The organism is Novosphingobium sp. FSW06-99 (assembly GCF_001519065.1).
Classification (GTDB): Bacteria; Pseudomonadota; Alphaproteobacteria; order Sphingomonadales; family Sphingomonadaceae; genus Novosphingobium.
The window spans coordinates 56,585-111,908 of record NZ_KQ954264.1 but is presented as its reverse complement, the minus strand read 5'-3'; the positions used below and the strand labels follow the sequence as shown (position 1 = coordinate 111,908).

The 55,324-nt window shown below is 65.3% G+C and carries 56 protein-coding genes and 1 tRNA gene (2 of these 57 cut by a window edge); 29 read left to right on the top strand and 28 right to left on the bottom strand.

The window, feature by feature from the left end; translation table 11 throughout:
* Positions 1–58: the 3' end of a MarC family protein gene (locus AQZ49_RS19445; RefSeq protein WP_197411138.1), read on the top strand. It extends 629 nt beyond the left edge of the window; 58 of the gene's 687 nt are visible here — the last part of the coding sequence; its start codon lies beyond the left edge, outside the window; the stop codon is at positions 56–58.
* Here AQZ49_RS19445 and AQZ49_RS19440 read toward each other — a convergent pair.
* Positions 52–654: a DUF938 domain-containing protein gene (locus tag AQZ49_RS19440; protein ID WP_067619803.1), complete on the bottom strand. Its 603-nt coding sequence runs from the start codon at positions 652–654 to the stop codon at positions 52–54. The two genes, AQZ49_RS19445 and AQZ49_RS19440, sit on opposite strands and share 7 nt — an antisense overlap.
* A gap of 25 nt (positions 655–679) precedes the next feature.
* Positions 680–1,540, bottom strand: a complete 861-nt coding sequence (locus tag AQZ49_RS19435) for a Rossmann-like and DUF2520 domain-containing protein (RefSeq protein WP_067619800.1) — start codon at positions 1,538–1,540, stop codon at positions 680–682.
* A gap of 139 nt (positions 1,541–1,679) precedes the next feature.
* On the opposite strand from AQZ49_RS19435, the gene rsgA reads away from it, so the two are divergent.
* The 6 genes from rsgA (at position 1,680) to adhP (ending at position 7,636) form a co-directional block, all read left to right on the top strand.
* Complete coding sequence (gene rsgA / locus AQZ49_RS19430) at positions 1,680–2,681, top strand: ribosome small subunit-dependent GTPase A (protein WP_197411137.1); 1,002 nt, start codon at positions 1,680–1,682, stop codon at positions 2,679–2,681.
* 3 nt (positions 2,682–2,684) lie between these two features.
* The gene (locus AQZ49_RS22660) at positions 2,685–2,840 is read left to right on the top strand and encodes a hypothetical protein (RefSeq protein ID WP_197411136.1); all 156 of its coding nucleotides are present in this window, start codon (positions 2,685–2,687) and stop codon (positions 2,838–2,840) included.
* Positions 2,841–2,957: 117 nt separating this feature from the next.
* Entirely contained in the window at positions 2,958–3,083 is a 126-nt protein-coding gene (locus AQZ49_RS22915; protein ID WP_255355433.1) for a hypothetical protein, read from the top strand.
* Between the two features lie 56 nt (positions 3,084–3,139).
* A complete protein-coding gene (locus AQZ49_RS19425; protein WP_067619797.1) occupies positions 3,140–3,766 on the top strand; it encodes a glutathione S-transferase family protein in 627 nt (208 codons plus the stop codon).
* A 103-nt stretch (positions 3,767–3,869) separates the two neighbouring features.
* Positions 3,870–6,512 (top strand): alanine--tRNA ligase, encoded by a 2,643-nt coding sequence (alaS, locus tag AQZ49_RS19420; RefSeq protein ID WP_067619794.1) that lies wholly within the window; start codon positions 3,870–3,872, stop codon positions 6,510–6,512.
* Between the two features lie 92 nt (positions 6,513–6,604).
* Positions 6,605–7,636 carry an alcohol dehydrogenase AdhP gene (gene adhP / locus AQZ49_RS19415; protein ID WP_067619792.1) on the top strand — a complete coding sequence of 344 codons (1,032 nt, stop codon included), beginning with the start codon at positions 6,605–6,607 and terminating at the stop codon, positions 7,634–7,636.
* A 61-nt stretch (positions 7,637–7,697) separates the two neighbouring features.
* Here the strand turns inward: adhP and AQZ49_RS19410 are convergent, their stop codons facing one another.
* Positions 7,698–8,915, bottom strand: coding sequence for an NADP-dependent isocitrate dehydrogenase (locus AQZ49_RS19410; protein WP_067619790.1), 1,218 nt, complete (start codon positions 8,913–8,915; stop codon positions 7,698–7,700).
* Positions 8,916–9,145: 230 nt separating this feature from the next.
* On the opposite strand from AQZ49_RS19410, the gene AQZ49_RS19405 reads away from it, so the two are divergent.
* Positions 9,146–9,919 carry a crotonase/enoyl-CoA hydratase family protein gene (locus AQZ49_RS19405; RefSeq protein WP_067619787.1) on the top strand — a complete coding sequence of 258 codons (774 nt, stop codon included), beginning with the start codon at positions 9,146–9,148 and terminating at the stop codon, positions 9,917–9,919.
* A 69-nt stretch (positions 9,920–9,988) separates the two neighbouring features.
* Here the strand turns inward: AQZ49_RS19405 and AQZ49_RS19400 are convergent.
* Together AQZ49_RS19400 and cpdR are read right to left on the bottom strand one after the other, a co-directional pair.
* A tRNA-Val gene (locus AQZ49_RS19400) sits at positions 9,989–10,063 on the bottom strand.
* Between the two features lie 96 nt (positions 10,064–10,159).
* A complete protein-coding gene (gene cpdR / locus AQZ49_RS19395) occupies positions 10,160–10,549 on the bottom strand; it encodes a cell cycle two-component system response regulator CpdR (protein WP_067619870.1) in 390 nt (129 codons plus the stop codon).
* Between the two features lie 198 nt (positions 10,550–10,747).
* On the opposite strand from cpdR, the gene AQZ49_RS19390 reads away from it, so the two are divergent.
* Positions 10,748–11,737, top strand: coding sequence for an N-formylglutamate amidohydrolase (locus AQZ49_RS19390; protein ID WP_067619784.1), 990 nt, complete (start codon positions 10,748–10,750; stop codon positions 11,735–11,737).
* A gap of 369 nt (positions 11,738–12,106) precedes the next feature.
* Here AQZ49_RS19390 and AQZ49_RS19385 read toward each other — a convergent pair whose 3' ends face one another.
* Both AQZ49_RS19385 and AQZ49_RS19380 read right to left on the bottom strand, forming a co-directional pair.
* Complete coding sequence (locus tag AQZ49_RS19385) at positions 12,107–12,886, bottom strand: SapC family protein (RefSeq protein ID WP_067619781.1); 780 nt, start codon at positions 12,884–12,886, stop codon at positions 12,107–12,109.
* A 159-nt stretch (positions 12,887–13,045) separates the two neighbouring features.
* Positions 13,046–14,494 carry an FAD-binding oxidoreductase gene (locus AQZ49_RS19380; RefSeq protein ID WP_067619778.1) on the bottom strand — a complete coding sequence of 483 codons (1,449 nt, stop codon included), beginning with the start codon at positions 14,492–14,494 and terminating at the stop codon, positions 13,046–13,048.
* Positions 14,495–14,778: 284 nt separating this feature from the next.
* On the opposite strand from AQZ49_RS19380, the gene AQZ49_RS19375 reads away from it, so the two are divergent.
* From AQZ49_RS19375 to AQZ49_RS19360, 4 genes are all read left to right on the top strand, one after another.
* A complete protein-coding gene (locus AQZ49_RS19375) occupies positions 14,779–15,306 on the top strand; it encodes a hypothetical protein (RefSeq protein WP_067619776.1) in 528 nt (175 codons plus the stop codon).
* Between the two features lie 254 nt (positions 15,307–15,560).
* A complete protein-coding gene (locus AQZ49_RS19370) occupies positions 15,561–16,979 on the top strand; it encodes a DEAD/DEAH box helicase (protein ID WP_067619773.1) in 1,419 nt (472 codons plus the stop codon).
* 125 nt (positions 16,980–17,104) lie between these two features.
* Positions 17,105–17,299 (top strand): Flp family type IVb pilin, encoded by a 195-nt coding sequence (locus tag AQZ49_RS19365; protein ID WP_067619770.1) that lies wholly within the window; start codon positions 17,105–17,107, stop codon positions 17,297–17,299.
* A gap of 189 nt (positions 17,300–17,488) precedes the next feature.
* A complete protein-coding gene (locus AQZ49_RS19360) occupies positions 17,489–17,680 on the top strand; it encodes a Flp family type IVb pilin (RefSeq protein WP_067619767.1) in 192 nt (63 codons plus the stop codon).
* A 10-nt stretch (positions 17,681–17,690) separates the two neighbouring features.
* On the opposite strand, the gene AQZ49_RS19355 is transcribed toward AQZ49_RS19360, so the two are convergent.
* Positions 17,691–19,994 carry an ATP-dependent helicase gene (locus AQZ49_RS19355; protein WP_067619764.1) on the bottom strand — a complete coding sequence of 768 codons (2,304 nt, stop codon included), beginning with the start codon at positions 19,992–19,994 and terminating at the stop codon, positions 17,691–17,693.
* Between the two features lie 38 nt (positions 19,995–20,032).
* Positions 20,033–21,439: a methyl-accepting chemotaxis protein gene (locus tag AQZ49_RS19350; protein WP_067619761.1), complete on the bottom strand. Its 1,407-nt coding sequence runs from the start codon at positions 21,437–21,439 to the stop codon at positions 20,033–20,035.
* Positions 21,440–21,597: 158 nt separating this feature from the next.
* Here AQZ49_RS19350 and AQZ49_RS19345 point away from each other — a divergent pair, with 158 nt between their 5' ends.
* The gene (locus tag AQZ49_RS19345; protein WP_067619758.1) at positions 21,598–22,878 is read left to right on the top strand and encodes an MFS transporter; all 1,281 of its coding nucleotides are present in this window, start codon (positions 21,598–21,600) and stop codon (positions 22,876–22,878) included.
* Here the strand turns inward: AQZ49_RS19345 and rsmD are convergent.
* Both rsmD and AQZ49_RS19335 read right to left on the bottom strand, forming a co-directional pair.
* Complete coding sequence (rsmD, locus tag AQZ49_RS19340; RefSeq protein WP_067619755.1) at positions 22,829–23,398, bottom strand: 16S rRNA (guanine(966)-N(2))-methyltransferase RsmD; 570 nt, start codon at positions 23,396–23,398, stop codon at positions 22,829–22,831. The genes AQZ49_RS19345 and rsmD overlap by 50 nt on opposite strands.
* Complete coding sequence (locus AQZ49_RS19335) at positions 23,395–24,249, bottom strand: pseudouridine synthase (RefSeq protein ID WP_082701921.1); 855 nt, start codon at positions 24,247–24,249, stop codon at positions 23,395–23,397. Before AQZ49_RS19335 ends, rsmD begins: the two co-directional genes overlap by 4 nt.
* An 89-nt stretch (positions 24,250–24,338) precedes the next feature.
* Here AQZ49_RS19335 and AQZ49_RS19330 point away from each other — a divergent pair, with 89 nt between their 5' ends.
* Positions 24,339–25,967 carry an AmpG family muropeptide MFS transporter gene (locus AQZ49_RS19330; RefSeq protein ID WP_067619749.1) on the top strand — a complete coding sequence of 543 codons (1,629 nt, stop codon included), beginning with the start codon at positions 24,339–24,341 and terminating at the stop codon, positions 25,965–25,967.
* On the opposite strand, the gene AQZ49_RS19325 is transcribed toward AQZ49_RS19330, so the two are convergent.
* The 4 genes from AQZ49_RS19325 to trpB are packed head-to-tail and all read right to left on the bottom strand — an operon-like array spanning position 25,964 to position 30,135.
* Positions 25,964–27,262: a bifunctional folylpolyglutamate synthase/dihydrofolate synthase gene (locus AQZ49_RS19325; RefSeq protein ID WP_067619746.1), complete on the bottom strand. Its 1,299-nt coding sequence runs from the start codon at positions 27,260–27,262 to the stop codon at positions 25,964–25,966. The genes AQZ49_RS19330 and AQZ49_RS19325 overlap by 4 nt on opposite strands.
* Positions 27,263–27,275: 13 nt before the next feature.
* On the bottom strand, positions 27,276–28,124 hold the full coding sequence (gene accD / locus AQZ49_RS19320) for an acetyl-CoA carboxylase, carboxyltransferase subunit beta (protein ID WP_067619743.1): 849 nt from the start codon (positions 28,122–28,124) through the stop codon (positions 27,276–27,278).
* Positions 28,121–28,924 (bottom strand): tryptophan synthase subunit alpha, encoded by an 804-nt coding sequence (trpA, locus tag AQZ49_RS19315; protein ID WP_067619740.1) that lies wholly within the window; start codon positions 28,922–28,924, stop codon positions 28,121–28,123. The genes accD and trpA overlap by 4 nt, the downstream gene beginning before the upstream one ends.
* Entirely contained in the window at positions 28,921–30,135 is a 1,215-nt protein-coding gene (gene trpB, locus AQZ49_RS19310) for a tryptophan synthase subunit beta (RefSeq protein ID WP_067619737.1), read from the bottom strand. The genes trpA and trpB overlap by 4 nt, the downstream gene beginning before the upstream one ends.
* A 267-nt stretch (positions 30,136–30,402) precedes the next feature.
* Between trpB and AQZ49_RS19305 the strand changes: the two genes are divergently transcribed.
* Positions 30,403–30,885: an outer membrane beta-barrel protein gene (locus tag AQZ49_RS19305; protein WP_067619867.1), complete on the top strand. Its 483-nt coding sequence runs from the start codon at positions 30,403–30,405 to the stop codon at positions 30,883–30,885.
* Between the two features lie 105 nt (positions 30,886–30,990).
* On the opposite strand, the gene AQZ49_RS19300 is transcribed toward AQZ49_RS19305, so the two are convergent.
* From AQZ49_RS19300 to radC, 6 genes are all read right to left on the bottom strand, one after another.
* Complete coding sequence (locus AQZ49_RS19300; protein ID WP_067619734.1) at positions 30,991–31,632, bottom strand: phosphoribosylanthranilate isomerase; 642 nt, start codon at positions 31,630–31,632, stop codon at positions 30,991–30,993.
* Positions 31,633–31,634: 2 nt separating this feature from the next.
* The gene (locus tag AQZ49_RS19295) at positions 31,635–32,159 is read right to left on the bottom strand and encodes a GNAT family N-acetyltransferase (protein ID WP_067619731.1); all 525 of its coding nucleotides are present in this window, start codon (positions 32,157–32,159) and stop codon (positions 31,635–31,637) included.
* Between the two features lie 10 nt (positions 32,160–32,169).
* The gene (pyrF, locus tag AQZ49_RS19290; protein ID WP_067619729.1) at positions 32,170–32,847 is read right to left on the bottom strand and encodes an orotidine-5'-phosphate decarboxylase; all 678 of its coding nucleotides are present in this window, start codon (positions 32,845–32,847) and stop codon (positions 32,170–32,172) included.
* 22 nt (positions 32,848–32,869) lie between these two features.
* A complete protein-coding gene (locus AQZ49_RS19285; protein WP_067619727.1) occupies positions 32,870–33,166 on the bottom strand; it encodes a LapA family protein in 297 nt (98 codons plus the stop codon).
* Between the two features lie 72 nt (positions 33,167–33,238).
* The gene (purB, locus tag AQZ49_RS19280; RefSeq protein WP_067619725.1) at positions 33,239–34,564 is read right to left on the bottom strand and encodes an adenylosuccinate lyase; all 1,326 of its coding nucleotides are present in this window, start codon (positions 34,562–34,564) and stop codon (positions 33,239–33,241) included.
* Positions 34,565–34,632: 68 nt separating this feature from the next.
* Entirely contained in the window at positions 34,633–35,406 is a 774-nt protein-coding gene (gene radC / locus AQZ49_RS19275) for a RadC family protein (RefSeq protein ID WP_067619864.1), read from the bottom strand.
* Positions 35,407–35,723: 317 nt separating this feature from the next.
* Between radC and AQZ49_RS19270 the strand changes: the two genes are divergently transcribed.
* The 5 genes from AQZ49_RS19270 to AQZ49_RS19250 all read left to right on the top strand — a co-directional run bounded on the left by AQZ49_RS19270 (position 35,724) and on the right by AQZ49_RS19250 (position 38,310).
* Positions 35,724–36,044: an AtpZ/AtpI family protein gene (locus AQZ49_RS19270; protein ID WP_067619723.1), complete on the top strand. Its 321-nt coding sequence runs from the start codon at positions 35,724–35,726 to the stop codon at positions 36,042–36,044.
* 78 nt (positions 36,045–36,122) lie between these two features.
* Positions 36,123–36,908 (top strand): F0F1 ATP synthase subunit A, encoded by a 786-nt coding sequence (locus AQZ49_RS19265; RefSeq protein WP_067619721.1) that lies wholly within the window; start codon positions 36,123–36,125, stop codon positions 36,906–36,908.
* 37 nt (positions 36,909–36,945) lie between these two features.
* The gene (locus AQZ49_RS19260; protein ID WP_067619719.1) at positions 36,946–37,170 is read left to right on the top strand and encodes a F0F1 ATP synthase subunit C; all 225 of its coding nucleotides are present in this window, start codon (positions 36,946–36,948) and stop codon (positions 37,168–37,170) included.
* Between the two features lie 137 nt (positions 37,171–37,307).
* A complete protein-coding gene (locus AQZ49_RS19255; RefSeq protein ID WP_067619717.1) occupies positions 37,308–37,802 on the top strand; it encodes a F0F1 ATP synthase subunit B family protein in 495 nt (164 codons plus the stop codon).
* Entirely contained in the window at positions 37,795–38,310 is a 516-nt protein-coding gene (locus AQZ49_RS19250; RefSeq protein ID WP_067619715.1) for a F0F1 ATP synthase subunit B family protein, read from the top strand. The genes AQZ49_RS19255 and AQZ49_RS19250 overlap by 8 nt, the downstream gene beginning before the upstream one ends.
* Before the next feature lie 66 nt (positions 38,311–38,376).
* Here AQZ49_RS19250 and AQZ49_RS19245 read toward each other — a convergent pair whose 3' ends face one another.
* From AQZ49_RS19245 to rpsA, 4 genes are all read right to left on the bottom strand, one after another.
* Positions 38,377–38,841: a GNAT family N-acetyltransferase gene (locus tag AQZ49_RS19245; protein ID WP_067619713.1), complete on the bottom strand. Its 465-nt coding sequence runs from the start codon at positions 38,839–38,841 to the stop codon at positions 38,377–38,379.
* Positions 38,838–39,863, bottom strand: a complete 1,026-nt coding sequence (locus tag AQZ49_RS19240; RefSeq protein ID WP_231739325.1) for a LacI family DNA-binding transcriptional regulator — start codon at positions 39,861–39,863, stop codon at positions 38,838–38,840. The genes AQZ49_RS19245 and AQZ49_RS19240 overlap by 4 nt, the downstream gene beginning before the upstream one ends.
* A gap of 23 nt (positions 39,864–39,886) precedes the next feature.
* Positions 39,887–40,651, bottom strand: a complete 765-nt coding sequence (gloB, locus tag AQZ49_RS19235) for a hydroxyacylglutathione hydrolase (RefSeq protein WP_067619711.1) — start codon at positions 40,649–40,651, stop codon at positions 39,887–39,889.
* Positions 40,652–40,758: 107 nt separating this feature from the next.
* Positions 40,759–42,474, bottom strand: a complete 1,716-nt coding sequence (gene rpsA, locus AQZ49_RS19230; RefSeq protein WP_067619709.1) for a 30S ribosomal protein S1 — start codon at positions 42,472–42,474, stop codon at positions 40,759–40,761.
* Positions 42,475–42,841: 367 nt separating this feature from the next.
* Here rpsA and AQZ49_RS19225 point away from each other — a divergent pair, with 367 nt between their 5' ends.
* Both AQZ49_RS19225 and AQZ49_RS19220 read left to right on the top strand, forming a co-directional pair.
* Positions 42,842–43,378, top strand: coding sequence for a GNAT family N-acetyltransferase (locus AQZ49_RS19225; protein WP_067619707.1), 537 nt, complete (start codon positions 42,842–42,844; stop codon positions 43,376–43,378).
* A 137-nt stretch (positions 43,379–43,515) separates the two neighbouring features.
* The gene (locus tag AQZ49_RS19220; RefSeq protein ID WP_369819156.1) at positions 43,516–45,219 is read left to right on the top strand and encodes a DUF885 domain-containing protein; all 1,704 of its coding nucleotides are present in this window, start codon (positions 43,516–43,518) and stop codon (positions 45,217–45,219) included.
* Between the two features lie 10 nt (positions 45,220–45,229).
* Here AQZ49_RS19220 and AQZ49_RS19215 read toward each other — a convergent pair whose 3' ends face one another.
* Positions 45,230–46,672 (bottom strand): glutamate ligase domain-containing protein, encoded by a 1,443-nt coding sequence (locus AQZ49_RS19215; RefSeq protein ID WP_082701920.1) that lies wholly within the window; start codon positions 46,670–46,672, stop codon positions 45,230–45,232.
* Between the two features lie 77 nt (positions 46,673–46,749).
* Here AQZ49_RS19215 and AQZ49_RS19210 point away from each other — a divergent pair, with 77 nt between their 5' ends.
* The 6 genes from AQZ49_RS19210 (at position 46,750) to AQZ49_RS19185 (ending at position 52,712) form a co-directional block, all read left to right on the top strand.
* On the top strand, positions 46,750–47,577 hold the full coding sequence (locus tag AQZ49_RS19210; protein ID WP_067619705.1) for an LD-carboxypeptidase: 828 nt from the start codon (positions 46,750–46,752) through the stop codon (positions 47,575–47,577).
* A gap of 34 nt (positions 47,578–47,611) precedes the next feature.
* Complete coding sequence (gene fabD / locus AQZ49_RS19205) at positions 47,612–48,547, top strand: ACP S-malonyltransferase (RefSeq protein WP_067619703.1); 936 nt, start codon at positions 47,612–47,614, stop codon at positions 48,545–48,547.
* Positions 48,548–48,551: 4 nt separating this feature from the next.
* On the top strand, positions 48,552–49,316 hold the full coding sequence (gene fabG / locus AQZ49_RS19200) for a 3-oxoacyl-[acyl-carrier-protein] reductase (protein ID WP_067619701.1): 765 nt from the start codon (positions 48,552–48,554) through the stop codon (positions 49,314–49,316).
* Positions 49,316–49,834 (top strand): hypothetical protein, encoded by a 519-nt coding sequence (locus AQZ49_RS19195; protein WP_067619698.1) that lies wholly within the window; start codon positions 49,316–49,318, stop codon positions 49,832–49,834. Before fabG ends, AQZ49_RS19195 begins: the two co-directional genes overlap by 1 nt.
* A gap of 241 nt (positions 49,835–50,075) precedes the next feature.
* The gene (gene dnaN / locus AQZ49_RS19190; RefSeq protein ID WP_067619695.1) at positions 50,076–51,194 is read left to right on the top strand and encodes a DNA polymerase III subunit beta; all 1,119 of its coding nucleotides are present in this window, start codon (positions 50,076–50,078) and stop codon (positions 51,192–51,194) included.
* Positions 51,195–51,290: 96 nt separating this feature from the next.
* Positions 51,291–52,712, top strand: a complete 1,422-nt coding sequence (locus AQZ49_RS19185) for a globin-coupled sensor protein (protein ID WP_067619692.1) — start codon at positions 51,291–51,293, stop codon at positions 52,710–52,712.
* Positions 52,713–52,714: 2 nt separating this feature from the next.
* Here the strand turns inward: AQZ49_RS19185 and AQZ49_RS19180 are convergent, their stop codons facing one another.
* Positions 52,715–54,463: an N-acyl-D-amino-acid deacylase family protein gene (locus tag AQZ49_RS19180; RefSeq protein WP_067619690.1), complete on the bottom strand. Its 1,749-nt coding sequence runs from the start codon at positions 54,461–54,463 to the stop codon at positions 52,715–52,717.
* Positions 54,464–54,559: 96 nt separating this feature from the next.
* Positions 54,560–55,324, bottom strand: partial view of an alpha/beta fold hydrolase gene (locus tag AQZ49_RS19175; protein WP_231739324.1) — the 3' portion only. The gene runs 57 nt beyond the window's last position; the window shows 765 of its 822 coding nt (coding positions 58–822); its start codon lies off the right edge, out of view; it ends in the stop codon at positions 54,560–54,562.

Genomic DNA, 55,324 nt, shown 5'->3' with positions numbered 1-55,324 from the left:
GATCATCGTGACCGGCGTGCTGGGCGTCGCCGGGCTGATGCAGGCCGTGCATCACTGACGTCGCAGGATTACCGACAGATTGTTGGCGGGCATGTCGATGCTGCGTTCGAAGATCAGGCCCTGTTCGGCGGCGCAGGCAATTACGCTGTCGAGTTCGCGCAAGCCCCAGGCCGGATTGCGCGCCTGCAGATCGGCATCGAACGCGGCATTACCCGGTTCGAGCGGGCGATCGGCGCGGCGATAGGGGCCATAGAGATAGAGCACGCCGCCCGGCGGCAGCATCTGCCCCGCGGCGCGCATCAGGCCGGTGGTGGCCGCCCACGGGCTGATATGGATCATGTTGATGCACACAATCGCCGCCACTTGCTCCACCGGCCAGGGCCACAGCGCGGCATCGATGGGCAGCGGATCGCGCACATTGTCCCGATGGTCGGCCCGCAGCCGCGCGGCGATCGCCTGACGCGCATCGGCAGAAGGGTCGCTGGGCTGCCACACCAGATCGGGCAGCGCTTGCGCAAAATGCAGGACATGTTCGCCCGTGCCGCTAGCCAGTTCAAGCACCAGCCCGCGCACGGGCAGGACATCGCGCAACACGGCGGCAATCGGCGCGCGATTGCGCAAGGCGGCGGGCGATGAGGGGAAGTGCTGGTCCATGGTCCGAACCCCTAGCAAACAGTGCTCACTGCGCCTGCAATTTTTCGCGCAAGCCTGTCTTTGGCGTCAGCCCGGCACGTTCCATTTCGTCGAGCGTGGCCAGTGCCATGGCGCGATAGGCGGGCAGCAAGTCGGGATCATCGTGGGCCAGCGCAGCCAGGTGCCCTGCGATGGTGTCGTCATCGCCGCGCAGCAACGGCCCCGACAGCGCGGCAAACCCGTGTGTCAGACTGTTGTCGAGCGCCGCGCGCACCAGCGGCGCCAGCAGTGCTGAGGGATCGGCAATTCCTGCACTGGCCAGCGCGCGCGTCGATCCGGCCAGCAATGTCACCAGATGGTTGGCCGCGTGACACAGCGCGGCATGGTACAGCGCGCGATGGTGTTCGGCGACGATCACCGGCACCGAGCCCAGGCAGGCAACCATCTGCCGCGCCACCGCTTCGCCAGCGGCATCCCCACCGGTGATCGCACATCGTGCCCCGCGCAGTCGCGCGGCCTCGCTCCCGGCATCGCCGGTAAAGGTCATCACCGGATGGATTGCCGCCACGGTTGCGCCATGCGCCGCGATCGGTGCAAGCACAGCCACGCCGCTGCGCCCGCTGACATGAAAGACAAACCCCGCCGGGCGCGCTTTGGCCAGATCCGCCACCACGTTCGCCAGCGAATCGTCGGCCACAGCAATCGCAATGGCATCGCACCGTGCCGCCAGATCGGCGGTGTCGCGGGCAGCAGCCGTGCCCGGCGTGCGGTCGATCAGCGCCTGCCGCCGTGATGCGGAGCGGCCGAGGATCAGCAAGGGATGGCGCGAATGGGGCGCCAGCGCCAGCGCCAGCGCGGCTGCCACGCGGCCGGTGCCGACAAGACCGATCTGGCGAAACGCGTGCATGCAACGGGTCTAGGCGCGCAAGGGCGTGCCGATCAAGCCGCACCTGCGCCGCATAGGCAAACCGGCCCATCCGCTGTATGGGCTGGCGATCACCCCAAGGTTCCGGCGCCTGTTTTTCCGGGATTGAGCCAGGACACCGATGCAACCGACCGACCCCCGACTTGCCGAGCTTGGCTGGCGCCCGTTCTTCGCCGCGCAAGTCGCTGCCGCCGAGGCACCGGCCTGTGTGCCGGTGCGCGTGATGGCGGTGCACCGGGGCGAAATTGCGGTGGCGGGGGCAGGGTTCGAGCGGCAGATATCGTCGCACCTGCCGCACTCTGCGGGCGAGGAGGATCGCGCGACGGTGGGCGACTGGCTGCTGGTTGATCGCACCAGTCTGGCCCCGGTGCGCCTGCTTGACCGCGCCAGCCTGTTCCGGCGGCGCGCGCCGGGCGGGGATCACCGGCTGCAACTGGTGGCGGCCAATATCGACACGCTGCTGATCGTCGCCTCGTGCAATCAGGATTTCAACGTGGCGCGGCTGGAACGCTATCTGGTGCTGGCGCGCGAAGTCGGGGTGCGGCCGGTCGTGGTGTTGACGAAGATCGACCTGGCCGACAGCGTCGAACCTTTTGTGCAGGCGGCGCGCGCGTTGCAGCCGGGGTTGCAGGTTGAACCGGTCAACGCGCGTGACCCCGCCAATGTCGCGCGGCTGGCAACATTGTGCGGCCCGGGCGAGACGGTGGCGTTGCTCGGTTCGTCGGGGGTGGGCAAATCGACGCTGGTCAATTCGCTGCGCGGGGGGGATGCGATCGCCACCGGGGCAGTGCGGGAAAACGACGGCAAGGGCCGCCATACCACCACCGTGCGCGCGATGTATCGGCTGGAAGGCGGCGGCTGGCTGCTCGATACGCCGGGCATGCGCGAATTCCAGATCACCGATGCGGCCGATGGTCTGGCCGAAGTGTTTGATGATCTGGTCGCGCTGTCGCTCGAATGCCGGTTTACCAATTGCGCGCACGGCACCGAGCCGGGATGTGCAATTCGGGCCGCGGTGTTAGAGGGCGCGCTCGAACCCGAGCGGCTGGCGCGCTGGCGCAAGCTGGCCGCCGAAGACCAAGTGAACACCACCGCGCTGGCGCGGCGGCGAAAAAGGACCTGACCGATGGCCGATCTTTATCTCAAGGCGCTTGAAGCCGAACGCAAGAGCCTGTGGGCGGCGTGCCGTCTGAAGGGCCTTGCCAAAGGCACACCCGAACGCATCCGCATCGACGAGCTGGACGAGCTGCTGGCCGCGCACAAGGCGAAAAAGGCCGGTTGACGCCGATCATCGCTTGTCAGCGGCCCCGGACTATGACCAAGGGGCTGCACACACCCGCCTTGTTGCCAGCCACACGGGCCCAACGTCGCGCTTGATGATCTGCAGACAGGACCCACGATGCCCAACATTCGCACCGCCAACAAGAATCACAAGCGCACGCTCGCCGCGCAGATCGCCCGCGAAAAGGCCGTGCGCGTTGCCGCCGCCGCTGCCAAGCCGGAAACTGCCCCCGCGCAGGCTTGACCGCGCGGCGCAAGCCGTCTCTCTTGCGATCAGATCGCAAGGGAGAGCATTGCGCCATGGGTATAATCGTTCATCACCTTAACAACAGCCGGTCGCAGCGTGTCGTGTGGCTGCTCGAAGAGCTGGGCGTGCCCTACGAGATCCGGTCCTACAGCCGCGATCCCGTCACCAATCTGGCTCCACCCGAACTCAAGGCAGTGCACCCGCTCGGCAAATCGCCGCTGCTGGACATCGATGGCCGGGTGATCGAGGAATCGGGCGCGATCGTGCAAGTGCTGTGCGAACGCTACGGCAACGGTGCGTGGTTGCCCGCAGCGGGCACCGATGATGCGCTGCGCCATCTCGAACTGATGCATTTCGCCGAAGGTTCGGCGATGACGCCGATCCTGCTGAACCTCTATGTCGGTCGGCTGGGTGATGCGGGCGCGCCGCTGCAACCGCGCATTCGCGAACAACTGGCATCGCATCTGGGCTATCTCGAATCGATTCTACGACCCTCGGGCCACTTTGTCGGTGATGACTGGACCGGCGCCGATGTCATGCTGAGTTTTCCCGCCGAAATCGCGGTGATGCAGGGCGGCGGGCCGACCTGGCCCAAACTGGCCGCGTTTGTCGCCAGCATCCACGCGCGCCCCGCCTGGCAACGCGCCCGCGCCAAAACGGGGCCGTACTACGGAACGTGACGCAGTGAATGCAGCGAACGCCGGGCCTCAGAGAAACTTCCAAACACTCTGATCATGCAAATCGGCTTGTTTGGCCCGGCGTGCTCGCCTAATCGACCAGACCATGACATCGACGAACGAAATCCGCCGGTCCTTTCTCGACTATTTCGGCCAGCATGGTCACGACGTGGTGCCGTCGGCACCGCTGGTGCCGTACAACGACCCGACCCTGATGTTCACCAATGCGGGCATGGTCCCGTTCAAGAACGTCTTTACCGGGTTGGAAACGCGCACCACGCCGCGCGCGACCTCATCGCAGAAATGTGTGCGCGCCGGGGGCAAGCACAACGATCTCGACAATGTCGGCTATACCGCGCGGCATCACACGTTTTTTGAAATGCTGGGGAATTTCTCGTTCGGCGACTATTTCAAGGAACAGGCGATCACCCACGCCTGGACTTTGCTGACCCGCGAATGGGGGCTGGACAAGGACAAGCTGCTGGTCACGGTGTACCACACCGACGACGAAGCGTTCGGCCTGTGGCAGAAAATCGCCGGGCTGTCCGAAGACCGCATCATCCGCATCGCCACCAAGGACAATTTCTGGGCGATGGGCGATGATGGCCCGTGCGGGCCCTGTTCGGAAGTGTTCTACGATCATGGCGATCACATCTGGGGCGGCCCGCCGGGATCGCCCGACGAGGATGGCGACCGCTTCATCGAGATATGGAACCTGGTGTTCATGCAGTTTGAACAGACTGCGGGTGAAATCACCGGCAGTCTGCCCAGGCCCAGCATCGACACCGGCATGGGGCTGGAACGCATCGCCGCCGTGATGCAGGGCCAGCATGACAATTACGACATCGACACCTTTCGCGCGCTGATCGCCGCGAGCGAAAACCTGACCGGGGTAAAGGCCGAGGGCGACCATCGCGCCAGCCACCGCGTGATTGCCGACCATCTGCGCTCGTCAAGCTTTCTGCTGGCCGATGGCGTGCTGCCATCGAACGAAGGGCGCGGCTATGTGTTGCGCCGGATCATGCGCCGCGCGATGCGCCATGCGCACTTGCTTGGCGCGAAGGAACCGCTGGTCCACCGTCTGGTGCCCGCGCTGATCACCGAAATGGGCGCTGCCTATCCCGAACTGGGCCGGGCGCGCGCGCTGATCGAGGAAGTGCTGGAGCGTGAGGAAACCCGGTTCCGCCAGACGCTGGCCAACGGGCTGAAACTGCTCGACGAAGCCACCCGCACGCTGGGGCAGGGCGATGCCTTGCCGGGCGAGACCGCGTTCCGGCTGTATGACACGTTCGGGTTTCCCTATGACCTGACCGAAGACGCGTTGCGCGCTCGCGGTATCGCGGTCGATCGCGCCGGATTCGATGCGGCGATGGCGCAGCAAAAGGCCGCCGCGCGCGCCGCGTGGAAGGGGTCGGGCCAGACTGCCGACAGCGAAGTGTGGTTCGACATCGCCGAACGTGCGGGCGCCACCGAATTTACCGGCTATACCGCCACCACGGGCGAGGCGCAGGTTGTCGCGCTGGTCGTCGGCGGGCGCGAAGCGACCGAGGCGCAGGCCGGCGAAACGGTGACGGTGATCACCAACCAGACGCCGTTCTATGGCGAATCCGGCGGGCAGCAGGGCGATGCGGGCACGATTGTCGGCAATGGCCTGGCGATCACCGTGACCGACACGCAAAAGCCGCTGGGCAAGTTGCACGCGCATATCGGCATCATCGAGACGGGCACCATCCGTGTTGGCGACGTGGTGCGGCTGGCGATCGACGTGGCGCGCCGCGACGCGTTGCGCGCCAACCATTCGGCGACGCACTTGCTGCATCAGGCGCTGCGCAACCGGCTGGGCGGGCATGTCACACAAAAGGGATCGCTGGTGGCGGCCGAGCGGCTGCGCTTCGACTTTTCGCAGCCGGTCGCGCTCACGCCTGACGATATCGCAGCGGTCGAGGCAGAGGTGAACGCGCAAGTGCGGGCCAACGCGCCGGTGATCACTCGACTGATGACCCCCGACGAAGCGATCGAGGCGGGCGCGATGGCGCTGTTCGGTGAAAAGTACGGCGATGAAGTGCGCGTGCTGAGCATGGGCGGCGATGACGAAGATCGCTATTCGGTCGAACTGTGCGGCGGCACCCATGTGCGCGCGCTGGGCGATATCGGGGTGTTCCGGGTGGTGTCGGAATCGGCGGTCTCGTCGGGCATCCGCCGCGTCGAGGCGCTGACCGGCGAAGGCGCGCGCCAATGGCTGGTCGCGCGCGAGGAAGCGCTGAAAGCAACCGCCGGGCTGTTGCGCACGACGCCCGACGATGTCGAAACGCGCGTTGCCGCACTGCTCGACGAACGGCGCAAGCTGGAACGCGAACTGGCCGACGCCAAGAAGGCGCTCGCGCTCGGCGGCGGCAGTGCCGCGGCCACCAGCGCCGATGAGGATGTCGGCGGCATCAAGTTCGCCGGGCAGGTTCTCGACGGGCTCGATCCCAAGGAACTGCGCGGCGTGCTCGATCAGGCCAAGGCGCGGCTGGGCTCGGGCGTGGCGGTGATCGTGGCGGTCAACGAGGGCAAGGCGAGCATCGCCGCCGCCGTAACCGACGACCTGACCGGGCGGATCAGCGCGGTCGATCTGGTGCGTGCAGGCGTTGCCGCGCTGGGCGGCAAAGGCGGGGGCGGACGGCCCGACATGGCGCAGGGTGGCGGCCCGGATGGTGACAAGGCCGCAGCGGCGATCGATGCGGTGCGCGCGGTGATCGTGGGCTGATGCGCGCTTGATGCAGCGCAAAGAGGCCGGGATGCATTCTGGCTAGATCATCTCCGGGCGGCGGCTGGTGCGCGCCCGACAGGAGATGTTCCATGGCCCGGACTATGAAGGCAGCCGTCGTACGCGCGTTCGGCGCGCCGCTGGTGATAGAGGACGTGCCGGTGCCCGAACCGGGGCCGGGCCAGATTCAGGTCGCCATTCAGGCATCGGGTGTGTGCCATACCGATCTGCACGCCGCCAACGGTGACTGGCCGGTAAAGCCCGCCCCACCGTTCATTCCCGGCCACGAAGGTGTCGGTTTTGTGTCGGGCGTCGGGGCGGGTGTAAAACACGTCAAGGAAGGCGACCGGGTCGGCGTGCCGTGGCTCTATTCGGCCTGCGGGCATTGCCGCCATTGCCTCGGCGGGTGGGAAACGCTGTGCGAAAGCCAGCTCAACACCGGCTATTCGGTCAACGGCGGCTTTGCCGAATATGTGGTGGCAGATCCTGACTATGTCGGGCACCTGCCGGCCAATATTTCGTTTCAGCAGATCGCGCCGATCCTGTGCGCCGGGGTGACGGTCTACAAGGGCCTGAAAGTCACCGATACAAAACCGGGCGACTGGGTGGTGATTTCCGGGATTGGCGGGCTTGGCCACCTGGCCGTGCAATATGCGCTGGCGATGGGGCTGAATGTCGCGGCGGTCGATATCGACGATGCCAAGCTCGATCTCGCGCGCAAGCTGGGCGCGGCGTTCACGGTCAATGCGCTGCACGAAGATCCTGGCCAGGCCATTCGCCGCGCGCTGGGCGGGGGCGCGCAGGGCGTGCTGGTGACGGCGGTGGGCACATCGGCGTTTCGGCAGGCCATCGACATGGTTGCGCGCGGCGGCACGGTGTCGCTCAACGGCCTTCCGCCGGGCGAATTCGGGTTGCCAATCTTCGATGTCGTGCTCGAAGGGATCACGGTGCGCGGCTCGATCGTCGGCACCCGGCTCGATCTGCAGGAATCGATCGATTTTGCGGCGGCCGGCAAAGTGCGCGCTACGGTCGAAACCGCTGTACTCGACGATATCAACGCGGTGTTCGATCGCATGCGCAACGGCCGGATCGAGGGCCGTGTGGTGCTCGACATGGCGGGCTGACCGCACAAAAAAGGCCCCGGCATCGCTGCCGGGGCCTGTTTGTCCGGTCAGGGACGACCGATCAGGCGGCCATCGCCTTTTCCAGGTTTTCGACGATCGCTTCGAAGAACTTCTCGGTGGTCATCCACGGCTGGTCGGGGCCGATCAGGATGGCAAGGTCCTTGGTCATCTTGCCGCTTTCGACGGTTTCGATGCACACGCGTTCCAGCGTTTCGGCAAAGGCCACCACTTCGGGGGTTTCGTCGAACTTGCCGCGATAGATCAGCCCGCGCGTCCATGCGAAGATCGAGGCGATCGGGTTGGTCGAAGTCGCCTTGCCCTGCTGGTGCTGGCGATAGTGGCGCGTCACGGTGCCGTGCGCGGCTTCGGCCTCGATGGTCTTGCCGTCGGGGCTCATCAGCACGCTGGTCATCAGACCAAGCGAGCCGAACCCTTGCGCGACGGTGTCCGACTGCACGTCGCCGTCATAGTTCTTGCACGCCCAGACGAACTTGCCCGACCATTTCAGCGCCGAGGCCACCATGTCGTCGATCAGGCGGTGCTGATATTCGATGCCGGCCGCGGCGAACTTTTCCTTGAAGCCTTCGGTTTCGAACACTTCCTGGAACAAGTCCTTGAAGCGCCCGTCATAGGCCTTGAGGATGGTGTTCTTGGTCGACAGATACACCGGCCAGCCCAGGTTGAGGCCATAGTTGAGGCTGGCGCGCGCGAAATCGCGGATCGAATCGTCGAGGTTGTACATCGCCATGGCGACACCCGCGCTCGGGAAATCGAACACGTCGAGATCGATCTTCTCGCCATTTTCGCCGTCCCACACCAGGCGCAGCTTGCCGGGGCCGGGGATCAGCGTGTCGGTCGCCTTGTACTGGTCGCCAAAGGCATGGCGGCCGACCACGATCGGGTCGGTCCAGCCCGGCACCAGCCGGGGCACGTTCTTGATCACGATCGGTTCGCGAAACACCACGCCGCCCAGAATGTTGCGGATCGTGCCGTTGGGCGACTTCCACATCTTCTTCAGGCCGAATTCCTCGACGCGGGCTTCGTCGGGGGTGATCGTCGCGCACTTCACGCCGACGCCATACTGCTTGATCGCGTTGGCCGAATCGATGGTGATCTGGTCACCGGTTTCGTCCCGCTTTTCAACCGACAGGTCGTAATACTTCAGATCGATGTCGAGATACGGCAGAATGAGGCGCTCGCGGATCCATTGCCAGATGATGCGCGTCATTTCATCGCCGTCGAGTTCGACGACCGGGTTTTTCACCTTGATCTTCGCCATGTCGGTGCTCTTGCCTTCCGGGGGTAGGAGATGGGGCAGGCGCCAGCCGCGTCGTGTGCCGCAAGGGCGCCCGGAACAGCCAGAGTCTCGCCCCGTCCCTTAGCAGGTGCGGCGTGGTGCGCAAGACGGGGGCGGGCGGGGTTTCTTGCGACTTTATGCGCAAGGGCTGGACATCGCGCGGCAGGCCCGTCAAAAGCTTAATCGAACGATTAAGTCCGTGGGAGAGTACCATGAGCGATACGCAAACCGCCGAAGTCCTGACTGAAGTTGACGGCAATGTCCTGATTGTCACGATCAACCGTCCCGAAGCCAAGAATGCGATGAACAAGGCCGCGGCCGAAGGTATTTCGGCGGCAATGGACCGGCTTGATGCCGAAGACGACTTGCGTTGCGCGATCCTGACCGGGGCCGGCGGCACGTTCTGTTCGGGCATGGACCTCAAGGGGTTTCTGCGCGGCGAATCGCCTTCTATTCCGGGGCGCGGGTTTGGCGGTCTGTCGCAGTGGACGCCCAAAAAGCCGGTGATTGCGGCGGTCGACGGCTATGCGCTGGCAGGCGGCATGGAACTGGCGTTGTCGTGCGATCTGATCGTGGCCAGCGCGGCCTCGAAATTCGGCATTCCCGAGGCCAAGCGCGGACTGGCAGCGGCGGCGGGCGGGCTGATCAAGCTGCCGCGCCAGATTCCGCCGCGCATCGCCATGGAACTGGCATTGACCGGCGATTTCATCACCGCGCAGCGCGCCTATGAACTCGGCTTCATCAACCAGATCAGCGAAGGCCCGTCGCTGGCCGCCGCCAAGGCACTGGCCGCGCGGGTTGCCGAAAACGGCCCGCTCGCGCTGATCGCATCAAAGGCGATCGTGCGCGATTCGCACGAATGGACCGAGGCCGACATGTGGGACAAACAGGCCGCCTATATCGCGCCGGTGTTCACGTCGTCCGACGCACGCGAAGGCGCCGCCGCCTTCGCCGAAAAGCGCAAGCCCAACTGGCAGGGCAAATAACGTTAGCCGCCTGGACAAGCGGACAAGAAAAAACCCGCCGGAGCACTGCTCCCGGCGGGTTTTTTGCGATGGTGGGCGTAGCAAGGATTGAACTTGCGACCCCTACGATGTCAACATAGTGCTCTACCACTGAGCTATACGCCCGACACCATCGGTAAGATCCGGCACCTTGCGGCGACCGGGACCGGTCCATTACCCATGCCGCCGGTTGCTGGCAAGGGGGATTCTATGAGACTTTCTTCAGAGTGGCGGGCGCCCGTTACCCGCCAACGGGTGATCTTCGAACAAGCGCTCAACTTCGAGCACCAGATCCTTGAGATGAAACGGTTTTGACAGCACACGCGCTTGCGGTGCCTCGCGATTGGCCTTGAGCGTGACGGCGGCAAAGCCGGTGATGAACATGACTTTGGTGCCCGGGCTGATCTCGGCACAGCGCTGCGCGAGCTCGATTCCATCCATTTCGGGCATGACGATGTCGGACAGCAACAGGTCAAAGCGCTGGCGTTCGAGCAGGGGCACGGCGGCGGTGCCCCGGTCGACCGCGCTAACTTCGAATCCGGCGTTTTCCAGCGCGCGCGACAGATAGGCGCGCATTGCTTCGTCGTCTTCGGCCAGCAGGATACGGATCATGATCACCTTCTTGATTCGCGCGACGTTTGTATCGCCGGTTGGGGCTTTCTCGTTGGTTACCGCGGCGCCCGGTGGTTGCCCCTGGCATGATCGCGGCACCGATCGCATGGTGTATAGGCTGGCCCGGTTAAAAAGTTGCCGCAAAATACGTGCATGCTCACTTTGACTCCGCCGCCGTTCGGTTGCAGCTTTTGCATCATGTCAGATCGCGGCGATCCTGTTGCCGATTCGCAAGGCGGAATTGGTTTGCGTGGCGGGGCGATTCCCGGCCTGCCGGGGCTCGCCGCGTTTCGCGGTTCTGCGTCGGATCCCGCGTCGATCCCGATCGTGCTGGCCGCGCCGCACGGCGGGCGGTGCTACCCCTCGGCGGTGCTGTCGGCGCTACGTGCACCCGACAGCGTGCTGTTGCGGCTGGAAGACCGGCTGGTCGATCACCTGGCCGAGGCCGTCGCGCTGGAGACCGGTGCGCCGTTTCTGGTCGCCCAGGCGCCGCGCGCGATGATCGATCTCAACCGTGCGGTCGAAGATCTTGACTGGGACATGCTGGCCAACGCGCCGCGCGGCGCGGCCCATCGTGGCCATCACTTTCGCCCCGGGTCGGGAATGCCGGCGCATGCGGGGCATCGCGCGCGTAGCGGGCTGGGCCTGGTGCCGCGCCGCTTGCCGGGCGTGGGCGAGTTGTGGAAGGGGCGGCTGGACTATGCCGAACTGGAGCGCCGCATTGCGGTGATCCATCAGCCCTATCACGCGGCGGTCGAGGCGCTGGTCGAACGCGTGGCGGCGCAATGGGGGGCGGTGCTGCTGATCGATCTCCATTCGATGCCGCCGTTGCCAACCATTGGCGGCGCGGCGGCGCAATTCGTGATCGGCGACCGGTTCGGCACGGCCTGCGACGGCGAACTGGTGGCCTCGCTGTTTTCGCATCTGGCGGCGGCGCGGCGGCTGGTGGCGCACAATCGGCCGTATGCCGGGGGATTCGTGCTCGATCGCCATGCGCGGCGCAGCAGCGGCATTCACGCGGTGCAGATCGAGATCGACCGCACCGCCTATCTCGACAGCGCGATGGCCGAACGTGGACCCGGGTTTGACAGCGTAGTGGCGCTACTGGTGGCGATGGTGCGGCAACTGGCCGACGATGTCGCCGCGCTCGGACGCGACCGGCTGCGCTGGCGGGCTGCGGCAGAATAAGCGTCTTGCCCGGGGGACCGGCTTTTGACGCAAAGTTTGCGGCAAACAAAAATGCCACACTTGAACATAAAAAAACCACCTGGAGCAAAGCTCCAGGTGGCCAAGGTTCAGGGAGGAGGTGCACCCGAGGGCGCACCAGTCACGCTGGGCCATGAGGGGAGCGCCAGCGTAACGTCGTGAAGAATACGCAAGTCCGTGCCACAGCGCAAGAATTTTTGCGTGAACGCGCCAAAACGCATCATTCATCGCCGCGCAAGGGTTGTCGCGCGGGTGATGCAGACCTGATGCAACCGGGTGACACTCCAAGAAAAAAGGGGCCACCGACATGGTCGGCAGCCCCTTGAACTGTTTGGTCCCTTTTGGTGGGGATCAGAACGTCGGCAGCGGGGGAAGCGTCGGCTGGGGGCCTTTGCCCTGCGCAACCTGCATCGAAAACACCGTGCTGATCAGTTCCAGTGAGAACATGTGGGCATAGATCAGCGGCAGCAGCCCGCTCTGCGCCCAACCGCGCAGCACATCACCACGCACATTGCGCAGCTTTTCCTGGTCGACCATCTGGAACCCGCGATAGACAAACGGCTGTCCGCCTTCCTGGCGCTGGATCGACACTTCGCCTTCCATCAGCAACTGGTGCTTCTTCAGCTCTTCGACAAAGGCCTGCGTGCGCTGACCGGCTTGTTCGAACTGTTCGCAGAACTGCAGGACGCTCTTGGTGGTTTCGCTGGGCTCGGTGCCGTCGAACAGCGGCTGGCCGTCCTCGAATTCACCGACCAGGCCCGAATGGGGGTCAAAGCACAGCGACAGGTCTTCCGACGTCGGCTGCAGCTTGGCCAGCATGAACGGATAGCGACGGGCATAGGCCGGCAGATAGACCGAGTTGGTGACGGTGCCATCGGCTTCGACGAACACGTTCACGCCCTCGTTCAGCCCCAGCAGCGCCAGGGGAACGGTGTTTTCGCCGCTGGCGAACACGATCGGGAAATGACGGCCCGCTTGCGGGAATTCCTCCACCGTCAACGGCACGGCGTGCTGGTTGGCCAGCCAGGGCGCCTTGTCCACGCTGCGTGCGCGCCAGGTGGCATGGTCGCGCGTGTTGAGCGGAACCAGATCGTTGTAGAACAAGGGCAGGTTTGAAGGCGCGCTGGCCATCGGTCACTCTCCGTACAGAGCATCGCGCAAACGCCGATGCGATAAAAAACCAATTTACTGGAAAGGCAACCGCCCCCCGGCAGGAACGCGGCGTTTAGGGGAGGCGCGAAAGCCGCGCAAGACCGCCTGCAACGCCGTTGTCACGCGGATGCCCGGTTTTCACACAAGTTTGCCTGGGTTGAGCAGGCCTTGCGGGTCGAGCGCGGCCTTGACCGCGCGCAGGATATGCAGCGCCGCCGGATCGCCCAGCCGCGCCAGCTCGTCGCGCTTCAACTGGCCGATGCCATGTTCGGCCGAGATCGAGCCGCCCCATTGGGTGACCAGATCATGCACCTTGCGGCTGATCGCCTTGCCGTCACCGTGTTCCCAGGCGCCTGCTTCGGTCCCGGCAGGGGCAAGAATGTGGAAATGGATATTGCCGTCGCCCAGGTGGCCAAAACCAACCGCCGTGGTGCCGGGAAATTCGCTTTCGAACAGCGGCGCGGCAAAATCGATGAAATCGGCCATACGCTCGACCGGCACGCTGATATCGTGCTGCATCGCCGGGCCGATGGCGCGTTCGGCCGGCGCCACCGAATCGCGCAGCCACCAGAACGCTTCGGCCTGCGCCTCGTTGGCGGCAATCGTCGCATCGGCCACCAGCCCGGCCTCGAACGCGCTGACCAGCAGGCTTTCGGCAAGATCGGGCAAGGCGGCGGCGCTGCCCGCATCGGCCACCAATTCGATCAGCACGTGCCAGGCATGATCGCCTTCAAGCGGCGCGCGCGCGGTCGGCAGATAGTCGAGCACGGCGTGGAGCGAATGGCGCGGCATCACCTCAAATCCTTCGAGCGCGCGCTCGGCGTGGTGCTGGGCGTGGAGCAGCAACGCTCGGGCGGTCTGGATCGAATCCACCCCGGCCCACAGCACGGCGCGCGCGGCGACCGCCGGTTCCAGCCGCAGCGTGGCCGCCGTGACGATCCCCAGCGTGCCTTCAGACCCGATCAGCAATTGTTTCAGATCGAACCCGCGATTGTCTTTCTTCAACGGTATCAACTGGTTCAGCACCGAGCCATCGGGCAGAACCGCTTCCAGCCCAAGCACTTGTGCACGCATCGAGCCATGACGCAGAACTTGCGTGCCCCCGGCATTGGTCGAAATCAGCCCGCCGACCGTCGCCGATCCCTTGCCGCCCAGGGTGAGGGGAAAGCGCAAGCCTTCGCGTTCAACCGCTTCGTGCAGGGTCTGCAGGATCACCCCGGCTTCGCATTCGACCTGCCGCGTGGCGCGGTCGATGCTGCGGATCGCGTCCATCCGGCGGGTGTTGATCAGCACGGCATGCCCGCTGTCATCGGGGGTGGCGCCGCCGCACATGCCGCTGTTGCCGCCCTGTGGCACGATCGGCACGCCATATTCGCCACACAGTCGCACCAGCGCGGCGACTTGCGCGGTGTCGGCTGGCGTTGCCAGCCCCAGCGTGCGGCCGACATAGCGGCCGCGCCAGTCGGTCAGCCAGGGCGCGACGATATCGGGATCGGTGGTGAACCCCTTGGCACCGAGCAAGTTGATCGCGGCGGCGACAAATGCGGCGGCGGTGGAGTCGGGGGACAGTGTGGCTTGGGTGGTCATGACGGCCGGGCTACTGCTGCGCCGGGGCGGGGGCAATTATTTTTTGCGCAAGCGGTCCCGCGCGGGTTAAGCGGCGGTTCAAGCATGCGGGGGCATGCCGGAGGGCACGAATGGGGTGCCGGGGAGCGCCATCCGGTACGGACATGGGAAAATGGACCACTGATGAAGGGCCGACCAGACCAGACAGGCGATCGCCGGCGCAGCCGCGGCGGCATTGGGCCCGTGGTGCACGGCGACGTCTACTGTTTGGCGCATGGCGCCGGGCCAGGGCGATCGGCTGGCTCATGACCTTGCGGGCCCGGTTCATGATTGCGGTGGTGCTGGGACTGGCCGCACTGCCGGTCGGGGCGACCGCGCTGGGCGGATGGTTTGTGCCGGTGGTCGAACCGGTGCCCACCGCACAGGCGCTTGGCCACGATCTGGCCGACGATGACTGGTACCAGGTGCAGATCGAACAGCATCTGATCATCCGCATCACGCCGGGCAATCCGGCGCTGTTGCGCGCCTCGCCGCCCGTGCCCCGCCCGCTGCCCGAACATTTGCGCCAGCGTCGGACCGGGCAGTGCCTGCCGGTGGCGGGCATCGCGGGGGTGCGGCCGCTGGCCAACAACCGATTGCTGCTGTTCATGCGCGACCGTCGCCTGATCGGAGCCGACCTGTCGCGCAATTGCACCGCGCGCGACTTTTACCTGGGGTTTTACGTCACCTCGACCGACGACGGGCAATTGTGCGCGGGCCGCGACACCATCCATTCGCGTGCGGGCACGACCTGCACGATCAGCGAAGTGCACGAATTGGTGCCGACCAATTGATTGTGGCCCGATGGCGATGCGGGATTTGTTGACTTTCGCGTGATTATCGGCATAGCGCGGGCAGGTTACGGCAGGCGTGATCCCCGGTGTTTGCACCAGGTTCAATCCGGCCGGACTGCGGGAGCGGCGAAAGTCGCAAGCGGACCTCGTTTTTCCCGGATTTCCCGGGGGCCTGTGCCGCCATCCCCCAAACATTCCAGTCCGTCTTTACCGCACCGTTCTTGCCTTTCTCCGCTACAGGAAAACCATTCCGCATGAAATTCGCCGATCTCGGCCTGTCTGACCAGTTGCTCCAGTCGGTCATCGATGCCGGCTATGACGAGCCGACTCCGATCCAGGCCCAGGCCATTCCGTCGGTGCTGATGATGCGTGACATCATCGGGATTGCGCAGACCGGGACTGGCAAGACCGCCGGGTTTGTCCTGCCGATGATCGATATTCTGGCGCATGGCCGCCGCCGGGCGCTGATGCCGCGGTCGCTGATCCTCGAACCGACCCGCGAACTGGCTGCGCAAGTGGCCGAAAATTTCGAAAAGTACGGCAAGAACCACGATCTGCGCATGGCGTTGCTGATCGGTGGGGTGCAGATGGGCGATCAGGTCAAGGCGCTGTCCGACGGGGTCGACGTGCTGATCGCCACGCCGGGCCGCCTGATGGACTTGTTCGAACGCGGCAAGATCTTGTTGACCGGGTGCGAACTGCTGGTGATCGACGAGGCCGATCGCATGCTCGACATGGGGTTCATTCCCGATATCGAAACGATCTGCAGCAAGTTGCCGACCACGCGCCAGACGCTGCTGTTTTCGGCAACGATGCCGCCGCCGATCAAGAAACTGGCCGACCGGTTCCTGTCGAACCCCAAATATATCGAAGTGGCCCGTCCGGCGAGCGCCAACATCAACATTGCCCAGTTCAAGCTGCGCGTGCCTGCCCGTGCCAAGCGCGATGCACTGCGCCAGATCCTGCGCAAGGATGACGTGACCACCGCGATCATCTTTGCCAACCGCAAGACCACCGTGCGCGATCTGGCCAAGAGCCTGAAGCAAAGCGGGTTTTCGGCGGGCGAAATCCACGGTGACATGGACCAGTCGGCCCGCAACGCCGAATTGCAGCGGTTCAAGGATGGGCAGATCAACATTCTGTGTGCGTCCGACGTGGCGGCGCGCGGGCTCGACATCAAGGGTGTCAGCCATGTGATCAATTTCGACACGCCCTGGCATCCCGACGACTATATCCACCGCATCGGCCGCACCGGTCGCGGCGGCGCAACCGGCCAGGCGTTCACGCTGGTGTCCGATGAAGACGCCGAAGCGATCGCGAATGTCGAAAAGCTGACCGGCATGGCAATCCCCGAGATTACGCTGGCCACTGGCGAAGGCGATGCCGAAGCCCCGCCGCGCGAACGTGCGGTGCGCAAACGCGGCAAGGATGCCGAGCGCGAGGCGCCGCGCCCCGCGCGCAAGGCCGAACCGCGAGCCGAGCCTGTCGCGGCCGAGCCAAAACCCGCTGTCCGGCGGACCGAGCCGAAACCGGCCCCCGCCGAACGACGCGAACGCCAGCCGGCGGTCGTGGCGCCGCGCCAACCGCAGGTCGAGCCGGCGGATGCGCTGGGCGCATGGAACGGTCCGATCCCCGGATTTCTGCACGTTTCGGCACTATCCGAAGCCGCCTGAGGCGGCGTGGCGGCCCAGCCTGCGGCTTTGCCGCCAGACTTCGGGCCGATGTTAAGCAGTTTTTGGTATGTAAAACCTATAGTGCCTGCAACCCGCCTCGTTTGGGGGCGTGCGGGGAGCACTATATGACTGGTTTTCATGAAATCCTGGGGCAGATTGCCCGCGATGATGCGGGCGCGACGGCAATCGAATACGGCCTGATTGCCGCATTGGTATCGATTGCCGCGCTTACCGCCATGGGGGCGTTGGGCAACACGCTCGTCAACACCTATTCGCTGATGGCGAACGACATGGCCAACGCTTCATCCGGGCAGATCTGACGCCCCTGTGGCTGGTTGGTGTGACGGTCAGGCGGGGTTTGGCGAAACTGTCGATCACCCGCTTGTTGCCCTCGTGTTCGGCACGCGCACATATTCAAACTTTGGTCGGCGCTGGTAAGCAATTGTCCATATAATTTGCATATAGTTTTTGCGACCCGCCTCGTTTTCGGGGCGTGCGGGGAGCGCATCATGACTGTATTCCGTGAAGTAATGGCCAAACTTGCGCGCGATGAAGCGGGCGCTACGGCCATCGAATATGGCCTGATCGCCGCACTCGTATCGGTTGCCGCGATCACCGCCATGGGTGGCCTGGGCAACACGTTGAGCAACACGTTCAGCTATGTGTCCAACCAGATGGCAAGCGCGCAAACCGGCATCTAGAGCCGACGCGTCAGGCGGGTTTGACAAAACTGTCGAGCACCCGCTTGCGCCCTGCACTGTCGAAATCGATTTCCAGCTTGTTGCCGTCCTGTTCGGCCACCGCGCCATAGCCGAACTTGTCGTGGAACACGCGGGTGCCCACGGCAAGGTCGCTACGTGCCTTGGCGGCAAAGCTGGCGGCGCTGCGCGAGGATTCGGCCACGCGTTTGGGGATCATGTCGATCGGCGCGGCCGCCGCGCGCTGCCAGCCGGGTCCACGGCTGGCGACGCGCGAGGGATTGGTGCGCGCGGCATCGGCAAACGGGTCGCCGTGTTCGGACCAGTGCGCGCGCCATAGCGAGGCGCCGCCGCTGAGCGTGGTTTCGTCCTCGACATGGTCGTGGGGCAATTCGCCGACAAACCGCGACGGGATCGAACTGGTCCACTGGCCATAGATGCGCCGGTTGGCCGCATGCAGCACAGTGCAACGCCGCCGCGCGCGGGTGATCGCGACATAGGCCAGGCGGCGCTCCTCTTCCAGACTGGCCAGGCCCCCTTCGTCCATCGCGCGCTGCGACGGGAACACCCCTTCTTCCCAGCCGGGCAGGAACACCTGGTCGAATTCCAGGCCCTTGGCCGCGTGCATCGTCATCAGCGTGACTTTGGCATCGTCGGTGTTGGCTTCGTTGTCCATCACCAGGCTGACATGTTCGAGAAAGTCGGACAGCGTCTCGTACTCTTCGAGTGCGCGCACCAGTTCCGACAGGTTTTCCAGCCGCCCGGTCGCCTCGGTGCTGCGTTCGGCCTGCAGCGCGGCGGTATAACCGCTTTCATCGAGCACGGTGCGCGCCAGTTCCGCCGGGGAAAGTGTCGCCGCGCTGTCGCGCCAGCGCGCGAAATCGCGCACCAGCGCGATCAGCGTGGTGCGCGCGCGGGCCGGCAATTCGTCGGTATCGGCGATGTCGTGGCTGGCGCGCAGCATTGGCAGGGCCTGTGCGCGGGCAAACCGGTGCAGTTTTTCCAAAGTCTTGTCGCCCAGTCCGCGCTTGGGCGTGTTCCAGATCCGCTCGAACGCCAGATCGTCGCTGGGCGAGGCGATCAGTCGCAGATAGGCCAGCGCATCGCGAATTTCGGCCCGTTCGTAAAAGCGAAAACCCCCGACAATGCGATAGGCCAGCCCGATCTGCAAAAAGCGGTCTTCGAATTCGCGCGTCTGGAACTGCGCGCGCACCAGAATGGCAATGGCATCGAGCGTACAACCTTCGCGTTCCAGCCGCTCGATCTCTTCGCCCACGCGTCGTGCCTCTTCGGGGCCATCCCACACGCCGATCACGCGCACGCGGTCGCCGCCGTTCGCCTCAGTCCACAAAGTCTTGCCCAGCCGCTGCGAATTTTCCGCGATCAGCCCCGATGCGGCGCCCAGGATATGCGGGGTGGAGCGGTAATTCTGTTCCAGCTTGATCACCCGCGCGCCGGGAAAATCCTTTTCAAACCGTAGGATATTGGCGACTTCTGCGCCACGCCAGGAATAGATCGACTGGTCATCGTCGCCCACCACGCAGATGTTGCGGCGATGCTGGGCGAGCAGGCGCAGCCACATGTACTGCACTGCGTTGGTGTCCTGATATTCGTCCACCATGATATATTTGAACCGCTGCTGCCAGGATTCCAGCACCCCGCGCTCGCGCCGGAAGATGTTGAGCATATGCAGCAGGAGATCGCCGAAATCGCAGGCGTTGAGCGCGCGCAGGCGGTCCTGATAAAGCGTGTAGAACCGCTGCCCCTTGCCATTGGCCCAGGCCTCGTTTTCCAGCGCGTCGAGTTCGGCCGGATTGAGCCCGCGATTTTTCCACTTGTCGATCAGCCCGGCCAATTGCCGCGCGGGCCAGCGTTTGTCGTCGAGCCCTTCGGCCTGGATCAACTGTTTGAGCAGCCGCAACTGGTCATCGGTGTCGATGATCGTGAAGGTCGCGGTCAACCCGACCAGCTCGGCATGGCGGCGCAGCATCCGCGCCGCGATCGCATGGAATGTGCCGAGCCATGGCATGCCCTCGACCGCCGGGCCGATCAGCGTGCCGACACGTTCGCGCATTTCGCGCGCGGCACGGTTGGTAAAGGTAACGCACAGGATCTCGCTGGGCCAGGCCAGGCGCTGGCGCAACAGCCAGCCAAGCCGCGCGGTCAGCGCAGCGGTCTTGCCGGTGCCCGCGCCCGCCAGCATCAGCACCGGGCCCTCGGTGGTCAGCACTGCCTCGCGTTGCGGCGGGTTGAGCCGGTCGAGCCAGTCGGGAGGCGGGGCGGAGTCGCGCGAAGGGGGGGCAGGGGTGGTCGTCACCCGGAACAAGTAGGGAACTTGGGCGCGCTAGGCAACCGTTAGAACTCGCTCCAGTCGTCCCCCGGGGCCGATTTGATGGCCAGATTGCCGTGCGACACCGGCGCAGGCCGCGCGCGCTGCACCGGTGGGCTGTAGGCAGGGGCACTGCGTGTCGGCACAGACCGGCCCCTGCTGTCATGCATCTGGAACCGCGACACATTGCCCGCCATCCGTCCGGCTTCGTCGGCCAGGCTTTGCGCGGCGGCGTTGCTCTGTTCCACCATGGCCGCGTTCTGCTGGGTCATGCGGTCCATCTGCCCGACGGTGTTCGACACCCCGGCCAGCATTTCGACCTGGGTTCGCGCCGAATCGGCAATACCTTGCACCAGCACCGAAACTTCGCCGACCCGCGTGACGATCTGGCCCAGCGCCTTGCCAGTGTTGCCGACCAGATCGACACCCTGGTCGACATGCTGGCTGCTGGTGTTGATCAGATCCTTGATCTCGCGCGCGGCGTCGGCGCTGCGCTGGGCGAGGGCGCGCACTTCGTTGGCGACGACCGCAAATCCGCGCCCGGCATCGCCGGCCCGCGCGGCCTCGACCCCGGCATTGAGCGCCAGGAGGTTGGTCTGAAACGCGATCGCATCGATCACGTTGATGATCTGGCCGATTTCCTGCGACGAATTCTGGATCTTGGTCATTGCCGCGACCGCCTGTTCGACGATGTGGCCGCCCTGGCTGGCTTCGCGATGCGCATCGGCGATCGACTGGTTGACCTCGATCACGCTGGCGGTGTTGCGTTCGACCAGCGCGGTGACATCGGTCATCGCGCGGTTGGCATCCTGGATCGATGCGGCCTGCTGTTCGGTGCGATTGGCCAGATCGGACGAGGCGGCGCGGATTTCGCCCGAGGCATTGGCGATCGATTGCGACGATTGCGACACGACCGTCATGGTCTGTTCGAGCGCGGTCACCGCATTGTTGAAATGGGTGCGCAAGGCTTCGCCGGCGCCGGGCAAAGGCTTGTCACAGCGGATGGTCAGATCGGCATCGGACAGATGTTTGAGGGCATCGGCCAGCGTGGTGACGACTTGATCCTGTTCGTGGCCGATCTTGGCGACGGCGATTGCGTTGGCGCGGAACACGTCCATCGCCTTGGTCATCCTGCCGACGCAATCGCCGTGTTCGGTAAAGCGGATCGGACTGTCGAGGTCGCCCCGCGCCAGCGCCTCCATGCGCTCGACCGTGGTGACATAGGGGTCACAGATTATGCTGCCGCTGATGCTGACCGTCGCCAGCGCGCCGATCGCGGCAACGCCTGCGATCAGCGCGGGGATGATCAGCCCGCCGCCAAGTCCTGCCCACACCGTGGCGCCCAGCGCAACCGCTGCCCACAGGCCGTGAACAAGCAACAGGCTGCGGAATTTTTCGCGGATCGGCGCGCTCTTGGCAAACCATTCGAACATAGTCGGGCCCCTGGAGAGCCGGGACGACACCCGGCCCTTTTGTTCGGGTCAGACCTAGCCGCTGGCAGGTTGGCATCCGCTGAAGGCCCCCTTGCGCAGTTTTCCTGATGGCGTATCGGAATTTGCGCAAAAGCCGTGGCCCGATTACGGGGGAAAGCATGATCGAACACGACATCCACCCGGTGCGCCGCCACGCGCGCATCCTGATCGCCAGCCTGGTCGGCACGGCGGTCGAATTCTATGATTTCTATATCTATGCGACTGCCTCGGCGCTGGTGATCGGTCCGCTGTTCTTTCCCAAGCAGTCGTTGGCGGCGCAGACGCTGCTGGCGTTCATGACTTTCGGGCTGGCGTTTGTGGCACGCCCGGTGGGCGCGGTGGCGTTCGGGCATTTTGGTGATCGGGTGGGGCGCAAATCGACGCTGGTGGCTTCGTTGCTGTTGATGGGCGCATCGACGCTGGGCATCGCGTTTTTGCCGACATATGCGATGGCCGGGCCGATCGCGCCCGCCCTGCTGTGCCTGATGCGGTTTGGCCAGGGCTTTGGGCTGGGCGGCGAATGGGGCGGGGCCAGCCTGCTGGCGGTGGAAAACGCGCCCAAGGGGTGGGAAGGCCGGTTTGGCGCAGCACCGCAACTGGGCGCACCGCTGGGCTTTCTGGTGGCCAACGGCCTGTTCCTGATCCTGTCGCTGACGCTGCCGCACGACGCCTTTGCCGCGTGGGGTTGGCGCATACCCTTTCTGGCCAGCGCGGTGCTGGTCGCGCTGGGGTTGTGGGTGCGGCTGAAGATCACCGAAACCGCGGCGTTTCGCGCCGCGCGCGAGGCTGCGCCGCCGCCGCGCGTGCCGGTCGGGCTGTTGCTGCGTCGCTATCCCGGTGCGGTGGTGGCTGGCACGGCGGGGGTGGTGGCCTGTTTCGCCATTTTCTACCTGGGCACGACGTTCGCGCTGTCGTTTGCGACCACGCATCTGGGCTATGCGATGCAGCGGTTTCTGGCGCTGCAACTGATTGCCAACTGCGCGCTGGCGGTGGGTATCGTCACCGCCGGATACTGGTCGGACCATGCCAATCCGGCGCGCGTGCTGACCATCGGCGCCGCGCTGACGATGGCGGTCGGGCTGGTCTATGGCAGCGGGCTTGCCTCTGGCGCCTTGCCGGTGGTGCTGATCACGCTGGCGACCGCGCTGTTCGTGATGGGGTTGGTCTATGGCCCGCTCGGCGCCTGGCTGCCGGCGCTGTTTCCGACATCGGTGCGCTATACCGGGATATCCATCGCGTTCAATTGCGGCGGGATCATCGGTGGCGCGCTGGCGCCGTTTGCGGCAAGCTGGCTGGCGCTGAACGGGGGGGTGGCCTTTGTCGGCTTGTTCCTGACGCTGGCCGGGTCGGTCACTCTGGCGGGGGTTCGGCTGGCGCCGCGTCAAGCCGAAGCAGCGTGATCCGCGCCTTGCCGACTTTGCGATCGGCATCGATCACGCAGCCCTTGATTGCGACATCTTCATTGCCTGCGGTTTCCAGGCTGATCCAGGTGGCAGGTCCGATCCAGCCCAGCCGGGTCAGCTTGTCGATCGCCACCACGCCCGCGCCGGTGCGATAGGGCGGATCGATCAGCACCACGTCGAGCGCCGCGCGCGCGGGGCCCAGCGCCAGCACCGATCCGGCGCGCACGGTGGCGCGCGCATCGGCGCCCAGGCTGCGCACATTGGCGCGGATGGCATCGAGCGCGCGCGCATCCTGTTCGACAAACAGTGCCGAAGCGGCGCCGCGCGACAGCGCCTCCAGCCCCAATGCGCCAGAGCCGGCAAACAAGTCGGCCACGGCCAGTCCGTCAAAGCTGCCCAAACGGCTGGTCAGCATCGAAAACAGCGTTTCGCGCGTACGGTCGGCAGTCGGCCGGGTGGTATCGCCCACCGGCGCGACCAGTTTGCGGCCGCGCCAGTCGCCGGCAATGATCCTCATTTCATCAGCGCCTTGCGGAATGTTTCGACATCGGCCTGGCGCACTTCAATTACCGCGCCGCGCGGGATGTCACCCAGCGGGAACGGGCCATAGGCAGTGCGGATCAGGCGCGAGGTCTGCAGGCCCAGATGTTCGAGCACGCGACGCACTTCGCGGTTCTTGCCCTCGGTCAGGGTCAGTTCGATCCACTGGTTGCGCCCGGTGCGGCGTTCCATGTTGGCATTGATCGGGCCATAGCGCAGGCCATCGATCTCGATCCCGTTCATCAATTCTTCCAGCCGTGGCTGGCTGATAGCGCCGAAAGTGCGCGCGCGATAGGTGCGCGGGATGCCGCTGGCGGGCAATTCCATGGCGCGTTTCAATTCGCCATCGTTGGTCAGCAGCAACAGCCCTTCGGTGTTGAGATCGAGTCGCCCGATCGGCATGACGCGGGGCGTGCCTGCGGGCAGCGCATTGACCAGCGCGTTGTAGATGGTCGGGCGCCCGGCGGGATCGCGCTCGGCGGTGATCAGGCCGTCGGGTTTGTGAAATCGGAACAGGCGCGGCGGCGCGGCAATCGCCACCGGTTTGCCATCGACGGTCAGACCTTTGAGGTTTTTCAGCACCGTGGCGGGCGTGGTGATCACTTCGCCGTTCAGGCTGACGCGGCCCTCGCTGATGATCCGTTCAACCTCGCGGCGGCTGGCCACGCCTGCGCGGGCGAGCAGCTTGGCAATGCGTTCGCCTTCACGCGGGGGCGCATCGGGGTTGGGGGCTGCGGGCACGCGGGCGCGTGGGGCGTGGTGAGCGGCGGGCCGTCGCGGGGGGCTGCTACCGGGTTTCAGGGGACGAGACATCGCGCGCCCATACATGCACAGTGCCTTCGCGTCACCCCTGTTGCTAAGGCCGCGTTCCCCGCTAGGGTTGTATATCGGCACAACGCGGCAAAAACAGGGTGGCAATGGCGGAACGATTGAAGGGCTGGCGGCTGTTGCGGATGGCGTTGGTCAGCCGCAAGGCGGGGATCATGCTGGCGCTCGGATTTTCCTCGGGGCTGCCTTATGCGCTGTTGCTGGGCACGCTCAACGCCTGGCTGGGCGATGTGCACGTGGCGATGGCCACGATCGGCGTGCTGGCGTGGATCGGCCTGGCATATTCGTTCAAGTTCCTGTGGTCGCCGGTGGTCGATCGGTCCAGCTTGCCGCTGATCGGCGCGCTGGGGCGGCGCAAGGGGTGGATTCTGGGCTGCCAGGCGGTCCTGGTGGTGGCGCTGGCCGGGCTGGCGCTGACCGATCCGGGCGCCGCGCTTGGCCGCTTTGCGCTGATCGCGCTGATCGCCGCGCTCGCCTCGGCCACACAGGATGTGGCAATCGATGCCTGGCGCATCGATGTGGCAGACGATGTGATCACGATCGAATTGCTGTCGTCGCTCTACCAGTTTGGCTATCGTCTGGCGGCGTTGGTGGGCGGGGCGTTTGCGCTGTTCCTGGCGGCGCGAATGCCCTGGCCAATGGTCTATGGGGTGATGGCCGGATTGCTGGCGCTGATCGCGCTGATCACGCTGGGCGCGCCCGATACGCCGCGCCCGATTGTCGATGACACCGCGGCGATGGTTGATCAGCCTGCGCCGCTGTTGCGTGCGGGCGGCCTGGTGGTGGTCGCGCTGGGCTGGGGCTGGGCGATCGGCAGCATCGGCCTTTTCATGGTGGCGATGCTGGGCCCGGTGATGCCCGGCGTGGCGCGGCCCTCGGTGGGCGATTTCACGCGCGGCCATGCGCCGCTGATCGTGCTGGCGACGGTCGGCCTGCCGCTGCTGGTGGCGGCGCTGACCAATCGCGCGCGCAGCGGTGAGGGCGTGCCGGGCAAAGTTCCGGCGGTCGATCATCTGTGGCTGGCACTGGTGGCGCCTTTGGCCGAACTGTCGGCACGGCTGGGCTGGCGCGTGCTGATCACCATCGGCGTGATCCTGACGTATACTTTGTGCTATAACATGTGGAGCAGCAGCTTCGCCTATCCGTTCTATCTCGAATATCTGCACTATACGAAGGACGAGGTGGCGTTCGCGTCAAAGATCTTCGGTATTTTCATGACGATGGCCGGGATCACCCTGGGCGGGGTGCTGTTTGCCCGGCTGGGCCGCATGCCGACCATCCTGATCGGTGCGGTGCTGCCGATGCTGGGCAATTTCGTCTATGCCGATCTTGCCGAAGGCGCGGTGCATATCGACGCGGTGGCACGGATCAGCGGGTTGTCGGCGCTGGGCGCGCTGTGCGGGATCGACGCGCGGATGCTGCGGCTGCTGGTGTCGATCAGCGCCGAAAACATCTCCACCGGCATCGCCGCGGCGGCGTTCGTGGCCTATCTGTCGGGCAAAGTCAGCCGCAGCTATACCGCCGTGCAATATGCGCTGCTGTCATCGATGACGTTCCTGATCGGATCGCTGGGCAAAGGCATTGCCGGGGATGCGATCGACCACCTGGGCTATGCCACGATGTTCCGCTGGACCACCGTGGCCGGGCTGGTCGCGGTGGGGTTCGTCCTGCTGGAATGGGTGACCATGCGCAATCCGTCCCGTACCAGGGAGGATTAGTCGGGGATCTCGTTGTTGCGGCGTAGCACGTCGCCGGCCAGATAGAGCGATCCGGTGATCAGCACGTCGCCGGTCGGGGGCAGCGCGGCCAGCGCGGCGGCGACATCGGGTGCGCTTGAGACGGGCACGGCGCTGAACGGGGCAAACGCGTCGGGGCTGTGCGCGTCGTGGCCGGGGGCGGGGACGATGGTCACCGACAGCGCGCGGGTGCCCAGTGGCGCCAGGATCGCCGCCGGGTCCTTGTTGGCCAGCATGCCGATCACGACATGCACCGGCGGCTGATCGGCCAGATGGCGCGCGATCGCCGCGCCCGCATCGGGGTTGTGCCCGCCGTCGAGCCAGACCGTGCGTGTCCCGGTCAACGGGCCAGGGGCAAGCCGTTGCAGTCGCGCGGGCCAGCGCGCGGCGCCAATCCCTGTGGCCATGGCTTCCGGCGACACCGCGATCACGTCCTGATGGCGCAGCATCGCCACCGCCAGCGCGACATTGTCGGCCTGGTGCGCGCCGGGCAGCGCGGGCAGGGGCAAGTCGAGCGTGCCCAGCGCATCGCGATAGGCAATCGTGTCGCTGACGTGTGCGTGCCATTCGTGGCCACGCCGCCGCAGGTGTGCGCCCAGCGCCTGGGCCGTCTGTGCAACGCTGTGCGCGGCCAGATCAGGATAGGATTGCGTCACCAGCGGCACGCCGGGCTTGGCGATCGAGGCCTTTTCAAACGCGATCCGGGCCAGCGGCGCCTGCGGCACGCCCTGTTCGGGGATCAGCAGAAACGCCTCGTGATCAATCCCCAGCGTGGCGATCCCGCAGGCGAGCGGGGCCTCGAACACGTTGGTGGCGTCAAACCGTCCGCCCAGCCCGGTTTCGATCACGCAGGCATCAGCAGGTACCCGCGCAAACGCCAAAAACTGCGCGGCGGTGGTCACTTCAAAAAAACTGGGTGCCAGATCCTCGCCCGCATCGAGCGCCTCGGCCAGCAGCGCGGCCAGCAGATCGTCATCGATCAGTGTGCCCGCTACGCGGATGCGCTCGTTGTAACGCACCAGATGCGGCTTGGTCGCGGTGTGCACGGTCAGGCCTTGCGCTTCGAGCATGAAGCGCAAGTACGTGCAGGTCGAGCCTTTGCCGTTGGTTCCCGCCACATGGAACACCGGCGGCAGGTGGCGTTCGGGATTGCCCAGCCGCGCCAGCAGGGCGCGAATGGTGTCGAGCCCCAGCCGCCCCTGCGGCACCGACAGCCGGCCCAGCCGGTCAAGCTGTGCCTGCACCGCCGGGTGCTCGGAAATGGCAAAGTCCTTCATCGGCGGTGCGGCCTTATGCGGCGCGCGCGCCGGTCAGGTAATCGATCAGGTTGGCCAGCGTCGCCTTCATGTCGCGGCGATGCACCACCATGTCGATCATGCCGTGATCATAGAGATATTCGGCACGCTGAAACCCGGGCGGCAGCTTTTCGCGAATGGTGTCCTGGATCACGCGTTGCCCGGCAAACCCGATCAGCGCGCCCGGCTCGGCAATCTGGATATCGCCGAGCATCGCATAGCTGGCGGTCACCCCGCCGGTAGTCGGATCGGTCAACAGCACGATATAGGGCAGGCCCGCCGCGTGCAGCCGGCTGATCGCCACGGTCGTGCGCGGCATCTGCATCAGCGACAGGATGCCTTCCTGCATGCGCGCTCCGCCCGCAGCGGTCACCGCCACATAAGCGCACTTTTCACGGATGGCGAGTTCGATCCCGGCGATGAAGGCATTGCCCACGGCCATGCCCATCGATCCGCCCATGAACCCGAAATCCTGCACGCCGACCACCGCGCGCTTGCCCTCGATCGTGCCGTGGGCATTGGTAAAGGCATCGTTGTGCGGGTTGGCCGCGCGCGCCGCCTTGATCCGGTCGGCATATTTCTTGGTGTCGCGAAATTTCAGCGGATCATCGCGCACCACAGGCGCGGGCAGCAACGCAAAACCCGGATCGAGCAATTGCGCCAGCCGCGCGTCGGTGCCGATGCGGCCATGGTGGTCACAGCGCGGACAGACCGACAGATTGTCCTGATAGTCCTTGATGAACAGCATTTCGCTGCACCCCGGGCACTTGATCCACAACGTATCGGGGGTGTCGCGCTTTTGAATGAAGGTCAGCGAATTGCGGACTTTGGTCAGCCAGCTCATGCCGCCACGCTCCTTGCCTGATGCACCGCCTGCGCCAGCGCGGCAACCAGCGCGCGCACCGGTTCGGCGGCCTGTGCGCCATGCGCCGCGACCAGATCGACAATCGCCGATCCGACCACCACGCCATCGGCCACGCGCGCGATCGGCCCGGCCTGTTCGGGCGTGCGCACCCCGAAGCCGACCACGATCGGCAGGTCGGTGGTCCGCTTGAACCGTGCCACCGCGTCCTCGATCGAGGCCAGTGCCGCCGATTGCTTGCCGGTGATCCCGGCCACCGAAACATAGTAGAGAAAGCCTGACGAGCCATCGAGCACGGCAGGAAACCGTGCCGCATCGGTGGTGGGCGTGGCCAGCCGGATCGGGCTGATGCCCCTGTCGCGCAGTGCGGGGCCAAGTTCGCCATCTTCCTCTGGCGGAATATCCACGCAGATCACGCCATCGACGCCGGCCGCCGCTGCCGCATCGGCAAACCAGTCGGCGCCGCGCGTAATCATCGGATTGGCATAGCCCATCAGCACCAGCGGCACATCGGCATGGCGTGCGCGGAAATCGCGCGCGATCGCCAGAATGTCGGCCGTGGTCGTGCCCGCACCCAGCGCGCGCAGATTGGCGGCCTGGATCGCCGGGCCATCGGCCATCGGATCGGTGAACGGCATGCCCAGCTCGATCACATCGGCGCCGCCTGCGACCAGGGCATCAAGGATCGCCGGGGTCGCGGCAGGCGAGGGGTCGCCTGCGGTCACAAAGCACACCAGCGCGGGATGGCCCTTTGCAAAGGCCGCCGACAGTCGCGCGCTCACAGTGTCACCCCCAGGTGACCGGCAACGGTGAAGATGTCCTTGTCGCCGCGCCCGCACAGATTGGCCAGGATGATGGTATCCTTTGGCAAAGTCGGCGCGATTTTCTTGACGGCAGCAATCGCGTGGGCGGGTTCGAGTGCGGGGATGATGCCCTCGGTCCGGCACAGCAGTTGAAACGCGTCGAGTGCTTCGACATCGGTGACCGAAGTATAGTCCACCCGGCCCATTTCCTTGAGCCAGGCGTGTTCGGGGCCGATGCCGGGATAATCGAGCCCGGCGCTGATCGAATGGCCTTCGATGATCTGGCCGTCGTCATCCTGCAACAGATAAGTCTTGTTGCCGTGCAGGATGCCGGGGCGGCCCCCGGCCAGGCTGGCGGCGTGGTCCTTGTCCAGGCCATAGCCCGCCGCCTCGACCCCGAGCATCCGCACCGTGGGATCATCGAGGAAGGGATGGAACAGGCCGATCGCGTTCGATCCGCCGCCAATCGCGGCGACCAGGATATCGGGCAGGCGCCCGGTGCGCGACAGCATCTGCGCGCGGGCCTCGCGCCCGATCACGCTCTGGAAATCGCGAACCAGCTCGGGATAGGGGTGCGGACCGGCCGCCGTGCCGATGATGTAGAACGTGTCGTGCACATTCGCCACCCAGTCGCGCAGCGCCTCATTCATCGCGTCTTTCAGCGTTTTGGCGCCCGCCTGTACCGGGATCACTTCGGCGCCGAGCAGCTTCATGCGGAACACGTTGGGCTGCTGCCGTTCGACGTCGGTGGCGCCCATATAGATCACGCAAGGCAGGCCAAACCGCGCGCAGACTGTCGCGGTGGCGACGCCGTGCTGGCCCGCGCCGGTTTCGGCGATGATCCGCGTCTTGCCCATGCGCATGGCCAGCAGGATCTGCCCGATGCAATTGTTGATCTTGTGCGCGCCGGTGTGGTTCAGCTCGTCGCGTTTGAACCAGACTTGCGCACCGCCCAGTTCTTCGGTCAGGCGCGGCGCGAAATAGAGCGGGCTGGGACGCCCGACATAGTGTTCGAGCAGATCGTCGAATTGCGCCTGAAATTCCGGATCGGCCTTGGCCTTGCGGTATTCGGTTTCCAGATCGAGGATCAGCGGCATCAGCGTTTCGGCGACATAGCGACCGCCGAACTGGCCGAAATGGCCCCGTTCGTCGGGCTGGTTGCGGAAACTGTTGGGGGTTTGCGCGGTCATACCGTGCCTTTAGAGCGCCGGGCCGAATTGTCCAGATGGAGCGGGGGGCGATCGTTCAGGTGCCTGAAAGGGTTGATGCCCTAGGTCGGACTTGCAACGTCGTGGAGGCGGTCCCGTTTCGGCGGGGCCGCCTTTTGCACCCCCGGGATGGTTGATTCGCTCCGGGTGCAAGGCAGGCCATCGGTCGGGTGGCTAGCCCATCCCCGCATCGCGGGGATCGCGGGGTTGCATGGGGCTGGTGCAACCATCGGACACAAGGAACCAACCATGCGCAACCTCAGATTGGCCCCCGTTCTGGCCGGGCTCGGCCTGGCCCTTACCATCACTGCCCCCGCACGCGCCGATGAGACCCGCGTCGAAGTCCACACTTCGGGCGTTTTCTATGGCGGCGATTATCAGCAATCGATCGGTATCGCGGCAGGGCATGATTTCAGTCTGGCACCGGGCGTGTTTGCCGGGCCCGAAGTGTCGCTCGACAAGGAACTGGCCAGTGACACACTGACTTCGGTCGGTGTCGGCGGCCGGGTTGGCGCGGATCTGGGCCAGTCGGGCAAGCTCTATGCCGTGGCCGGCTGGGCCAGCCAGGCCTATCACGGCGGTAATCCCGATTGGGATTTCGGCGCCGGGTATCAGCACAACCTGGGTTCCGGGCTCTATGGCAAGCTGGAATATCGCCACTACACGTCGTCGGCCAATGGCATCACCCCGTCGCGCGACGCGCTGACGGTGGGCTTTGGCGCACATTTCTAACGGAAAGGCCCTCCACCTGAAGGGGGAGGGTTGGGTGGGGGTGTGCCACGTGCGGGCGATTCGCGTCGATGCGACGCGGCACACCCCATCCCTGCCTTTTGGTGGTCAGGCGCGGACGGCGTCGCAGAAGGCCGTGATGCGCGCGGGGTCTTTTACGCCCGGCGCGCTTTCCACGCCCGACGAGACATCGACGGCCGGGGCTCCGGTGATGGCGATCGCTTCGGCGACATTGTCCGGGTCCAGCCCGCCGGCCAGCATCCATGGCAGCGCGGGGCGCAGGCCGCGCAGCATGGTCCAGTCGATGCGCAACCCGTTGCCACCAGGTAGATCGGCGCCTTCGGGTGGTTTGGCATCGAACAGCACGCGCGCGGCGGCCCCGGCGAACTGGTCGGCGGCGGCCAGATCGGCGCGGGTGCGCACGCCCAGCGCCTTCCACACCGGCAGACCATGGCGCGCGCTGGCCGCAGCGATCTGTGCGGGGGTTTCGCGGCCATGGAACTGAAGATGGTCAAGCCGTACCGTCGCCAGCACGCTGTCCAGAAAATCGGGCTCGGCATCGACGAACAGCCCGACCACCTGCGCGCGGCCCGCTGCGCGCGCGGCCAGCGCGGCGGCGCGTGCCGCCTCGACATGGCGCGGGCTCTTGGCAAAGAACACCAGCCCGATGAAATCGGCGCGCGCCGCCAGCGCCGCATCGAGCGCGTCGGGGGTGGAAATGCCACAGATCTTGATCAGCGGGGCGGCCATGATCAGGTCAATACCCGTTCCAGCACGACCATGGCAAACGGATGATCGCCCGGCACCGGAAAGGCGCGGGTTTCACCGCTGAGCGCATAGCCACAACGCTGGTACCACGCGATCAGTTCGGCGCGCCGGTCGATCACGGTCATTTCCATGATCCGCGCGCCAAAGGTGTCGCGCGCAACGGCTTCGGCCTGGGCAATCAGCGCGCGGCCAAGTCCGCCCGCCTGTAACGCCGGATCGACGCACAGCATGCCCAGATAGGCGCGCGCAGGTCCGTCGCGGTCCATCCCCTGATCGCTGACGGTGACCGTGCCGATCAGCGCGCCGTCGCGTTCGGCCAGGATCACCCGCGCACCGGGATCGGCCACTGCGCGGGCCAAATCGGCGTTCGACGTCCGCTCGTCATCGAGCAAATCGGCCTCGTGGGTCCAGCCGAACCGCGCGCTGTCGCCGCGATAGGCGCGTTCGACCAGCGCGCGCAGCGCCAGCACATCGGCAAGCGTGGCCGTGCGGAATTGCGTGTCGGTCATCGCGTGGGCGTTACAGTGTGCCTTCGATCGCGCGCGCGGCGGCGGCGGGATCTTCGGCACGGGTGATCGGGCGGCCGATCACCAGCACGCTGGCCCCGGCATCGCGCGCCGCACGCGGGGTGACGGTGCGCTTCTGGTCTTCCTTGCTGCCATGATCGGCGGGGCGCAGGCCGGGCACGATCAGGTATCCGTTTTTCCAGCGCTTGTGCACCGCGCCCACTTCATGCCCCGAACAGACGATACCGTCGAGCCCGGCCTCTTGCGCCAGATCGGCCAGCCTCAACGCCTGATCATGCGCGCTGCCACCGACTCCGGTGCGGGCCAGGTCGTTGTCGTCGAGGCTGGTCAGTACGGTCACGCCCACGACGCGGGTGCTTTCCCCGGCGGCGGCCTTGGCGTCTTCCATCATCGCGCGTCCGCCGCTGGCGTGCACCGTGACGATGGCCGGTTGCAGCACGTGGATCGATTGCATCGCGGCGGCGACGGTGTTGGGAATGTCGTGCAGTTTCAGATCGAGAAAGATCGGCAATCCCACTTTAGCAATTTCGTGCACGCCGTGGTGTCCGTGTGCACAAAAGAATTCCAGGCCCAGTTTCAGCCCGCCGACATGCTGGCGCACTTTCTGGGCCAGGGCCACCGCGCTGTCGAGCCGGGGCAGATCAAGCGCAAGATAGATCGGGTTGCTCACGATTATGGGGTGCCCTTTGTCATCAAGTGTCACTGGCCCTGCTGGCCTGTTCGGCGGCATGGGTCAAGGCGTGCGCCTGTGCGGCCAGCGTTGCCTCCAGCGTGGCAATCCGCCGTGTCAGGCGCCAGCGGGTGGCGCGCAGCATCAGCGATGTCGGCACAAAGCCGATCAGCAGCGATCCGACCACCAACGCCCACGACTTGGTTTCCCAGATCAGGCCGGGCCAGATATGCACCGCGACCGGATCGGGATTGCCGTAGATAAACGCCAGCAACAGCGTCGCCACCGCGATCCAGTAGACGGTTTTCAGCGCGTTCATGGCATCCCCTGTCGGGCGAATGGCCCGTTGTGCCCTAGGTAAACCATCATGCGCCCATGTGAAGAGCGGTTTTTATGCGCCGGTCTGTTCGCCGAACACCCGGGCAAAAGTCGTGTCGACACCCTTGAAATGGTAATCGAGGTTGAACTTGTCCTCGATCTGCGCGGGTGTCAGCGCGGCGGCCACGTCGGGGTCTGCCTTGAGCAGATCGAGCAGCGACAGCGCGCCGTCGGATTCCCACACTTTCATGGCGTTGCGCTGGACCAGCCGATAGGCATCGTCGCGCGCCAGCCCGGCCTGGGTCAGCGCCAGCAGCACGCGCTGCGAATGGACCAGCCCGCCCATGCGGTCGAGGTTCTTCTGCATGCGTTCGGGATAGACCACCAGCTTGTCGACCACAGAGGTCAGGCGACCCAGCGCGAAATCCAGCGTGATCGTGGCGTCGGGGCCGATGAAGCGTTCGACCGACGAATGCGAAATGTCGCGTTCGTGCCACAGCGCGACGTTTTCCAGCGCCGGGGTCACCGCGCTGCGCACCACGCGGGCCAGCCCGGTCAGGTTTTCGGTCAGCACCGGGTTGCGCTTGTGCGGCATCGCCGACGAGCCTTTCTGGCCGGGCGAAAAGTATTCTTCGGCTTCCAGCACTTCGGTGCGTTGCAGATGGCGCACTTCGATCGCCAGCCGCTCGATCGAGCTGGCCACCACGCCCAATGTGGCAAAGAACATCGCATGGCGGTCGCGCGGGATCACCTGGGTCGACACCGGCTCGACCGCCAGGCCCAGCCGTTCGGCAACGTGTTCTTCGACACTGGGGTCGATATTGGCAAATGTGCCGACCGCGCCCGATATCGCGCATGTGGCAATTTCGGCGCGTGCCGCGACCAGCCGCGCGCGGTTGCGCGCGAATTCGGCATAGGCTTCGGCCAGCTTCTTGCCGAACGTGGTCGGTTCGGCATGGATGCCGTGGCTGCGCCCGATCGTCGGGGTGTGCCGGTGTTCGAAGGCCCGGCGCTTGAGCGCGGCAAGCAGCGCATCGACATCGGCAATCAGCAGATCCGCCGCGCGCGCCAGTTGTACGCTGAGCGTGGTGTCGAGCACGTCGGAACTGGTCATGCCCTGATGCATGAAGCGCGCCTCGGGGCCGACTTGCGCGGCCACCCAGTCGAGAAAGGCGATCACGTCATGCTTGGTGACGGCCTCGATCGCATCGATCGCGGCGACGTCGATCACCGGATTGGTCGCCCACCAGTCCCACAACGCCTTGGCCGCGCTGTGCGGCACGACGCCCAGTTCGGCCAGCTTGTCGGTGGCATGGGCCTCGATCTCGAACCAGATGCAATAGCGTGCTTGCGCATCCCAGATCGCGGTCATCTGCGGGCGGGCATAACGGGGGACCATGGCGAACCTTCCAGGACTGAATTTCCATCGCGCCGCTAGGGTCTGCGGGGCGGAAAGGCAAGATCAACCTAGATCAGGCCCTTTGCCTTCAAGGAAACATGGCCTTCGCGGCCGATGATCACATGGTCGTGGACGGTGATGCCCAGATGACGCCCGGCCTCGATGATCTTTTGCGTCACCTGGATGTCGGCGCGGCTGGGCTGGGGCGATCCGGAAGGGTGGTTGTGCACCAGGATCAGCGCAGCGGCGCCGATCGCCATCGCCTTGGCAATGATCTCGCGCGTGTAGATCGCCGATTCGTCCAGCGTGCCGTCGCTGACCACCTGATCCAGCAACAGCCGGTTCTGCACATTGAGATAGAGCACGCGCACGCGTTCGTGCGTCAGGTGTGCCATGTCGATATGCAGATAGTCGATCAGCGCCTGCCAGCTCGACAGCACGGATTCGTCGCGCATCGTCGTCAGGGCCAGCCGGCGCGCGGCGATCCCGGCGATCTTGAGCGCGGCGGCGGCGGTTTCCTTGATGCCCGACACTTGCATCAGAGCGTGGGGTTCGGCGTTGAACACCCCGGCGATCGATCCGAACCGCGCCAGCAGGATGCGCGCCAGCGGTTTGACGTCCTTTTGCGGGATTGCGGTCATCAGCAGGTATTCGATCACCTCGTGATCGGCGAGTGCGTCATCGCTGCCATCGAGCATGCGCTGGCGCAGCCGGCTGCGGTGGCCGGACGTGTCCTGGCCCACCTCGCGCACGCGGTTACCTTCATCGCGCACGCGAATGCTTTTTGCGGTTTTCGCGCCGCGCGTCACAGGTGTTGCAAACAGGCTGGGTTCATCGGTCATGGCGATGCCCTGCATTGCCGATGCCGGGCCCGCGCGCAAGCGGGCGAGGGGGTGCGAACGCTTCCGATTTGGCGGATGGGGGGTGGCGTTGTGCATAGGTTGCGCATAGGTATCGCCAACGCGATTCCGCCGCTTGCGCAAGGGGTGTGGCACATGCCGGGCAAATGCGTGAACACCGACTTGGGTCGGGTTGACTCGCTTGTTACCCCAGCCTAAGGGGCAGGCGCTCTCGGCGGACACGGTGTCGGTCGTGCGCGGTCCTACGGGGGGCATGCCTGGGTCCAGAGCCCTAAAAGCCGTTCGAAAAGGCGCAGCGCATGGATGATGACGGGTCCGACTTGACATCCATTGGTAGGGATAAAGACGTCCAATCGCTCGACGCCCGGCTGAAAGCAGCCCGCGAGCGCGAGGAAGGTCAATCCCGAACGCCGCCGCAGACGGGTGCAGACGCGAGCTATCGCGCGGGCAACCGGGTGCTGGCCGATCTGGTGGGTGGCTTGGCCGGGGGGCTGTTTCTCGGCTGGGTTATCGACCAGTTTGCCGGGACGCGGCCGTGGGGGCTGTTGGTGATGATGTTCTTCGGAATATTCGTCGCTTTCAGGAACATCGTCCGCAATGCGGGCCATGGTGGGGGGTGATCGCTGCGGCGATTGCATCTGAAGGCATGGTCTGAGTTGCGCACTTCATTCGTTACGAACGCAAGCAGGGACCTGAACGTGGCAGCCGAGCCAAAAGTCGATCCGATGCACCAGTTTACAATCGAGCCGCTGTTCGGTTCGGACAACTGGTCGATTGCCGGGCATAACATCGCGTTCACCAATTCGGCGCTGTGGATGGCGATGTCGGTGGCATTGCTGATCCTGTTTGTCAGCGGTGGCCTGCGGCGCCAACTGGTGCCCGGCCGCTGGCAGATGGCGGTCGAAACGATGACCGGCTTTGTGGATTCGATGCTGGCGACCTCGGTCGGTCCCAATGGCAAGAAATACGTGCCTTACGTCTTCTCGCTGTTCAGTTTCATCCTGTTCGCCAACTATCTCGGCCTGGTGCCGCTGGGCCTGGTGGGCCTGCACCCCTATACGTTCACCAGCCATTTTTCGGCGACCGGCGTGTTGTCGATCATGGCGTTTTCGATCGTCCTGGTGGTCGGCTTTGCCAAGCACGGGTTGCATTTCTTTTCGCTGTTCGTGCCGCACGGCACGCCCGTGCCGATGATCCCGCTGATCTTTGTGGTTGAGCTGATCTCGTTCCTGGTGCGTCCGTTCTCGCTCGGGCTGCGACTGTTCGTGGCGATGATGGCCGGGCACGTGCTGCTCGAAGTGCTGTCGAGCTTTGTGATCACCGGCGGCAACGGCGGACCCTTGCTGTTCACGATTGCCAGCGTGCCGAGCTTTATCCTTATGGTCGGTATCTGCGCGCTGGAATTGCTGGTAGCGGGCATCCAGGCCTATGTCTTTGCGCTGTTGACCTGCGTCTATATCAACGACGCGGAAAACCTTCACTAACAAACCCATCACCTCAGGTACCAAAGGGAGTTTTGAAATGGACGCAGAAGCTGCAAAGCTGCTCGGTGCGGGCTTCGCCGCGATCGGCGCTGGTCTCGCCGCGATTGGCGTGGGCATCGTTTTCGGCAATTTCCTTGAAGGCGCGCTGCGCAACCCCGGCGCCGCCGACGGTCAGCAGGGCCGCCTGTTCATCGGTTTCGCCGCGGCGGAACTGCTCGGCCTGTTGTCGTTCGTCGTTGCGATGCTGCTCATCTTCAAGTGAGCCAAAGGCCCGGCTGACCGGGGTACAGATACGACGGTCCGGTTTTACGGCGCGTCGTCTGTCCCCGGTCCCGTTGCCGGGCCTGCCGCGTTGCGGCGCCCAGTTTTGTTGACGTACCTGCCCGAAAAGAGCCCGTCATGCCACAGATCAGCCAGCTAGCCGGCACCTACTTCAGCCAGATCTTCTGGATGCTGGTGTTTTTCGGCCTGACATTTGTCATTGTCGGCCGGGGCATGGTGCCAAAGGTCATGGCCACCATGACCGACCGCAACCAGACGATCGCCAACGATCTTGCCGCTGCGCAGGCCGCACGCGATGCGGCCGAAGCAGACGCCGCCTCGTGGAGCGCAACCGAAGCCGCCCAACGTGCCAGCGCGCACGATCTGGTGGCAGAGGCCAAGCATGCCGCCGCGGTTGCCACCCAGACCCGTCTGGCCGATACGGCCGCGCGGCTCGAAACACAGATCCACGCCGCCGAGGCCCGCATCGTTGCGGCGCGCGCGGCTGCGCTGGATGAATTCGAACACGTTGCCGCCGACCTTGCGCAAGACATTGCCCTGCGCGTTGCAGGCCTTGCCGTCAGCGGCGATGACGCGCGTGGCGCGGTGAAGGGACCATTTGCCCATGGCTGATCTCCACGAAGCTGCCGAACCGCTGCTGTTCGGGCACATTCCACCGGTCATGATCGTCAGCGCCGCGATGACGGTGCTGATCGTGATCATGCTGTGGAAGAAAGTGCCGTCGCTGGTCACGTCCGGCCTCGACAAGCAGATCGCCGCGATCCGCGCCCAGCTTGATGAAGCGCGCACGCTGCGGGCCGAGGCCGAACGGTTGCGCGCCGACTATGCCGCGCGCATCGCCAGCGCCGAAAAGGACGCCGCGGCCATGCTCGAACATGCCCGGCACGAAGCCGAAGCGATTGTCGCGCGCGCCGAAGTCGCCACCACCGACGTGATCGCGCGCCGCGAAAAGATGGCCGCCGAAAAGATCGCCGCAGCCGAACACGCCGCTGTGGACGAACTGCGCCAGCGCGCGGTGACGGCCGCCACCGACGCAGCGGCACAGTTGATCGCCGCGCGCCACAGCGCCGACGCCGACCGCGCGCTGGTCGATGGCGCGATCGAACATCTGGTCAACTAACCAGGCGTCATGACCGAACAGCGAGGGTCCCGCCGGAAACGGTCGGGACCCTTGTCGTTTCGGCGGCTATAGATGCCGATGCATGACCAGGGCATCGACAAGGCCCAGCCGGGGATGGTTGAAGGCGCCGGGTTGGCGACCGATTTCGGCAAACCCGAGCGACCGCCACAGCGCGACCGCGCCGGTGTTGCTGGCCACCACAAAGTTGAACTGCATCGCGGTGAAACCGGCGACACGGGCGCGTTCGAGCGAATCCTCCGCCATTGCCCGGCCAGTCCCGCGCTGGGCCGAAATGTACCCGCAATTGGCGACATGCGCGCCGCCGCCAAGCTGGTTGGCGCGCAGAAAGTAACTGCCGACGACCCCGCCATCGTCGGCCACGAGCGACTGACGATCGGGCCCCAGCCAATAGGCCAGCGCCGCTTCGCGTGACCAGTCGCGGGGCAGGGCATAAGTCTCGCCTGCGCGGATCACCGGTTCGATCAAGCCCCAGATCGCATCGGCATCATCTGCTGTTGCAGGGCGGATCACGGGCGGGTCGATCCGCGGACCACCAGCCGCACCGGCACGCGCCGGGGCGAGGGCGCCTCGCCGCCGATGGTGGCGATCAGGCGATCGACCAGCAGCGATCCGGCGACTTCGAAATCGCTTTCCACCGTGGTCAGTTGCGGGTTTGACCAGGCCCCGGCGCGCACGCCGTCAAACCCGACCACGCCGATATCGTCGGGCACGCGCAGCCCGCGCGATGTCAATTCCTTCAACGCGCCCAACGCGATTTCGTCGCTGACGCCGAATATGGCATCGAACGGCCGTCCGCTTTCGATCAGCGCGGCGGCGGCACGGCGGCCCTGTTCCTCGCGCTCCAGCCCGCGCTCGATGCGTTGCAGATAGGGTTCGAGCCCGGCATCGCGCATCGCTGCGGCATAGCCGTCAAAGCGTTCCTTGAACTGGCGTTGCGGCGATGTTTCCGATCCCAGGCAGACGATATTCCGGTATTGCCGCACCAGCATGTGGCGCGTTGCCAGCATCGCCCCGGCATGGTTGTCGCTGCGCACCCAGGGAAAGGCATCGCTTGGCGCGCCCCAGCACACCCAGTGCGAATCTTCGGGCAACTGGCCGAAATAGTCCCACGCCTCGGTGTTTTCGCTGGTGCCGATGACGATCATGCCGTCGGCCTTGCGGCGTTCCTGATAATGGCCCCAGAAATTGGCCGCGCTGTCCTGAAATGCCACCAGCACTTCATAGCCGCGCGCGGCGGCGGCGGCGCACGTGCTGCCCAGCAGCGCGAAATAGAACGGGTTCAAATCCTTGCGATCCTGCCCGGGGCGGCAGATCATCACCAGCGCCAGCGTGCCGGTGCGGCCGCGGCGCAGCCGTGCGGCGTTTTCATCGACCTGGTAATTGAGACGGGCCGCTGCCTCGATCACGCGCTTGCGCGTCGGTTCGCTGATCGAGGTGTCGCCCGCCAGCGCGCGGCTGACCGTCGATTGACTGACCCCCGCCGCTTCGGCCACGTCGAACGACGTGACCCGGATGATGCGCTTTTCAACCATGCTATCCCCCGACCGTACTTTTTTCAGCGAAAGCTGTCTTTGGCGGCGCGCAACGCCGCAAAAGTGGCCACCGCGTCACCGCCGCCCCAGCGTGCCTCCATGGCAGGATCGTCCGCGCGAAGAAAGGGATTGGTCGCCAGTTCGCGATCGAGCCGGGTCGGCACGGTGGGCAGACCGTTCGCCCGCTTGTCGGTGATTTCTGCGGCATAGGCGATCAGTGCCTGGTTGTCGGGGTCGGCGTACAGCGCAAAGCGCGCGTTGCTGGCGGTATATTCGTGCGCGCAATAGATTGCGGTTTGCGGTGGTAGTGCCTTCAGCCGTTGCAGGCTGGCCCAGAACTGTGGTGCGGTGCCTTCGAACATCCGTCCGCAGCCCAGCGCGAACAGGCTGTCGCCGACAAAGGCGATCTGCGCGTCGGGCAAGTGATAGGCCACGTGGCCCAGCGTGTGCCCGCCGACATCGATCACCTGCGCCTCGAACGCGCCCAGCGAGACCGTGTCGCCCTGTTCGACGGTACGGTCGATCCCGGCGATGCGCGCGGCATCGACGGCCGGCGCGACGATCAGGCATCCGGTCTGCGCCTTGATCGCCTCGTTGCCGCCGGCATGGTCGGGGTGCCAGTGGGTGTTCCATATCTGCGTAATGCGCCAGCCGCGCAGATCGGCCTGCGCCAGATAGGCATCGGCATCGGGGGTGTCGATCGCCACGGTTTCGCCGCTGGCGGGATCGTGGACGAGATAGCCGTAGTTGTCGGCCAGGCACGCGAATTGGTGAACGATCACGGTCATCAGGCGTTCCTAGCCGAACGCGCCAGACAAAGCAAAAGCCCGCCGGTTTGCACCGACGGGCTTTTTTGTCCGGTCTACCGGTCGGGCCAAGACCCGACCGGATCCGATCAGCGCTGCGCCTTGAGCGCGGCGCCCAGAATGTCGCCCAGCGAAGCGCCGGCATCCGACGAACCGTATTGTTCCACGGCTTCCTTTTCTTCGGCGAGCTGACGCGCCTTGATCGAGAACGTGGGCTTTTTCGAACGGTCGAAACCGGTGACCAGCGCGTCGATCTTCTGACCGACCTGGAAACGGTCGGGGCGCTGTTCGTCGCGATCGCGGCCAAGGTCGCTGCGCTTGATGAAGCCGGTTGCACCGTCTTCGCCAGCCTGCACTTCCAGCCCGCCATCGCGCACTTCGAGCACGGTCACGGTCACGACTTCGCCACGACGCAGCGCGTTGCTCGACGCGGTCGAGGTGCTGCCGGCAACAGCGGCGGCCGGAGCACCCTTTTCAAGCTGCTTCATGCCCAGGCTGATGCGTTCCTTGTCGACATCGACGTCGAGCACCACGGCCTTGACCTGTTCGCCCTTGCGGTGAAGCGCCAGCGCGTCTTCGCCCGAAATGCCCCAGGCGATGTCCGACATGTGCACCATGCCGTCGACGTCGCCGTCGAGACCGATGAACAGGCCGAATTCGGTCGCGTTCTTGACTTCGCCTTCGACAACCGAACCAACCGGGTGACGTTCGGCAAAGCCTTCCCAGGGGTTCTGCTGCGCCTGCTTGAGACCCAGCGAGATGCGGCGCTTGTCGCTGTCGACTTCGAGCACCATGACATCGACTTCCTGGCTGGTCGAAACGATCTTGCCGGGGTGGACGTTCTTCTTGGTCCAGCTCATTTCCGAAACGTGGACCAGGCCTTCGATGCCGGCTTCGAGTTCAACGAACGCACCATATTCGGTGATGTTCGTGACCGTGCCAGACAGCTTGGCGCCAACCGGGTACTTGGCGGCGACGCCTTCCCACGGATCGCTGTCGAGCTGCTTCATGCCCAGGCTGATGCGCTGGGTGTCCTGGTTGATGCGGATGATCTGCACGCGCACGGTGTCGCCGATGGCGATCACTTCCGACGGGTGGTTGACGCGCTTGTAGCTCATGTCGGTGACATGCAGCAGGCCGTCGATGCCGCCCAGATCAACGAACGCACCGTAATCGGTGATGTTCTTGACGACGCCGTCGATGATCTGCGCTTCCTTCAGGTTCTGGATCAGGCCCGAACGCTGTTCGGCGCGGGTTTCTTCCAGCACCGCACGGCGCGACACGACGATGTTGCCACGGCGGCGATCCATCTTGAGGATCTGGAACGGCTGCGGGATATCCATCAGCGGCTGCACATCGCGCACCGGGCGGATATCGACCTGGCTGCCGGGCAGGAAGGCCACGGCGCCGTCGAGATCGACGGTGAAGCCGCCCTTGACGCGGCCGAAGATCACGCCTTCGACGCGCTTGCCTTCGCCGAATTCGTTTTCAAGCTTGTCCCAGGCGGCTTCGCGGCGGGCGCGGTCGCGGCTGAGCATCGCTTCGCCGTCGGCGTTTTCGACGCGATCGACATAGACTTCGACTTCATCGCCGACCGAAAGGCCGTGCGGCATGCCGGGTGCAGCGAATTCGCGCAAAGGCACGCGGCCTTCGCTCTTCAGACCGACGTCGATGACGGCCTTGTCGTTTTCGATGGCGGTGACGGTGCCCTTGACGACGCGGCCTTCAAAGCCGCCATTGCTGGCAGAGCCGAGCGTTTCGTCGAGCAGCGCGGCAAAATCGTCGCGCGTGGGGTTGGAAGCCATGGGTTGGTTGTGGTCCTGTGTGGGTATTTTCCGGCCAGGCGGTTGTCTCCGCCGGTCTTTCGTCCGCGCATGATCAGGTTTGATGGCGAATCATTCGCCCGCGGGGTAAAAGGGCCGAACCACCCGCCGGGCCGGATGCCGTGGCGGGTACCCCCGAATGCGACCGTGGCGCGTGGCGCCGGAAACCGGTTCGTGTCGGGAATGATCGCGCCCCTAGTCGAACATGCGCAAAAAGGCAAGCTGCCGCGCGGCTCGCACCCACGATTGCGCAAATTGCAAGTGCCAGGTTGCTCTGGATCAAGGCGAGGCGCGCGCTGGTCCGTAAAACCGCCCTATCGACCCCATTCGAATTGCAGGAGATCCCGCCATGACCACCCCCGCCACACTTGCCGATCTTGCCCAGCCTGTCGACCTTGCCACGCGCGACGGCGTCACGCTGTCGGTGCGGCCAGCCTATGCCGAAGATGCCGACGCGCTCGAGGCGTTTTTTGACGGGGTCAGCGATGATGACCGGCGCTTTCGCTTTTTGACCGCGGTGCGCCATGTCGGGCCCGACCAGATCGCCTCGCTCACCCATGTCGACCATTGGCGCACCGAAAGCTGGGTGGCGTTCGACAAGGCCACCGGCGCCTTGATCGCGTCGGCCATGCTGGCCTGCGACGCGCAGATGGATACCGGCGAAATCGCCATTTCGATCCACCGCGACTACCGCGGCAAGGGGCTGGGGTGGACGTTGCTCGACGTAGTGGCCACCGAGGCGCAGCGGCGCGGGCTGAAACGCGTGATCTCGATCGAGGATCGCGACAACCATGCCGCGATCGAGCTTGAACGGGAAAAGGGTTTTGACGCGCATGGCGTCGATGGCGACCCGCACCTGATCATGCTTGAAAAACGGTTTGCCTGAGAGTTTTATTCAAAATTCGAGAGATGAGCGAATTTTGAAGGCCGCACCGGCCCGTTCTCCGGTGCGGGCTGGACGTTTGGCCCGGATCGCGGCAGGGTGGTTTCTTTTGGAACCATGTGAAGGTCGTGATGCCCGGATTGTCCAAACGTCTTGTCGTGTTGCTGGCCTCCAGCCTGCTGTCCATCGCGCCCTGTGCGGCCAAGACCGCGACCCCGCCCGCTGCGGCGGGTTGGGACGGGTTTGTCCAGGCCTCGATCGATCGCTGGTTCGTGCTCGATCCGGCCATGGCCGTCTATCAGGGTGCGCACCGCTACGACGGGCAATTGCCCGACTGGAGTGAGGCCGGGCTGACGCGGAAGGCAGCCTTTCTCAAGGGTGTGATCGCGCGTGCGCAGGGCTTTCACGGCCTCACCAGGGCGCAGCGGTTTGAACGCGACTATCTGGTGCAGGTGGCCAGGGGGCAATTGTTCTGGCTGACCGATGCGGACCAGCCGCATCGCAATCCGGCGTTCTATGTCGGCGGCGGGCTCGATCCCAATGTCTATCTGTCGCGCGACTATGCCCCGGCGCCGGTGCGGATGCGCGCGCTGATCCACTTTTTCGACGCGGTGCCGCGCGCTGCCGCGCAGATTCGCGCCAATCTGACCCATCCGTTGCCCGATACCTTTCGCTATTATGCCATCGCAGGCTTTTCCGGGTTTGCCGATGCCTATGCCAACGATGCCCCGCGTGCCTTTGCCGGCGTGAACGATGCGGCCTTGCAGGCGCAGTTGAAAGCGTCTTCGCAACGCGCCAGCGCGGCAATGCAGGATCTGGCCGGGTGGGTGAAGGCCCAGGCTCCCGGTGGCGACTATGCGCTGGGGGCCGACCGGTTTGCCCGTATGCTGGCCGCGACCGAGGCGGTCGATGCGCCGGTGGCCACCATCGCGGCGGCGGGCAAGGCCGATCTCGATCGCAACCGCGCCGCGTTGGTCGATGCCTGCGCCGCGTTCGCGCCGGGGCAAAGCGTGCCTGCCTGTGTCGATCAGGTTGGCGCTGACAAGCCCGCCGATGGCCCTGTTGCCGAAGCGACCCGGCAGATTCCCGCGCTGGAGGCCTTTGTACGCGCGCGCGATCTGGTCAGCATCCCCGGCACCGAACAGGCGCTGGTGCGGCCAAGCCCGCCCTACAACGCGCAGAACAGCGCCTATATCGATCCGGCCGGGCCGCTCGATAAAGGGCTGCCGTCGATCTATTACATCAGCCCGCCCGATCCGTCGTGGTCCAAGGCCAAGCAGGATGCCTATATTCCCGGCAAGGCCGATCTGCTGTTCACCAGCGTGCACGAAGTCATGCCTGGCCACTTTGTCCAGTTCCTCCATTCCAACCGCGCGGCCTCGCCGGTCGGGCGGCTGTTTGTCGGCTATGCCTTTGCCGAAGGGTGGGCGCACTATGCCGAGGAAATGATGTGGGAAGCCGGACTCGGCAAGGGCGATCCCAAGATCCACATCGGCCAGTTGACCAATGCCTTGTTGCGCGATTGCCGCCTGATTTCGGCGATCGGGCTGCACACCGGCGGGATGACTGTGGCACAATCAAAGGCGCTGTTTCGCGACCAGTGCTATCAGGATGAAGGCAATGCCGATCAGCAAGCGGCGCGCGGCACGTATGACCCGGCCTATCTCAACTATACGCTGGGCAAGCTGATGATCCGCCGGTTGCGCACCGACTGGACCGCGACGCATGGCGGGCGGGCAAGCTGGCGGGCGTTTCACGACACGTTCCTGTCGTTCGGCGGGCCGCCGATCCCGCTGATCCGGCGCGAAATGCTGAAGGAAGCCGCCCCGCACGCCTTGTTCTGAGCGGTCGGGATCAGACGCGCGCGAGAATATCGCGCGCGTAAACCGCCAGCGTGTCGTCGCGCGCGCCCATCACCACCACCCGGTCGCCGGGGCGGGCCATCGCGATGATCGCGTCGGCGGCATCGGCGCGTGCGGGCATATGCAGCGCATGGCCCCCGGCGGCGTTGATCAGATCGACAATCCGTTCCGAGCCGATCGTGCGATCGACGGTGCCACCGAAATAGACCGGATCGGTCAGGATGACATGATCTGCGCTGTCGAGACGCGTGGCCAGCACAGTCGCCAATTCGTCGCCCATTTGGCGCAAGGGTCCGTAGCCGTGCGGCTGAAACAGCGCGATCACGCGCCCCGGATGGCTGCGCAAGGTGGCCAGCGTGGCGGCGACTTTTTCGGGGTTGTGGCCGAAATCGTCGATCACGGTCACGCCGCTGGCCGACGTGCCGACAATGTCGAACCGCCGCGCCAGCCCCGCAAAACTGCCCAGCGCGGCCACCGCATCGGCCAGTGGCACACCCGCCAGATCGGCGGCGGCCAGCGCGGCCAAGGCGTTCATCAGATTGTGCCGGCCCGGCACGCCAAGGTGCAGATCGTGGGTGGCGCCCGTGCGGCGGTCGATCACCGTGGCGGCAATGCCGGCGGCGCTGTACCGGATCGAGGCGGGGTCGGCGGCAATCACCGCCGCCGCACCCATCCCGAACGGCAGCACGGCGAGCGCACGATGCGCCAGCGCCATGCTTTCGGCATCATCGGCGTTGATCGCCACGGCACCCGACCGGGCCAGAAAATCGCCAAACAATTCGCGCAGTTCGTCCAGACTCTTGTGATCGAGACTGACATTGCCGAGCACGCCCACGATTGGCCGATAGAGCGCGATCGAGCCATCGCTTTCATCGACTTCGGCCACGAAATCGGCGCCCGTGCCCACGCGCGCCGCGGCAAATGGCGCGTCGTCGGCGACGAAATTCTTCATCACCGCGCCGTTGACGATCGTCGGGTCGCGGCCTGTTGCGGTCAGAATCCAGCCGATCATGCCGGTAACGGTCGATTTGCCGCTGGTTCCGGCCACCGCGATCGGGCGGGGGGCGCGGTTGAACAGCGCCGCCAGCACGTCGGCACGCGACAGCCGCGTGGCGCCGAGTGCGCGCGCGGCGACCACTTCGGGCACGGTGTCCTCGATCGCGGCAGAGGCCACCAGGATCTGGTCAGCCGAGACGATCCCGCTGCCATCCTGGGGGTGCAGCGTCACGCCCAGGCTTTCCAGCCAGGCGAATTTTTCGGGGGTGCGGCCCTGATCGCGGCTGCGGTCCGATCCGGCGACGCGCGCGCCCATGCCCAGCAGGATCAGCGCCAGTGGCAACATTCCCGATCCGCCGATTCCGCAAAAGAACCAGGGACGGGCGGCAGGGTCGGCGGCGAAAGCGTCGGTTTGGGTCATGGCTTTGGTTTGGGTCATGGCTTTCGCGTTCCTACAGGATATGCCCCGGCAGTCCAGACTTGCAGCGCGGCGCCAATCGCCTATGGCCAGCGATCATGCGTGTCCGCCTGTGCGCTCCTTCGACACCGTTCACCCGCGACGACGCGGCGCGCGTTGCTGCGCTGGCGGTCGACTATCCGGGCGTGACGCTCGATTTTCATCCGCAATGCTTTGCCGTGCAGGGGCATTTTGCCGGGGCCGATGCCGAACGGCTGAGCGCGCTGCTCGATTGCGCCAATGATCCCGCTTGCGATGCGGTGTGGTTTGCGCGCGGCGGCTATGGCGCGGTGCGGATTGCCGAAGCGGCGCTGGCAGGGCTGGCCCCGGCGGCGCGCGACAAGCTCTATCTGGGCTATTCCGATGCGGGGACGCTGCTGGGCGCGTTCTATCGCGCAGGGGTCGGGCGCCCGATCCATGCGCCAATGCCTGCGGATATCCGCCGGGTCGGGGGTGATGCGGCGGTGCGCCGCGTGCTCGGCTGGCTGACGGGCGATCGTTCGGGCGAAGAGGGCGCGATCGGTCCGGCGCCGGTGGCGGCGTTCAATCTGATGACGCTGGCGATGCTGGTGGGCACCCCGCTGATGCCCGATCTGGCCGGGCATGTGGTGATGATCGAGGAAGTCGCCGAATACCTCTATGCGATCGATCGCCTGTTGTTCCATGTCACCGCCGCGCTGGCGCCGATGGGAATTGCCGGAATCCGGCTGGGCCGGGTCAGCGATGTGCCTGAAAACGACCGCCCGTTCGGCATGGAAATCGATGCCATGGTGCGCGATTGGTGCGACAGGCGGGGCATTGCCTTTCTGGGCGGGGCCGATATCGGCCACGATGCCGCCAACAAGATCGTGCCGTTCGGACTTGCCGAGCGCGCGCAAGGCCAATAAGCGCGCCGCCAAAGAACCTGAAAGAGACATTCCAATGCGAGCATTCGTTTTTCCGGGGCAGGGCAGTCAAAAGGTCGGGATGGGCGTCGAACTGGCCGCCGCCAGCCCCGCCGCGCGTGAGGTATTCGAAGAAGTCGATGACGCGCTGGGGCAAAAGCTGTTCCGGATCATGGCCGAAGGGCCCGAAGACCAGTTGACGCTGACCGAGAACGCACAGCCCGCGATCATGGCCCATGCCATCGCCGTGCTGCGCGTGCTGGAACGCGAAGGCGGCATCGCGATCGCCGACAAGGCCCACTTCGTCGCCGGGCACAGCCTGGGCGAATATACCGCGCTGTGTGCGGCAGGGGCGTTTTCGCTGGCCGATACCGCGCGGTTGCTGAAATTGCGCGGGCAGGCGATGCAGGCGGCGGTGCCGGTGGGCGTGGGCGCGATGGCCGCGCTGCTGGGCGCCGACATTGCCAAGGCCACCGCACTGGCCGAAGCGGCGGCCGAGGGTGAAGTGTGCACGGTTGCCAACGACAACGACCCGACCCAGGTCGTGCTGTCGGGCCACAAAGGCGCGATCGAGCGCGCGATCGGCATGGTCAAGGAGCATGGCATCAAGCGCGGCGTGCTGCTGCCGGTGTCGGCCCCGTTTCATTGCCCGCTGATGCAGCCGGCCGCCGATGCCATGGGGCAGGCGCTGGCCGCAACGGCGCCGCGTTCGCTGGCGGTTACGCTCTATGCCAATGTGACCGCCGCGCCGGTGACCGATCCGTCCGACATTGCCCGGCTGCTGGTCGAACAAGTGACCGGGCGCGTGCGCTGGCGCGAAAGCGCGCTTGCGATGGGTGCCGCAGGCGTGGGACAATTCGTCGAACTGGGCGGCAAAGTGCTCGGCCCGATGATTTCGCGCACCGTGGCCGACGTGTCGATCACCAGCGTGGTGACCATGGCCGACATCGAAGCCTTGCTGAAGGATATCTGATCGCATGGAACACCGTCTTTTCGATCTGACCGGGCAGACTGCCCTGGTGACCGGCGCCGCCGGGGGCATCGGCTCCGCGATCTGCCATGCGCTGGCGCGGCAGGGTGCGCGCCTAGCGCTGTCGGGCACCAACGCGGGCAAATTGCGCGCCTTTCGCGATGAGCTGAACGAGACCTATGGCCATGACCATGTCGAGATCACCTGCGATCTGTCGAACCCGGATTCGGTCGAACAGCTCGTGCCCGCGACGATCGACACGCTGGGCAAGATCGACATCCTGGTCAACAACGCCGGGATCACGCGCGACAATCTGATCATGCGGATGAAGGATGACGATTGGGATCAGGTGATCCGCGTCAATCTGGAGGCCGCGTTCCGTCTGATGCGCGCCGCCGCGCGCCCGATGATGAAGGCGCGCCATGGCCGCATCGTCACGATCACCAGCGTGGTCGGCGCCACCGGCAATCCGGGGCAGGTCAACTATGCCGCGGCCAAGGCCGGGCTGGTCGGGCTGTCGAAGTCGCTGGGCCAGGAACTGGCCAGCCGGGGCATCACCGTCAATTGCGTCGCACCCGGTTTTATCCGCACGGCGATGACCGACGTGTTGCCCGATGCGCAAAAGGACGCGTTGAATGCGCGCATCCCGATGGGGCGCATGGGCGAAGGCGCCGATATCGGCGCGGCGGTGGCCTATCTCGCCAGCCGCGAGGCCGGCTATGTGACCGGCCAGACGCTGCATGTGAATGGCGGCATGGCGATGCTGTCCTGATGCTGCGCACGGGCTGGGCGTTGCTGGCGCTGGTTGCCAGCCCAGCCGCCGCGCGCCCGCCCGAGGCGCTGGCCTGCGCGTTGCAGGCCGCCCCCGCCGGGCTCGATGCGCGGCTGGCCGATGTGATCGTCAGCCGCGACACCGCGCGCGGGCGGCCCGTGCTCGATGAATTGCGCGTGCTGACCGATCGCTGCGCCGCCGACCAGTTTCTGTCGGAGAGCCAGCGCAACGCCTATTTCACGTATGTGCTGGGCCGGATGGGGCGCGATGCGCTGGATGCCCGGCTGGGGGCGGCAGGGGTGTCTTCGGCGCTGATCGACCAGGCGCTCGACATCGGGCCGGGCAATGCCAACAACCCGGCCGAAAAAGTGACCGAGGGCGATCTGCGGCTGGTCGCCGATGCGTTGAAGGACGCTGGCCACGACCCGGCAAAAGTCACCAGTGATGGTTGGGCCTTGATCACCGCGTGGATTGTGGCCACCGCAAACATGTTCGACGGCCTGCGCGATCTGGATTAAGGCTTTGCTTGACCGCGCTCGCGCGCGGGGTGGGAGGTCTGCGTTCGTGGCAGGGAACCGGATGACGGGCTGAATTCGGGCGATTTATGCACAGCTTCGCTTGTCCCGGTGCGGTCGGTGCTTGCGAAGGCACCGGGCGTGGTTATGGAAGGTGGTCCGAAACCGCAACACACCTTGCGCGAATCCCCTCGCACGGGGCTGATCGCGACCGGGATGGCATGACCGAGGGATCGAGACGAGAATGAAGGCCACCATCGAACGCGCGACGCTGTTGCGTTGTCTGTCCCATGTGCAATCGGTGGTCGAGCGGCGCAACACCATCCCGATCCTGTCAAACGTGCTGATCGATGCATCGGCCAGCGGATCGGTCAAGCTGATGGCGACCGACCTCGATCTGCAAGTGATCGAATCGATGCCCGCGGCATCGGTCGAGGCCGCAGGGGCGATCACCGTATCGGCGCACCTGCTGTTCGACATTGCGCGCAAGCTGCCCGACGGGTCGCAAGTCAGCCTGGAAACCGTCGACAATCGTATGGTGGTCAAGGCCGGGCGCAGCCGGTTCCAGTTGCCGACGCTGCCGCGCGACGACTTTCCGGTGATTGTCGAAGGCGATCTGCCGACCAGTTTCGAAATCCCCGCGCGTACCCTGGCCGAACTGATCGACCGCACGCGCTTTGCGATTTCGACCGAGGAAACGCGCTATTACCTCAACGGCATCTTCTTCCATGTCAGCGATGACGTGCTGAAGGCCGCCGCCACCGACGGCCACCGGCTGGCGCGCTATACGCTGGCCCGGCCCGAAGGTGCCGAAGCCATGCCCGACGTGATCATCCCGCGCAAATGCGTGGGCGAATTGCGCAAACTGCTCGAAGACGTGCTCGACACCAATGTGCTGATCGATCTGTCGGCCAGCAAGGTGCGCTTTACGCTGGGCGGCGAATATGGCGTGGTGCTGACCAGCAAGCTGATCGACGGCACGTTCCCCGATTACAACCGGGTGATCCCGACCGGCAATGACAAGCTGCTGCGGCTCGATCCGCGCGCCTTTTTCGAAGGGGTCGACCGCGTCGCGACGATTGCCACCGAAAAGACCCGTGCGGTCAAGATGGCGCTCGACACCGACCGTGTCACGCTGTCGGTGACCAGCCCCGACAACGGCACGGCGGCCGAAGAGATTGCCGCCGATTACCGCGCCGATGGCTTTGAAATTGGCTTCAACGCCAATTATCTCAAGGATATTCTCAGCCAGATCGATGGCGATCTGGTCGAACTGCATCTGGCCGATGCGGGCGCGCCGACACTGATCCGCAAGGATGACCAGTCGGCAGCGCTCTATGTGCTGATGCCGATGCGCGTGTGATCGTGGTCGCTTAGGGGATATTGCTGATATCCCGTGAGGGGGCGGTTTCATCGTCGTTTGCTAGGGTTAATTCCATGACAATGGGATGGCACCGGCATGGCGGACGTCAGCATATCGGCCAAGACGGCCTTCTTTTGCCTTGAACAGAGGGATTTTGCGCGGTTTGGCAAGATTGCCGCCGCGATGCGCAAACATGGGGGGCGGGCGCTCGACCGGCTCTATCGGCGGATCGCCACGACTGAGGCAACCGCCGGGCTGTTTTCCTCGCAAGCGGCGATGGACCATGCGCGCGCCAAACAGGTCGACCATTGGGAACGCATGTTTGCCGGATCGCCTGAGCAGGCCTATCTGCAATCCGCGCAAACCATTGGCCGTGTCCATGCGCGGATCGGGCTCGAACCGGGCTGGTACATCGGTGCCTATTCGGCTGTGCTCGACGATGTGATCCAGTCCATCACGCGCGGCGCATTCGGGCCGCTGGGCAGACGCCTGGGCGAAACCATCGGCAGTCTGGTCAAGATGGCGCTGTTCGACATGGACATAGCGCTGTCGACTTATTTCGACATAGAGGCCGAACGCCGCTCGAAAGTGATAACGACGCTGGGCGAAGCGCTGCACGTGATGACCGAGGGCGATTTCGCGACGCGGCTCGACACGCTGCCGCCCGGTTTCGAAAGTTTGCAGCGCGATTTTGAGGCGATGCGCGGCAAAGTCAGCGCGGCGCTGGCGCATGTTGCCGATAATGCGCGCCAGGTCGACAGCGGTGCACGCGAAATCCGCCAGGCATCGGATGATCTGGCGATGCGCACCGAGCACCAGGCCGCCAGTCTGGAAGAAGCCTCTGCCGCGATGACGACGCTGGCGGCAAGCGTCGGGCAAACCGCAGGTGATGCGGCAACCATGCACGCATCGGTGCAACAGGCGCATGCCGATGCCCAGGCCGGTGGCACCGTCGTTGGCGAAACTGTCGCGGCGATGCGCGATATCCATGCCTCGGCGCTCGAAATCGGCAAAATCGTCACGGTGATCGACGGGATCGCGTTCCAGACCAACCTGCTGGCGCTTAACGCCGGGGTCGAGGCGGCGCGCGCGGGCGAGGCCGGGCGCGGCTTTGCGGTGGTCGCCACCGAAGTGCGCGCGTTGGCGCAACGTTCGGCCGATGCCGCGCTCGACATCAAGACGCTGATCGGCGCAAGTTCGGCGCAAGTCGAGCGCGGGGTCGATCTGGTCGGGCAGACCGGCGATACGTTTGAACGGATCGTTGGCAAAGTCGGCGAAATCGCGGAACTGGCCAGCACGATTGCCAGCACTGCGCGCACCCAGGCAACCCAGATCAGCGAAGTGCGCGAAACCGTCAGCGAGCTTGACGTGATGACCCAGCACAACGCCGCGATGGTCGAACAGGCCACCGCCGCAGCGCGCAGCCTGGCCGCAGCAGCCGATCAGTTGACCGCGCAAGTCGGCACGTTTCGCGTCGAGGGCGGCACCATGCCGGTGGTCGCCCGCCGAGCCGCCTGACGCTATTCCGCCGCTTCGAGCAGCGCGGCGCGTTGCGGCCCGCGCAGCACGCCGCCCGGTGTCGCACCGGTCCACACGCCATCCTCGAACGTGATCACGCCGCTCTTGATGGTATAGCGATAGCCTTGCGCGCGTTGCAGCAGCCGCTTGCCGCCGGCCGGCAGGTCGAACGCCAGCCATGGTTTTTCCAGCCGCAGCATGTCCATGTCGATCAGGTTGAGATCGGCCAGTGTGCCCGGCGCAATCACCCCGCGATCATCCAGGCCATAGAGGCGGGCCGTGTCATGGCTTTGGCGCTTGACCGCGGTTTCCAGCGAAATCCGCCGCCCGCGTGGACGATCGCGGACCCAGTGTTGCAGCATGAAGGTGGGCGAGGCGGCATCGCAGATCGTGCCGCAATGCGCGCCGCCGTCGCTCAGCGAATTCACGCAATCGTCGCGCGCCTGCAAGGCTTCGAGGAAGTCAAGATTGCCGTCGGCATAGTTGAGGATCGGGAAATAGATGAACCCGGTGCCGTCGCCTGCCGTCAACAGGTCATAGGCATAGGCCGCCGGGCTGACCCCGCACGCGGCGGCGCGGGCAGCGATGCTGGCCCCGGCAGGCGGCTCGTAATCGAAATCGTCGTCCATTTCGAACAACTGGTCCCACGCTTCGGCCAGTGCGCGCAGCAAGTGGATGATGTCGCTGTCGGGATAGACATTGTCTTCACCCAGCAGGGTGGCGCGAAATGCCGGGTCTTGCAGGCGCACCAGTTGCTCTGGCCAGGGCAGGTGTTCGATGGCGGTCCAGCTCGGGCGGAATCGGAACGGGTGGACCGTGCCGCGCCAGCCCATGATCACGCCATTGCCGCGCAGCGCGATGGCCGCGACGATGCGCGCACCATCGGCATTCTGGCGGTCCATTTCGGCCAGTTGTTGATCGAGCGTGGTTTCGCGTGCGATCGATTGCAACGCGGCGAACACCACCGGCAGCCCGGTTTCGCGGCTGACTGCGCCCATCCAGTCGAATTCGCGCCATTCTGGGCGCAGATCGCTGGCCATTTCGAACACGCCATGGCCCACCCGGCCCATCGCGCGGCCGATCGCCACCAGCTCCTCGGCCGTGGCGGTGGTGCCGGGCACCACTTCGCCTTCGACCGATTTGTGGATCACCGTACGGCTGGTGGAAAATCCCAGCGCGCCTGCGCGCATGCCCTGTTCGACAATCGCCGCCATCTGCGCGATGTCGTCGGCGGTGGGGACTGCGCCCGGGCGTTCGCGATCGCCCAGCACATAGGCGCGCACCGCGCCGTGGGGCACGTGGGTGCCAACATCGATGGCGCGCGGCAGGCGTTCCAGCGCATCGAGATATTCGGGGAAGGTCTCCCAGTCCCAGGTCAGCCCTTCGGCCAGCGCTGTGCCGGGAATATCCTCGACGCCTTCCATCAGGCCGATCAGCCAGTCGTGGCGATCGGGCGCGGCGGGGGCAAAGCCCACCCCGCAATTGCCCATGATCGCGGTGGTGACGCCATGCCACGACGAGGGCGCCATTTCGGCATCCCAGGTCGCCTGACCATCGTAATGGGTGTGGATATCGACCCAGCCGGGGGTTACCACCAGCCCGGTGGCATCGATTTCGCGCGTCGCGCTGCCAGCGACGGCGCCGACCGCACAGATCAGCCCGTCGCGCACGGCAACATCGCCGGTAAAGCGCGCGGCGCCGGTGCCATCGACAATCGTACCGCCGCGAATGATCAGGTCATAGAGTGCCATCGGCCATTCTCCCCGGTGCGGCCGACTCGTTACGGCTGCCGTCACCTGTTAATGGCTCGATTAAGTCACAGCGTCCCGTCGGGGTCAACCCGCGATTCAGGCAAGGAAATCGGCAAGTTTTGCGGCAAATCCGGCGGGATGCGACAGCATGAACAAGTGTCCGCCGCCCTCGAACAGTTCAAGACGGCTGCCGGGAATGGCGTTGTGCAGGAAATGGGCGTTCGACACCGGGATCAACTGATCCTCGTTGTCGGCCATCACCAGCACCGGCAGCGACAGCAGCGGCAGGAATGCCACGCTGCTCCACATCGCAAAGGCCGACAACTGGCATGCCCAGCCGACCGGCGAGGGCGGTATCGCCGCGTTGAGCGACACTCGCCCCGATCCGCCGCCGTTGTACAGCGTCGCCAGATTGCGGCGCAGTGCCGCCTCGACACTGTATTCCAGCGGGTCGAGCATGTGCCCCACCATGGCGGGGTTGCCCGGCACCATCACGGTGCCCGCCGATGTTGCGGCCAGCACCAGTCGCCGGGTGCGCGCGCGATGCTGAAAGGCGAACTGTTGCGCCAGCGCACCACCCCAACTGATGCCCAGCATGTCGACCACGTCGATATGCAACCGGTCGAGCAGCGCCGCCAGCGTCAGCGCCATCTGGGGAATGGTATAGGGAAAGATCGGATCGGGCGATTGGCCGATACCCGGCATGTCGACACTGATCAGGCGGCGATCGGGCATTTCGCGGGCCACCGGTTCGAGCATTTCCATATTCATGCCGATGCCGTTCAACAGCACCAGCGGTGTGCCCCCGGCGCCGACATGCCACTGGCCGATGCGCAGCCGCCGCCCGGCGACGCCGACCAT

Coding starts and splice junctions, on each gene's coding strand:
- AQZ49_RS19350 (WP_067619761.1), bottom strand. CDS start 21,439: ATGTTCGAATGGTTTGCCAAGAGCGCGCCGATCCGCGAAAAATTCCGC.
- AQZ49_RS19285 (WP_067619727.1), bottom strand. CDS start 33,166: ATGAACGCGCTGAAAACCGTCTACTGGATCGCGGTGGCGACGCTGTTG.
- dnaN (WP_067619695.1), top strand. CDS start 50,076: ATGAAGGCCACCATCGAACGCGCGACGCTGTTGCGTTGTCTGTCCCAT.
- AQZ49_RS19295 (WP_067619731.1), bottom strand. CDS start 32,159: ATGACCGACACGCAATTCCGCACGGCCACGCTTGCCGATGTGCTGGCG.
- AQZ49_RS19215 (WP_082701920.1), bottom strand. CDS start 46,672: ATGACCCAAACCAAAGCCATGACCCAAACCGACGCTTTCGCCGCCGAC.
- AQZ49_RS19210 (WP_067619705.1), top strand. CDS start 46,750: ATGCGTGTCCGCCTGTGCGCTCCTTCGACACCGTTCACCCGCGACGAC.
- AQZ49_RS19405 (WP_067619787.1), top strand. CDS start 9,146: ATGAGCGATACGCAAACCGCCGAAGTCCTGACTGAAGTTGACGGCAAT.
- AQZ49_RS19195 (WP_067619698.1), top strand. CDS start 49,316: ATGCTGCGCACGGGCTGGGCGTTGCTGGCGCTGGTTGCCAGCCCAGCC.
- cpdR (WP_067619870.1), bottom strand. CDS start 10,549: ATGATCCGTATCCTGCTGGCCGAAGACGACGAAGCAATGCGCGCCTAT.
- purB (WP_067619725.1), bottom strand. CDS start 34,564: ATGGTCCCCCGTTATGCCCGCCCGCAGATGACCGCGATCTGGGATGCG.
- AQZ49_RS19260 (WP_067619719.1), top strand. CDS start 36,946: ATGGACGCAGAAGCTGCAAAGCTGCTCGGTGCGGGCTTCGCCGCGATC.
- adhP (WP_067619792.1), top strand. CDS start 6,605: ATGGCCCGGACTATGAAGGCAGCCGTCGTACGCGCGTTCGGCGCGCCG.
- fabD (WP_067619703.1), top strand. CDS start 47,612: ATGCGAGCATTCGTTTTTCCGGGGCAGGGCAGTCAAAAGGTCGGGATG.
- radC (WP_067619864.1), bottom strand. CDS start 35,406: ATGACCGATGAACCCAGCCTGTTTGCAACACCTGTGACGCGCGGCGCG.
- AQZ49_RS19250 (WP_067619715.1), top strand. CDS start 37,795: ATGGCTGATCTCCACGAAGCTGCCGAACCGCTGCTGTTCGGGCACATT.
- AQZ49_RS19425 (WP_067619797.1), top strand. CDS start 3,140: ATGGGTATAATCGTTCATCACCTTAACAACAGCCGGTCGCAGCGTGTC.
- AQZ49_RS19330 (WP_067619749.1), top strand. CDS start 24,339: ATGGCGGAACGATTGAAGGGCTGGCGGCTGTTGCGGATGGCGTTGGTC.
- AQZ49_RS19225 (WP_067619707.1), top strand. CDS start 42,842: ATGACCACCCCCGCCACACTTGCCGATCTTGCCCAGCCTGTCGACCTT.
- AQZ49_RS19255 (WP_067619717.1), top strand. CDS start 37,308: ATGCCACAGATCAGCCAGCTAGCCGGCACCTACTTCAGCCAGATCTTC.
- AQZ49_RS19440 (WP_067619803.1), bottom strand. CDS start 654: ATGGACCAGCACTTCCCCTCATCGCCCGCCGCCTTGCGCAATCGCGCG.
- AQZ49_RS19370 (WP_067619773.1), top strand. CDS start 15,561: ATGAAATTCGCCGATCTCGGCCTGTCTGACCAGTTGCTCCAGTCGGTC.
- AQZ49_RS19385 (WP_067619781.1), bottom strand. CDS start 12,886: ATGGCCAGCGCGCCTTCAAACCTGCCCTTGTTCTACAACGATCTGGTT.
- AQZ49_RS22660 (WP_197411136.1), top strand. CDS start 2,685: ATGGCCGATCTTTATCTCAAGGCGCTTGAAGCCGAACGCAAGAGCCTG.
- AQZ49_RS19365 (WP_067619770.1), top strand. CDS start 17,105: ATGACTGGTTTTCATGAAATCCTGGGGCAGATTGCCCGCGATGATGCG.
- AQZ49_RS19390 (WP_067619784.1), top strand. CDS start 10,748: ATGTCAGATCGCGGCGATCCTGTTGCCGATTCGCAAGGCGGAATTGGT.
- AQZ49_RS19305 (WP_067619867.1), top strand. CDS start 30,403: ATGCGCAACCTCAGATTGGCCCCCGTTCTGGCCGGGCTCGGCCTGGCC.
- AQZ49_RS19375 (WP_067619776.1), top strand. CDS start 14,779: ATGACCTTGCGGGCCCGGTTCATGATTGCGGTGGTGCTGGGACTGGCC.
- trpB (WP_067619737.1), bottom strand. CDS start 30,135: ATGACCGCGCAAACCCCCAACAGTTTCCGCAACCAGCCCGACGAACGG.
- rpsA (WP_067619709.1), bottom strand. CDS start 42,474: ATGGCTTCCAACCCCACGCGCGACGATTTTGCCGCGCTGCTCGACGAA.
- AQZ49_RS19435 (WP_067619800.1), bottom strand. CDS start 1,540: ATGCACGCGTTTCGCCAGATCGGTCTTGTCGGCACCGGCCGCGTGGCA.
- AQZ49_RS19270 (WP_067619723.1), top strand. CDS start 35,724: ATGGATGATGACGGGTCCGACTTGACATCCATTGGTAGGGATAAAGAC.
- rsgA (WP_197411137.1), top strand. CDS start 1,680: ATGCAACCGACCGACCCCCGACTTGCCGAGCTTGGCTGGCGCCCGTTC.
- AQZ49_RS19180 (WP_067619690.1), bottom strand. CDS start 54,463: ATGGCACTCTATGACCTGATCATTCGCGGCGGTACGATTGTCGATGGC.
- AQZ49_RS19360 (WP_067619767.1), top strand. CDS start 17,489: ATGACTGTATTCCGTGAAGTAATGGCCAAACTTGCGCGCGATGAAGCG.
- AQZ49_RS19345 (WP_067619758.1), top strand. CDS start 21,598: ATGATCGAACACGACATCCACCCGGTGCGCCGCCACGCGCGCATCCTG.
- AQZ49_RS19300 (WP_067619734.1), bottom strand. CDS start 31,632: ATGGCCGCCCCGCTGATCAAGATCTGTGGCATTTCCACCCCCGACGCG.
- AQZ49_RS19185 (WP_067619692.1), top strand. CDS start 51,291: ATGGCGGACGTCAGCATATCGGCCAAGACGGCCTTCTTTTGCCTTGAA.
- AQZ49_RS19240 (WP_231739325.1), bottom strand. CDS start 39,863: ATGGTTGAAAAGCGCATCATCCGGGTCACGTCGTTCGACGTGGCCGAA.
- accD (WP_067619743.1), bottom strand. CDS start 28,124: ATGAGCTGGCTGACCAAAGTCCGCAATTCGCTGACCTTCATTCAAAAG.
- AQZ49_RS19335 (WP_082701921.1), bottom strand. CDS start 24,249: ATGTATGGGCGCGCGATGTCTCGTCCCCTGAAACCCGGTAGCAGCCCC.
- alaS (WP_067619794.1), top strand. CDS start 3,870: ATGACATCGACGAACGAAATCCGCCGGTCCTTTCTCGACTATTTCGGC.
- AQZ49_RS22915 (WP_255355433.1), top strand. CDS start 2,958: ATGCCCAACATTCGCACCGCCAACAAGAATCACAAGCGCACGCTCGCC.
- rsmD (WP_067619755.1), bottom strand. CDS start 23,398: ATGAGGATCATTGCCGGCGACTGGCGCGGCCGCAAACTGGTCGCGCCG.
- AQZ49_RS19410 (WP_067619790.1), bottom strand. CDS start 8,915: ATGGCGAAGATCAAGGTGAAAAACCCGGTCGTCGAACTCGACGGCGAT.
- gloB (WP_067619711.1), bottom strand. CDS start 40,651: ATGACCGTGATCGTTCACCAATTCGCGTGCCTGGCCGACAACTACGGC.
- fabG (WP_067619701.1), top strand. CDS start 48,552: ATGGAACACCGTCTTTTCGATCTGACCGGGCAGACTGCCCTGGTGACC.
- AQZ49_RS19380 (WP_067619778.1), bottom strand. CDS start 14,494: ATGACCACCCAAGCCACACTGTCCCCCGACTCCACCGCCGCCGCATTT.
- AQZ49_RS19325 (WP_067619746.1), bottom strand. CDS start 27,262: ATGAAGGACTTTGCCATTTCCGAGCACCCGGCGGTGCAGGCACAGCTT.